Origin of the sequence: Streptomyces sp. NPDC001406, assembly GCF_042895285.1 — a bacterium.
Lineage (GTDB): Bacteria > Actinomycetota > Actinomycetes > Streptomycetales > Streptomycetaceae > Streptomyces.
The window spans coordinates 360,809-416,073 of record NZ_JBIAWG010000003.1; the positions used below are offsets into that span (position 1 = coordinate 360,809).

Sequence of the window (55,265 nt, forward strand, 5' to 3'; positions counted from 1 at the left end):
GGCGCGTGACCTGCCGCGCCGGACGTCCGTGGAGCGGGCCGTGGGGGACCATCTGCGGGCGGGCGGCCACTGGTACATCGGGCACGGATGGTTCCCGCTGCCATGAGGAACACTCGAACGAGTGAACTACCGGCGGGCGGGAACGGGCCTGCGGAGGCGGGCCGTTGTTCGGGCATGACGGTTGAAATGCGTGAGGGGTACGAGGGATCGGGACCCGGTGCGATCACACCGGACGGCTGCGCGGTGGAGCTCTACTCACGCCTGCCGGTGCGGGACGAGCCGGACATCATCGCCGCGGCCGTGCCGCCCGGTGCGCGCATCCTGGAGCTGGGCAGCGGAGTGGGACGGATGACCCACCCCCTGCTGGAGCGCGGGTTCACGGTCACCGCGGTGGACGAGTCCGCCGAGATGCTGGAGCGCGTCCGCGGGGCGCGCACGATATGCAGCCCCATCGAGAACCTCGACCTGGGCGAGACGTTCGACGCGGTGATGCTCGCGTCGTTCCTGGTCCACGCCGGGGACGTCGAGGTGCGCCAAGGAATGCTGCGCACCTGCGCCCGGCACCTGGCGGAGGGAGGCTGTGTCCTCATCCAGCGCGAGGGCGAGGACTACCACACCAACCTCCCGCGGGAGCGGATCGACCCCAGCGGCTTCACCGTGCGGATGCTGTCGTCAGAGCCGGTCGGGGACGGGGTGAACTCGGTGCGCGCGGAGTATGTGTTCCCGGACGCGGTCTGGACGCAGACGTTCCGGGCCCGGCCGCTGACCAAGGAGGAGTTCGAGGAGGCGCTGGCGGAGGCGGGGCTGGAGGTGGACGAGTATCTGACACCGGACGGGGTGTGGGTGCGGGCGGTGCGGACGGCATAGGGGCGCCGGAGCGCGGGAAGGCGGGCGAATGTCCCGCGGACGGCGATGAGTTCTCGGACAGGGGCCGGTCTACCTCTGTGACAGCAACCGGGACCGCTTCCCCCAGGAGACACCCATGACCGGGACCATCGCTTCCGTCACTTCCGCCCCGACCGCCCACGGCCACCGCGCCCGGATCGCCCTGCGCACGGTACAGGTGCTGCTCGCCCTGTTCTTCGCCGTCGCGAGCGCACTGCCCAAGCTCATCGCGCACCCCTCGGCCGTCGAGTCGTTCGACAGGATCGGCTGGGGCAGCACGGGTATGTACACCATCGGCGTACTCGAACTGGCCGGGGCGGTCGCCCTGTTGATCCCGGTCCTGCAGTCGGTGGCGGCCATCGCGCTGAGCGCGCTCATGGTGGGCGCGTTCATCGTCCAGCTCACGGTGTTCGACGGTCAGTACGCGGCGACCCCGGTCATCCTGATGGTGCCCCTGACCCTCATCGCCTGGGCCCGTCGAGGGCACAACGCCGAGCTGCTGCGGCTGGTGCGACGACGGGCGTGATCCGCGTACGGAGGCGGTGACGTCCGGCGGGCCTCGGGGGCCCGGGCGGGCGTCACCGCTGTGCCAGGGCGTGCGGGCGGGATCACCGCTCCTTGGGACGGCCCCCGGGATTTGGCCGTCCCCCGGGAGTTGGCCGTCCCCCGGGACTGCCGAAGCCGCCGGCGCCACCCGCTCCCCGCAGCCGTTCCAGCTCGCGGCGGTCCCGCTTGGTGGGGCGGCCGGTGCCGCGGTCGCGGATGCCGATGGGGGCCGTGGCCTCGCGGGGCGGGGGCGGCGGGGAGTTGTCGATGTAGCACTGCGCTGCCACGGGGGCGCCGACCCGCTTGCGGATCAGACGTTTGACGACGACGACCCGCTCCCGGCCCTCGTGCCGCAGGCGCACCTCGTCGCCGATGCGCACGGAATAGGCGGGCTTGACGCGCTCGCCGTTCACATGGACGTGTCCGCCACGGCAGGCGGTCGCTCCCTGGGAGCGGGTCTTGACCAGACGCACGGCCCAGATCCAGCTGTCGATGCGGACGCTCCCGCCGTTGGCCGGCCCGGCGGCCTCGGCGGCGGCGATCGCGGCGGCGATCTTCGGGTCGACGGCAGTCGCGTGGGCGACAGCGGAGTTTCCGGTGGCGTCGGCGGTACTGGTAGCGGCTTCGTCCGGGGTGTGGGCAGCGTCGGCCGCCCCGGGGGTCCGGGCCACCGCGTCGGTCCGGGTTCCACCGTCGGCCCGCGCACGAGTGTTGTCGCCGTCGCTGCCGTCGCCGCCCGTCTTCGGCACAGCCGAGCCGCGTCGCTCGGTCACCCGTCCCCGGCGTGTGTCGGGCGTGCGGCCTGCCGACCGCGTCCCGGTCCCGCCGGTCTCGCGGCCCTTGCTCTCGTCCGCATCCTGCAAAGCCATGTCCTCGACCTTAGCTCCAGGAGCCCCGTGAGCCGGACGCGTTTTCCGAGCGGAGGCATACGGTTGTGGCATGGACATCCGCGGCTTGCCCGACCTCGACCGGCGCCTTGCCGGCTGCCGGGCGTGCCCGCGGCTGGTCGCCTGGCGGGAGGAGGTGGCGCGGACCAAGCGTGCCGCCTTCGCCGACTGGACCTACTGGGGCCGCCCGGTGCCCGGCTTCGGCCCGCCCGATGCCCGGCTGCTGATCATCGGGCTCGCCCCGGCGGCGCACGGCGGCAACCGCACCGGCCGCATGTTCACCGGCGACCGCTCCGGGGATGTGCTGTACCGGGCGATGTACGACGTCGGACTGGCTTCGCAGCCCACGTCCGTCAGCGCCGGTGACGGACTGGAGCTGTACGGCGTACGCGTCACCGCGCCCGTGCACTGCGCTCCGCCCGCCAACAAGCCGACCCCAAAGGAGCGCGACACCTGCCGGCACTGGCTGGTGCGGGAGCTGGGCCTGCTGCGGCCGACGCTCAGGGCCGTCGTCGTGCTCGGCGCCTTCGGCTGGCAGGCCGCCCTGCCCGCGTTCGCCGAGGCGGGCTGGACCGTGCCCCGCCCGCGGCCCGCCTTCGCCCACGGCACCCGCGTGAGGCTCGACGGACCGGACGGATCCCATGGGCCGGACGGGCCGGAAGGGCTGGATCTCTTCGGCTGCTTCCACGTCAGCCAGCGCAACACCTTCACCGGCCGGCTCACACCGGAGATGCTGCGGGAGGTGCTGCGCACGGCGGCGGACGCGGCGGGGCTCGGTGACCCGGTGGCCCGGAAAACCAGGTGAGCCCGTGCGTCTGTGCGTCCGCCGATGAGGCGGTTCCCCGGATTCCTCAGACGATGCGGGCCGCCGCGATCGGCCGCTTGTCGGGGGTGTACGACGTGCCGCTGTTGACGCTCCACCGGTAGCGGGAGAACTCGCCGGAGGTGTTGTCGGCGTAGACCATCATGTGGCCGATGCCGACGCCCTGGAGGTTGTTCACGTCGTCGACCATCCGGGTGTCGGGGTAGGGGGCGTAGCTGGCCTTGCCGTAGACCCCGTGCGGATCCGATGTGCAGTCGAGGATCTCGACGGCGTACTGCGTCTCGTTGTTGACGGTCGAGTTGCCGGTGTAGACGCCCTTGACCTCGCGGACCATCACGATGTGCCCGGTGTTGACGGTCGTGGGGTCGGTGCCGGGCTCCGGCTTGTAGTCGATCGCGATCAGGTCGCCCGGCCGCAGGTCGGTGACCTTGCGGATGCGCTGGAAGCGGGGGCCCGCCGTGCCGTTGGTGAACGCCGAGCAGTAGTCGGCGGCCTCCGGGACCTTCTCCTGGAAGTACTGCAGGTAGTAGGCGTCGCTCGCCCAGCCGTAGGTGTGCTTGAGGACGGCGGTCATGAACGACGAGCAGCGGGCCCGGGCCACCCAGCTCGTGAGGTCGTCGGGGCGGCCCCAGGTGACGGTCGCGGGGGAGCCGATCAGGTAGACGTTGTTCTCCCGGGCCGTACGACCGCTGACCAGGGCGATCTCAGCGGCGGTGAGCGCGCGGGAGTATGCCCGTACGTCGTCCACCGCTCCCTTGAACCGGTTCGCATAGGCGCCGTCCCAGCGGGCCCGCCCGATGTTGAAGCCCTGCGTCGCGGCCCACGCGAGCGTGGTGTCGGCGCTGCCCTCCAGCGTGCCGTTCACATACAGATGGATGCGCGTGCCGTCCCAGGCGCCGGCCAGATGCGTCCAGACGCCGGTCTTGGTGACCGGGGTGGTGGAGACGGCGGACACCTTGGTGCTCTGGTCCTCGCTGCGCACCTTGAACGCCCATGTCCCGGCCGTGTTGTCGTACTGGAGCAGGAAGCGGCTGGCGGAGCTGCCGTCCTGGCTGACGGCGGTGTACATGCTGGTCAGATCGGCCGGACCGGCGGGGTCGTCGGACAGGCGTACCCACGCCGAGACCGTGAACGGGGCTGTGGTGTCGAGGACGGAGCCGGTGGCCGCGTACGCCCCGGAGGTGCCGTCCAGGCTCAGCTCGCCGCCGGACCGCAGTGTCGTCCAGGTCGCGCCCGGGCCGAGTGTGACGGGGTGTTCCCGTCCGCTGCGGTCGCCCGCGGAACCGTCCAGCGGCCAGTGCCCGGCGAGGCCCTCCGTCAGATACCCGGCCGCCAGCAGCCGCTGGTACTGGACCATCCGCTCGGTCTCTGCCAGATGCGGCGTCGCGACGGGGGTGAACGGGGTGTCCAACGGCGCGTCGGCCGCGGCCGTGCCCGCACCGGTCACCACTCCCGTCATCGCACCGGCACCCACCATCGCCGCTCCGCCCAAGAGCCCGCGTCTGCTGATCATCGTCTCCCCCATCGTCTCTCCTCAGGGCCGCCACACATACCGGACATCCGGCTCCCGCTCCTCGTTGTCACTGCCGTCCGTGAACTCGGCGGCGACGAAGCCGTGCCGTTCGTAGAAGCGATGGGCGGGCTTGTTGACCTGGAAGGTCCACAGCGTGAGGCCTCGCGGACGGCGCTCCTTGGCGACGGCCATGAACCGGTCGCCGAGGCCGCGCCCCCGCCAGCCCGGGTCGAGATACAGCTGGGACAGCAGGCCCTCGTCGAGCACCATCACGCCCACCACCGCGCCGCCCGCCTCGGCCACCCAGGTCTCCCGCGACGGCACGACCACGTCCCGGAAGTAGGCGCGGACCTCGTCGTCGGTGCGCGGCCGTCCGACCGTCGGCAGCGCGGCCGCGAAGGAGCGCAGCCAGACGTCGGCGGCGGAGAGGGCGTCGGACTCGGCCGCCCGGCGCAGAAGGACCGCGGTTTCGCCGCTCATGAGCGCGCCTCCTCGGGGATGACGGCAGTGGCCGTGATCTCCACCAGCTGCCCGGTGTACCCGAGGCAGGCCACGCCGAGCAGGGTCGACGAGTGTGGCCCGCCGCTCAGCCCCGACGCCTCGACCACCTCCCACACCTCGGAGAGCACCGAGGGGTCACTGCTCACCACGTACACATCGGTCGCCACGACATGCGCCAAGTCGCTGCCCACGGCTTTCAGTTGCTCACCCAGATTCGCGATCACCCGCTCGGCCTGCCGCACGGGATCCCCCACACCGACCACTTCTCCCCGCGCGTCGAGGGGCACGGCCCCGGCGAGGAACGCGAGCTTCGTACCGGCCTCGACTATGGACGCATGCGAGTACGTGGGCGGCGGAAACAGACCGGATGCGGTGACGCGCCGGATCATGCGGGCTCCTGGCGTGGACGAAGGACAACCTGTCGATCATCCGCAGCCCGGCTGGTGACCGCATCCGAATTTTCGATCTCCGCCTACCCGTTGAGCAGTGGATCGAGAAAGCGGCCGAGGAGTCAACCGTATCGGGGACCTCGGTCGCCGTGGGATCATCTCGCCACGTTCGGCACACGCCTATGGGGGAGGCACGTGGTGCGTGTTCGGTACGACCAGCGGGCACTGGCACTCGTCGAGGTGCGCGGGGGGCGACGGGACTGGGAGACGGCCGAGAACGAGTTCGCCCAGCGCGGTTGGCCGGTCGTCACCTCCTTCGCACGCGGTGAGGACATATCGGCGGGAGTGCTCACCCGGGACCCGGACACGCGGCTGTACTGCGTGGAAGTGCGCCTGTTCGGCGCACGCAACAGCAGAACCGAGCGAGCCGCGGCCTGGCGGGTGGAGCGGCTGGCGAAGGCCGCCCGGATCGAGATGTACGTCAGGCGCTGTGACCTGCTGGACACGGACCGGGAACAGTTCACCGAGTGGCGGGTCCATTCCGTGGCGCACCTTCTGCCCCTGCGCCCGCCGCCGGGACCCCGGCACCGCATCGCGGAACTGCGCCGGCGCTGGGCCGTCCTCCAGGCGCGTTTCACCGAACGTCGGGGCCGATACGACACCGGAACCTTCGTGAGCGGCACGGCCTCGGAGGCCAGGCGGCTTGCCCGGATGGGCTTGCCGACGGGAGCCGCACCCCGGAGCGACGTCGATGTACGTCCGGCGCACGGGCCGGGCCACGACCGTATCGTCCGCAGACGTGAGCGGGCCGCGGACCGTTGGGTGAATCAGCAGTTGGCCTGGCTGCTGGCGATGGCCCTTTGCGTGGCGTACGCGCGCCTCGCCACCGCTGATGGCGCGTGGTTCTGGGGAACGCTGGCAGTCGGCTGCTTCGCCGCCAGTGTGCGCGCGGCAGTCCGGGTCCACCTTTCCGGCGGGCGGATGCAGGAAGCCCTGCGCCTCCTCACCATGGCGGCTCTGCTCCTGGCGGCGGTTTTCGGCTGGCTCCCTCCTGGGGCCGATCCTCTGACACCGCTCCAGCTGCTTGCCTCCGTCGTCTTGCTGGCCACGGCGGTCGGTGTCTGGCTGCTGGTGCGGCAGTGGAGCTGGGGGGAATGGCTGGCCTGGGCGGCTCCGCTGGTGTTCGCGGCGCTCGTGTCCTTCGTCGTGGCCTCCGGTTCGGTCCTGCACGCCCTGTACGCGAACGCGTTGGGACTCGACCCGGAGGACTTCCACGTGCCGGGGATCTGGCAGGTGGCGGCGGCGGGCAAACTGCTGAGTTTCCTGAGTCTGGCCCTGGTGGTGCCGGCCGGGTGGGGCATCGCGAAGCATGTGCACGCGGCCTTCCTCCGCCCGGCCGAGTATCTGAACCCTCCGCTGTATGCCGTGGTACAGCTCCTCGTCGTCGGAATTGTCGCGGCTCTGGCCGTCAGCTCCTCATATCAGGCCGCCGACGCGGTGAAGGCGGCCGCCAAAGCGCACCGGGCGGCACCGCCCTACTTCGGTGTACGGCCCGAATGGATCTGCGTGCAGCCGACGGTGGCCAGGAAACAGCTGAACGTGCAGGGAGCGGAGCTCCGTCCAGGACGCCCCTACCTGTCGTTCGGGGTCTCCGGGGACGACGTCGTGCTGTGGGACGCGGACGCCGCCGAGCCGTTCAAGGTGCCCACCGCGCAACTGCGCCTGCTTCCCACGAAGAATCCGCGCAAGCCGTGCGACTTCCCGGCCCGCCGATGGGAGCGGCCTTAGACCGCGTTCCGCGTACTCAGTTGCCCCTTGCCCGGTGTCATGCGGCCGTGCCGCGAGAAGCATGCGTCTTCGCCGTCGAGATCCGGGTCGGGGAAGGTGCACGTCGTCCTGATAGTCGGCTGAACAGCGACTGCTGTTCCCGCGCCGCCCTACGGCTGCCGGTGCTGTCCTCCAGCGGCATGTGTCCTCGCGTCCCGTTGCGTAGCCGGAATGCCCCTCTCGTCCTTCGGCGTCGATTCTGCCTGACGGGCATCCGCCAGGGCGCGTCCTCAGGCGGCCTGCTGCGAAGGGGGGCCGGAGACATGGCGGAGAAATCGGGTCCAGGCGGGGAGGGAGAGCCGCAGGGTGGGGCCGGTGGGCCGTTTCGAGTCGCGGACGAGGACGAAGGCGGCGGCTTCCGCGACCTCGATGCACTCGCCGCTGAGGGAACCGCTGTGGGTACTTTTGTGCCAGACCGGTGAGGCGCCCACAGAACCCTCCTCGAACCGTGGCTGAGGGAGGGCTCCGGCGTGTGCCTCGGACCGTCCCGCCGGTGTGGTGGTGCCGGTGCACAGGCGGACAGCACCTTTCCTCAGGGTAACAACCGCTGTTGGGAAGGTGAATGGGCTGAATCGCGCCAAGGTTCCCTGTGCGAGGGCGACTTGCTATGCGGCGGGCGGCTCCTCCAGCAGGGCGGCGAGGTCGTCGACACCGTCGTCCATGCGCTGGATGAGACGGTTGGTCAGGGTGTCGATGTGGTCCCTGATGCTCAGGTCCTCAAGTTGCCAGAACAGCTCGAGATAACGTCGCGTTTTATCAGGTTTGTCGGATTCGATGGTGTCGCCCTGCGGAGTCTCGATGTACAGGGTCTCGGGCATCTCGTCGCTGGCGAACTCGAAGAGCGTGAAGGGTCCTTGGATGCCGGCGTGGGCGCCTGCGGTGTAAGGGATCACCATGAGGGTGACCTTGGGGTGCTGGGACAACTCGGCGAGGCGCTGGAGCTGGGCTCGCATGACGCCGCGGCCCCCTACCTGCCGGTGCAGGATGGCCTCGTCGAGGATGAAGAACAGCTCCGGGCAGCTCTCGCTCTGCAGGAGGTCCTGGCGCGCGAGCTGCGCCTCCAGCATGCGTTCCTCGGTCTCGTTGAGGGTGGTGCTGCTGCCGTAGGCGACGGCGATGGCTCGGGCGTACTCCTCGGTCTGGAGCAGTCGGGGCAACTGGAGGGAGTTGAAGTACCGTCCGATCGACGCCGAGGCCTCCAGTGCCAGGAACTGGAGGAACTCGCTCCTGAACACGTCCCGGTACTCGGCGAAGGGCAGTTTCCGGCTGCCGCGCGCCAAATCGAGCAGGGATTCGATCTGTCGACGGTCGCTGATGCCGTAGGTGCTCAGCAGGGGCCTGAGGTCGTTCACCGAGATGCTGACCTCGCCGGACTCGATCCGGAGCAGCTTCGACGGCGACCACTCCATCGCCCTGGCCACCTGTCGCTGCGTCAGGCCGGCACGTGCGCGTGCCTTGCGCAGCTCAGTCCGAAGCTTGAGTCGCTGCTCGGCCGCACTTGGCGCGCTCACGATAGCTCTACCTCCTGTTGCGAGTTGCGATCTGCAAGCTAGCAGATTGCATGACATCTGGATGCCAGCTCGCGATCAGGTGTGGATCAGTAGCATCTGCCCAGGTCCGAGACATCGACCCGACGGGCGAGCTGACTTTGTGGGACCATCTATGTGCTACCTAGCAGATTGACGTGTACCAATCCGGAGGATCCGAATCGGATGGTGTTTTCTGGGAGCACCCTATACCTGGACTAGACAACGCGCTACATTGCGGGTAGGCCAACGCGCCTCAATGCCCTTTTGGCGTAAGGAGGATCGAGCCGCAGGAGCGGCCCGCACACGTCGGCTCATGTGCGATGGCAGCTTCTTCCTGTCCTTGACGACGGTCACACCATGGTTCGCGGATAGCCGCGGCGTCCACGACCTGTGTGGGCCGGTGTGTCGAGAAGGAGAGGAGGGGAGACGCTGTGGAACAGGAGCCGGCGCCGGGACGTCGCCGCATCGTGCTGGGCAGGGTCGCTGTCGCGACCCAAGTGGTGAGCATCGCTCTGGCGATCGTCAGGATCGTCAAGGAGTGGATCTTGCCCCACGTGTAACAGCACAAGACCCCGGCTGAGGGCCGGGGTCTGATGCGCGGGTCCGGCTGACGGAGCCCCATTCCGATGTCGCTTGGCCAGCAATCAGGGGTGGGGCTCTGTCTTCGGGTGCCTGCAATCCTCACATTGTGCCCGCGCCGACGCCGCATGGCGAGGCCTTTGGCAATTGGTCCATACCAGTTTCCCGGGGAGCGTCGGGAGCGCTGCCCTCCCACGCGGTGCGCCCGGCGCTCGCGGATGCCGTCAGCCGGCGAGCAGTTCCGCCCATACGGTCTTGCCCGGGGCGGTGGGGCGAGGAGTGACACCCCAGTCGTTGGCCAGGGCGGCCACCAGGAGGAGACCGCGTCCGGATTCCGCGTCCGCGTCGGCCGCCATGGGCCTGGGGTGGGGCCGCTTCTCGCTTCTGGTGTCGGTCACCTCGATGCGGAGTGTGCTCCCTGTACGGGTGAGACGCAGGTGGAAGTCGCGGCCGGGGATGTGACCGTGCCGTACGGCGTTCGCCGTGAGCTCGGCCGCGATGAGGGTCAGCGTCTCGTTGACCGGGGTCGTGTAGGGGTGGCCCCAGTCGTTCAGGCGGTGTGAGACGAGACGGCGAGCCAGGCGTGCGCCGCGTGGGGTGGAAGTGAACCGCATGGCGAACTCGTGGGCGGGGTGCTGGAGTTGCTGCCCGGTCTCGTGTGGGGGAGTTGCTGACTTCATGCGGTCAACCGTTGTGCACGGTGAGTAATCTTGACCAGGGGTGACGCGCTGACGTGCGCGGGCTGTACGCGTCGGGTGCGTGCGTGTACGCGATGCGGGGCGTGACCGGTTCCCGGCGGGAGGAGTTGCGGCATGAGTGACGAGGTCCAAGGACCGGAGTACGAGCAGGATCCCGAGTCCGGCACGGGCATGCTGCACGTCTTCGGGCGGCAACTGAAGCTGTTCCGGGAGCGGGCGGGGCTGGATCGATCGGAGTTGGGGGCGCTGACCGGGTACTCGGCGTCGACGATCGCCTCCTTCGAGCAGGGGAGGCGGATCCCGCCGCCGAGGTTCATCGACCGGGCGGATGAAGTGCTGGGTGCGGGTGGGGTGTTGAGCGCGGGGAAGGAGGAGGTGGGGCGGGCTCAGTATCCGGCGTTCTTTCGGGATGCGGCCAAGTTGGAGGGCGAGGCGGTTGAGCTCCACGTGTACGCCACCCACGCTGTACCTGGGCTCTTGCAAACTGCGGAGTACGCGCGGGCAGTGTTCAGCATGCGGCGCCCGTTGCTGGACGAGGAGACGGTTGAGCAGCGTGTCGCGGCACGACTGGCTCGGCAGGACATCTTCTCTCGGCTGCCGATGCCCACCATCAGCTTCGTCGTCGAGGAGTCGGTTCTACGGCGACCACTTGGCGGCTGGTCGGTGATGCGGGGCCAGTTGGAGCAGATGCTCCTGCTCGGCCAACGGCGCAACATTGAGATCCAGGTCATGCCGACCGAGCGGGAAGAGCATGCTGGACTGGCTGGTCCGTTCACCTTGATCGAGACGAGGGATGGGCGGAGGATCGCGTACGTGGAGGCGCACAAGGACAGCCGCCTCTACACGGAGCGGAAGTCGGTCCGGGTGTTCGAGGAGCAGTACGGGATCCTGCGGGCCGATGCTCTCACTCCGCGCGAATCGCTGGCCTTCATGGAGAAGTTGCTAGGGGAGACATGAGCGTCGAAGCGCTGACCTGGGTCAAGAGCAGCTATAGCAGCGGCGAAGGCGGTGAGTGCGTCGAAGTCTCGGCCGCCTCGGGCGCGGTGTACGTCCGTGACTCCAAGGACACGAGTAGGCCTGCGCTGACCGTGGAGCCCGCCGCGTGGACCGCGTTCGTCGAGTCCGTGGAGCTGTGACAACGGCGGAGCCTCCGGCAGGCGTGCGCTTGCCGGGGGCTCCGTTCGCATGGGCGTGCTCGGCGGCGATCTTGGCCCTGGCCGCGCCGAATAATCCTTCGAAGTCGGGCAGTTGCCGCTGCTACCGTCACCGACGTGGCGAAACTCAATCAGATCATCGCAGTGGAGAAGGGCATCAAGTCCAAGGCGCACCAGGACCTGACGTCCGCGCACCACGGCCTGCAGAAGCCCGCGTTGCTGGCCGGTATCTCGCGGACGTACCAGCCCAAGGACGAGGAGGGCGAGCAGTTGCCGCCCGAGTCCACGCGGGTGCAGGTCAAGGCCGAGGACGTGCTGCGCGAGACCGCGGCGACGCTGACGCGGCTCTTCGACGTGACCGCCACCAAGGACTGGGCCAACTGCACGGCACGGGCGGATGTGAAGGTGGACGGGCGGGTGCTCGTCGCCGATGTACCCGTGGCCTATCTGCTGTTCCTGGAGAAGCAGCTCGTCGATCTCAACACCTTCGTGCGGAAGCTGCCCGTCCTCGACGCCTCCGAGTCCTGGGCGCAGGATCCGTCCACCGACGCGTGGAAGACGGAGCCCGTGCGGACGCTTCGCACCAAGAAGGTGCCCAGGAACCACGTCAAGGCCGAGGCCACCGAGAAGCACCCGGCTCAGGTCGAGGTGTACTACGAGGACATTCCCGTCGGGTACTGGACCACCGTGAAGTTCTCCGGCGCCCTTCCCGCCCGGCGCGTCAACGAACTCCTCGACCGCGTCGAGAAGTTGCAGCAGGCCGTGAAGTTCGCCCGGGAAGAGGCGAACGGCAGCGACGTCGTCGACCAGCGGGTGGGTGACGCCGTGTTCGGCTACCTGTTCGGGTAGCCTTCAAGAATCCCCGGTCCCTTGAGACCGGGGTGCGCGAGGAGCGCAAGCTGAAGCTGAAGCTTGTCGTGACGAAGCGGTTCCAGTGGAGGTTCGAGTCCTCCCCGCGGCATTCATCCCGTGCCGCGGTAGCCCAAATGGCAGAGGCAGACCGCGATCAATCTCAGACTCTCGCTCCAGACTCAGCATTCGCCGCCGATCGCCGGATCGACCGGGCCCGGGCCCCAGCACGTCGAAATGCAGGTTCAAGTCCTGCCCGCGCAGCTCGATGCGCGGTGGTCCAAAGGCAGGACGCGGCGACATAACGACTGACCCGGGTCCTCAAGCGTGCCGGCGTGCGACGATGGGCGGCCATTCCGGGCCCGGGGGCAGGCTACGCCCCCGGGCCCACCCAACTTCGCCCCGCCGGGTTCGGCATTGCGTTCATAAAGAACTCGGCTCTCCGGCCATCCGTCACTCCCCGGCAACCTGATCGTCCCATTTGCTCCGGGAACACGATCTACCGTGGACACCACAGCCCATCACTCGGCCACCGTCGCCCGAAGGCACTCCCCGCCCTCGTCCGGACAGGAGCCCCGTGTCCCGCCCCGTTCCCGCACTGCCGCCCTGGCTGGCCCATGCCCTCCGCACCCAGCGCGGGCCCGTCCCCTGGAGCGCGGTCACCCGGGGTGCGCTGGCCGCCGGACCGCTGCTGCTCGTCGCCGTCCTCACCGACCGCACCTCCTTCGGCGTCGTCGCCGCCATCGCCGCCATGCTCGCCGGGGTCAACGACCGGCCCGGCAGCCGGCGGGCGGCTGTCCGGTGGCTCGGGGTGCCCGCGCTGGCCGGGGCCGCGGGGCTGCTCGTCGGGACGTACGCCGGACAGCACGTCGGAGCCGTGCCGCTGACCCTCGTCCTGACCGGGCTCGGATTCCTCGCCGGCGGCATGAGCGCCATCGGGCCCGTCGCCTCCGGTGCCGGTACGCAGCTGCTCGTCGCCTCCGCCGTCGGAGCCGGTATGCCGCTGCCCGAGCCGGGGTGGCAGCGGGCCCTCGCCTTCCTCGCCGGGGCCGGCTGGCTGATCGTGCTGCGGCTGGCCCTGCCCACGCCCGGTGCGATGGCGGGTGACTACCGGTTCGACGGGGAGCGGGACGCCGTCGCCAGGGTGTACGACGCCGTCGCCGAACTGCTGGATGCCGTCGGGACCGAGGCGGCCATCGCCCGGCGGGCCGCGCTCACCGGCGCCCTGGACCATGCTCAGGACGCGCTCGCCGGGCCCCGGCTGCGGCGGTACGCCGGCTCCGCGGCCGAACGCCGGCTGCACGCGCAGTACGCCGCCGCGCTGCCCCTTGCCGAGGCCGCGACCGCCCTGGCCTGGGTGGGAGAGGTCGTGGATGAACGGGCCGTGGAAGGGCCCCGGCGCCTCGCCGCCGCCGTGCGGGGCAACCGCGGCACCGGGCCGCTGCCCGCGCCCTCCCGGTCCGCTCCCGCCCTTCGCGCCCTGGACGACGCCCTCCTGCGCGCCGCCGAGGCCTTCGACCGGGCCGAGGGCGCGGAGCACCGGGTGCTCGCCCGCCGTCGCCGCGCGCGGGACCTCGTCCGGGCCGCGCTCGGCACCGGCGGACGCGAGTACGGCCTGCGCGTCGCCCTCTGCTTCGGCGCCGCCGCGGCCATCGCCCAGGCCCTGCACCACGCCCGCTGGTACGGGCAGCACCAGCACTGGTACTGGCTCCCCGTCACCGCCGTCTTCCTCGTCAAGCCCGACCTCGGGCCGCTCGTGTCCCGGGTGCTGTGCCGGGCGGCGGGGACCGTGCTCGGCGCCCTCGTCTTCGCGGGCTTCGCCGCCGTGCTGCCCCGGCCCGAGGGGCTGGTCGCGCTGGTGGCCGTCAGCGGGGCGCTCATCCCCGTCGCCACCCGGCACTTCGCCGCCGTGACCGCCGTCGTCACGGTGCTCGTCCTCGCCCTGGTCATGGTCGGCGGGGAGCCGCAGGCCTCCGTCGGCCGGATCGGCGAGACGCTGCTGGCCTGCGCGATCGTGCTGATCGTCGGGCATCTGCCGATGCCTGGGGAGCGGGGTGGTGGCGTGCGAGCGCGGCTCGCGGCCGCCGGGAGTGCCGCGCGGGACTACCTCGACCACGTCCTTGGCGAGTCCGACGACCGGACGGAGCGATGGGCCCTGCGGCGGGAGGCCTACCGCACCCTGTCCGAGGCCCGTACGGCCATCGCCCTCGCCGCCGCCGAACTGCCCGCCCTCGCCCGGCACACCGAGGGCACGGACGCCGTCGCGGTCGTCATCGAACGGCTGGTCGACACGACCACCGCGTGCGCCGTGCACCTCGACGACACGGGACGGCTCACGCAGCACCACACCGAGCGCCTCGACGAGCTGCTGGCCGAGCTGGAACGGGGGTGGCAGCGGCTGGGGCTCCCGGCGGCGGCGCCGCGGATCCGCGCTTCGGCCCACACGACCCGATGCCCCTGCCGTACGTTGGCGCAATGAGTCCCGCGCCCGCCGATCTCATCATCACCGGATGCACCGCCCTGGTACACGACGATCAAGAACGGATCGGGTTCCGGGAGGACGCCGCGATCGTCGTACGGGACCGGGTCATCGACGCGGTGACCGGCTCCGCGGCCGTACGCGACCTGCCCGCCGCAGAGCGCGTGGACGCCCGCGGCCAGGTCGCGATGCCCGGTCTGATCAACTGTCATACGCACGCTCCGATGGTGGCCCTGCGCGGCCTGGCCGAGGATCTGCCGACCGAGGAGTGGTTCAACGACGTCGTGTGGCCCGTCGAGACCAACCTGACCGAGCGGGACGTGGAGCTGGGCGCGCGGCTGGCCTGCGCCGAGATGATCCGGGGCGGCGTCACCTGCTTCGCCGACCACTACTTCGCCATGGACGCGGTCGCCGCCGTCGTTGCCGAGTGCGGGATCAGGGCCCATCTGGGGGAAGCCTACTTCTCCTCGCAGGGGGCCGAAGGCAGGGAGAAGTCGCTGGAGTTCGCGCTGCGGCACCGGGGCGGCGCGGACGGCCGTATCACCACCGCCCTCGCTCCGCACGCCCCCTACACCGTCACGGACGACGACCTCACCGCCACCGCCGAACTCGCCCGCGCCCACGGCCTGTCCGTCCACATCCACGCCGCCGAGAACCGCGACCAGACCGAGGCCTGCCTCTCCCGGCACGGTATGACCCCGATCGAGGTCCTGGACCGCACCGGGCTCCTCGACACCGACCTGCTCATCGCCCACGGCACCGGCATCGTCGAAGGCGACCTGCCCCTGCTGGAGCGCACGCGGGGCCGTACGGCGGTGGCCACCGCGCCCCGCGGCTACCTCAGGTTCGGCTGGCCCACCACCACACCGGTACGGGCGCTGCGTTCCGTCGGCGTCCCGGTCGGACTCGCCACGGACGGCGCCGCCTCCAACAACTCCCTCGACGTGTGGGAGTCGATGACCCTCACGTCCCTGGTGCAGAAGTCCGCCGAGGGCGACCCGCGCTGGCTGACGTCCCGTCAAGCCCTGCACCACGCAACCCTCCAGAGTGCGCGGGCGGTCGGTCTGGGCGACCGCGTCGGCGCCCTCGCGCCCGGCCGCCGGGCCGACATCGTCCTCGTCGACCTCACCGGACCGCACACCCAGCCCGTCCACGACCTCGCCGCCACCCTCGTGCACAGCGCACGGTCCTGCGACGTCCGCACCACCGTCGTCGACGGACGGATCCTGATGCGCGACCGCGAGCTGCTTACCATCGATGTGCCCACGGTGGTGCGGGAGTTGACTGAGCGGCTGCCGGCGCTCGTCGACCGGAGCCACGGAAAGCGCATCCAGGAATACCACACCTGACGGTTCCCTAGGGTGGGTCCCATGGACCTTGCGGACGGCCTCATCGACCACCCCTACGACGTCTACGCGCGGCTTCGCGACAGCGCGCCCGTGCACCGCATCACCGGGCCGGACGGCACCCCCGCCTGGCTCGTCACCCGCTACGAGGACGTCCGGGCGGCACTTGGCGACCCACGGCTGTCCCTGGACAAGGCGCATGCCACGGCGGGCACGTACAAGGGGTTCGCCCTGCCGCCCGCCCTGGACGCCAACCTCCTCAACATGGACCCGCCCGACCACACCCGCATCCGCCGCCTGGTCTCCCGGGCCTTCACCCCGCGCCGCGTCGAGCACCTGCGCGAGCCGATCCGGCGCACCGCCGACCGGCTTCTGGACGGATTCGGGCCGCACGGCACCATCGACCTGGTCGCCGCCTATGCGGCGCCCCTGCCCATCACCGTCATCTGCGATCTGCTCGGCATCCCGGACGAGCACCGTCTGGACTTCCGCGTCTGGACGGACACCCTGGTCGCTCCCGACCCGGCCCGGCCCGGGGCAGGCCGGGAAGCGGTCGTCGCCATGCTCGACCACCTCACCCGGCTCCTCGCCGACAAGCGCGCCGAACCCGCCGATGACCTGCTCTCCGACCTGATCGCCGTACGCGACGAGGGCGACCGGCTCACCGAGGACGAGCTGATGTCGCTCGCCTTCCTCATCCTCTTCGCCGGGTACGAGAACACCGTCCAGCTCATCGGCAATGCGGTGCTCGCCCTGCTGCGGCACCCCGAGCAGCTCGCCGCGCTGCGCAAGGACCCGGCGCAACTCCCGGCCGCCGTGGAGGAGTTCGCCCGCTACGAGGGTCCCGCCCTGTTCGGCATCAGGCGCTTTCCCACCGAGGACGTGACCATCGGCGGTGTCACCGTCCCGGCCGGCGAGACGGTCTGGGTGTCGCTGTCCGCCGCCAACCGCGATCCCGCCCGCTTCCCGGACCCCGACCGCCTCGACCTCGGCCGTGACGCGTCCGGCCATCTCGCCCTGGGGCAGGGCATCCACTACTGCCTGGGTGCGCCACTGGCCCGCGCCGAGACCGAGATCGCGGTGGGTGCCCTGCTGGAACGGTTCCCGGACCTCGCCCTCGCCGACGAGGACATCCGGTGGCGCCCCTCCCTGCGGGCCCGTGGTCTGCTCGCGCTGCCGGTGACGTACTGAGAGGACTCCGGCACGGACGGTGTCCGCAATGCCGGAAAGTCAACGGATCCTCACCGTCCGCGTTGAGCCGGTGTCAAGTAGGTCTCAGTCACGTTACCGGGCGAGGCGTTTCTCCCTTCCGGAGCGTTAACTCCTACAAGAACGACGCTTTCTGGAGGTGCAGGATGGTGAACGGGCGAACAGTGCTCGAACGCTTTCCCGCCGGCGGACCGCGAGGCTCGTGGCCCGCCGAGGAGTTCGCTCACGCGCGACGCCTGGAAGGGCTGCCCGCCGAGGTCGTGATGGACCTCGCGACGGACGCGTTCCTGGTGATCGTCCGCGGCGGCGAGACCGCGGACTAGAGACCCGTGCCGGTCAAACCGCCTTCGGTGCGGGGAGTTTCGCCGTGAACTGTTCGGCCTGGAGTCCGTACAGCTCCGCGTAGACACCGCCGCTGGCGAGGAGTTCGTCGGGGGTGCCGGACTCCACCAGGTGGCCCTGTTCGAGGACATGCACCAGATCGGCGTGGCGTACCGACGCCAGTCGATGGGTGATCAGCACGACCGTCTGGCCGCTGCCCGCCAGCGCCCGGATCTTCTCGAAGACCTCCAGCTCGGCCCTGGCGTCCAGGGCCGCCGTCGGCTCGTCCACGATCAGGATGCGCCCGCGCCGGTACGCGGCGCGGGCGATGCCGAGGCGCTGCCACTGGCCGCCGGACAGCTCGTGCCCGCCACTGAAGTTCCGCGCCAGCAGGGTGTCCAGACCGCGCGGCAGATCCGCGACGACCTCCTGAGCGCCTGCCTCGGCGACCGACGAGGCCAGGCGCTCCTCGGTGAGGGGCGCCGCGGAACGGCCGACGGCGACATTGACCTTCGCGGTGAAGGGCCAGCGCTTGAAGTCCTGGGCGACCATGGCGATGCGCTCGGCCAGCTCGTGCCGGTCGGCGGTCGCCGCGTCGACGCCGTCCCACATGATCCGGCCCCGGTCCGGCGTGTAGAGGCCCGCCAGCAGTTTGACCAGGGTGGTCTTGCCCGAGCCGTTCTCGCCGACCAGCGCCACGATGCGGCCCAGCGGGAGGGTGAGCGAGACGTTGTCGAGGGCGGGCCGGGCGGCCTCACCCGGATAGGCGAAGGTGACGTTCTCGAACCGGATCTCCCTCGGATCTTCGGGCAGCGCCTCCCCGCCGACCGGGATCGCCCGCTCGGCCGCCTCGACGTACAGCCGCTGCAGATCACCCACGAACAGGGCTTCCTCGTGCAGCTGGTTGATCTCCAGGACGAGCGTGTCGAGGCTCGCGGAGCCGGTGCGGATGGCGATGACCGCCGTACCGGCCACGGACAGCGCCATCGCCCCGGACAACAGCAGCGCGCCCAGGGTCGCGTACGTCGCGGCGGTCGCCAGGCCCGTCCAGGCCGCCGCGATCAGGCCCGTGCGCGCCGCGAGCCGGGCCAGCCGGGCCTGCTCCGCCTCCGCCGTCTCCGACATCGCGCGGAAGTGCCGCAGCAGGAACGGGCCGACGCCGTGCACACGGATCTCCGGGGCGGCCTCCGGCTCGGTGAGCAGGGCGCTGATCAGATGCCCGGCGCGGGCGTGCTGCACCCAGGTGTGGAAGGACTCGTAGCGGCGCCGGGCGTTGGTCAGGGCACCCCAGGCGCTCGGCAGGGTCATGGTCACCAGCAGCGGCAGCAGGGCCGGGTGCAGCACGGTCAGTACGCCCGCCGCGGCGGCGAGCGAGATCACCGCGTTCACGACGCGCGTGCCGTACATGATCATGCGGCGGGCGGACCCGGCGCCGTACTGCGCGGTGTCCAGCAGCTTGTGGAAGGCGTGGTCCTCGATCGCGGACAGCTCCACGGCCGCCGCGCGCTCCAGATACAGCTCGGTCGCCACCCGCTCCACCTTGGGCTCCAGGCGGCCGGTGGCGTAGGTCGACGCGGCCCGCAGCAGGGCGCCCACGAGCATCACCGCGGCCATGGCCACCAAGGCGGGCGCGGCGCCGCGCAGCCGCTCCTCGATCGGGCCGACGCCGATCAGCCGCCCCAGCACGCTGTTCACCGCCAGCAGGCTCACCGCCTGGGCCACGCCCCGGCCCGCCTCGGCGGCGAGTACGGTCCGCGCGGCCCGCGCGTCGGCCTGCCGGGCCAGCCGGAAACTCGACGCCAGCATGCCGGGCAACCGCGTCACCATGGCCCGGAAGTCCAGCTCCAGGAAGGCGTCCCGGTGCTGGTTCCATCCCATGTCGTACCGCAACGGCCCGCCGAACAGCAGTTGCTCCGACTCGGACACCTCGGGTTTGAGCCCGCCGTGCCTCCTACCCACTGTTGACCTCCCCCGGTCGTGGACGGACGGCCACTATCGCGGGGCGGGCCTTTCGGGGGCAGAGCGCGCGGCGCGGCGACGGGAGCGCGCTGGCGTGCGCCCTGCCGGGAGTCGTCGGTCGTACGTGCCCGGCCATGCCGGCCGGGCAGGCGCACCGCTCATGCGCTGATCGGGCGTGACCAGTCCGGGGTCGTGCCGGTCACCCGGCACAGCGTCAGATACAGCGGGATCGGCGGGGTGTACGGAACCGTGCCGTCCGGCCGGTTGAGAAGGCGGGCGGCCTCGGGGATCGGGGCGCCGGGGGCGTAGTGGGCGGGGGCGGGCCAGGGCAGGGCGTAGTCCGAGTCGGACGGGACGATCCACCACCAGTGCGCCTCGTCGGCGTACACGCATCCCACGCGGGGCAACCGGGGCACGATCAGGGGCCCGAAGCGGCTCGGTATGGCCACCGCGTCGCAGCCGAGTGGCGCCGTCATGCCCGCGGGCAGTGGCAGGCGTCCGGTCGCGCCCCCCGAAGTGGCCTGCTCGCGCCTCAGCCGGACCAAGGTGTCCAGGCCGAACACCTGTCCGGACCCGGGGGCGCCGCTCACGGCCACTCCGGCAGCGTACGGCGCCGGGCCTCGGCCTGGGACCCTACGCGGTGCCGGGTGCGGGCCTCCTCCTCGTCCGAGCCGTTGGACTGGCCCGGTCTGGGACGTGGTGCGCCCCAGCCCAGGTCGTTGCGCGGCTCGGCCACGTCATGGGCGGCGTCGGTCTGGCGCGGCAGTTCGGCCCAGACCAGCAGCCCGGGACCGTACTCCTGGGCTCCCCAGGCCTGGCACACGGCGTCGACGAGGAGCAATCCCCTCCCGTGCTCCTCCTCGGGCCGCTGCGGCGACGGGTGGGGCTCACCCGGGGCGCAGCCCTCGTCGCGCACGGCTATGCGCACCGTGTCGTCGTGGTCGTGCAGTTCGCACACCACCCGACTGCTCGCGGTGTGCACGATCGCGTTGGTGACCAGCTCGGATATGACCAGGGCCGCCGTGTCGCAGGTGTCCGCGCAGACCGACCAGCCGGTCAGCCGGGCGCGCGTGAGGCGTCTCGCCTGCGCGGGAGAACCCGGATGTGCGGCCAGCTCGAACCGGAACCTGCGCGCGGCAGCGGCCCCGCCTGGGGCGACTCCCGCTTTGGCGCCGAGGCCGAAACGGTCTGCGGCGGCGTCTGTTCCTAAAGGCGCGGACGGAATCACGCTTGCCACTATCTCCCCGCCGTGAACACTTGGCAAGTGTCACTATGAAAAATGCAGAGTGCTGTATGACGCGGTGAAGGGCCGTGGCACACTGCTCGCAACAGCACCTCGGGCGGCGCCAGTTGGGATCAATCGGGGATCCGTCGGATCTTTCGAATGAGTCTTCGAATGGCGCCGCAGGGCTGTCAGCATTCGTTCGTGGAGGTGGGAGCGTGAGCGAACCGCGGTCCGCGCCGACGGTGGGGCAGGTCGTCCTGGGGCGGCGCCTGCTGGACCTGCGGGAACGGGCCGGGCTCAAGCGCGAGGAGGCCGCCCGCATCCTCCGCGTCGCCCCCGCCACCGTCCGCCGTATGGAGATGGCCGAGGTCGCCCTCAAGATCCCGTACCTGCAGCTGCTCCTGAAGGCCTACGGCGTCCCCGACGAAGAGGCCGACCTCTTCGTCCAGTTGGCCGAGGAGGCGAACAAGCCGGGCTGGTGGCAGCGGTTCCACGACATCCTGCCGGGCTGGTTCTCGATGTACGTCAGCCTGGAGGGCGCGGCCGGCCTCATCCGCTCCTACGAACCGCACTTCGTGCCCGGGCTGCTGCAGACCGAGGACTACGCGCGCGGGGTGCTGAAGTCGGGAGCCATCGGCCAGACCAGCCCCGAGGACATCGAGCGCCATGTCGCGCTGCGCATGCAGCGCCAGGAACTGCTCACCCGTCCCGAAGCCCCGCGCTTCTGGGCGGTGATGGACGAGACCGCCCTGCGCCGCCCGGTCGGCGGCCCGGAGGTGATGCGCGCACAGATCGACAAGCTGCTCGACGCCACGAAGCTGCCCAACGTGACGCTCCAGATCGCCCCGTTCGCCAACGGGCCGCATCCGGGCACGTACGGGCCCTTCGTGCTGTTCCGATTTGCCATGTCAGAACTGCCGGACATGGTCTACAGCGAGTACCTGACCGGCGCCGTCTACCTGGACGCGCGCTCCGAGGTGGCGACCCACCTGGAGGTCATGGACCGCATGGCGGCGCAGGCCGCTACGGCACATCGCACGAAGGAGATCCTCCGGGATCTCCGCAAGGAGTTGTGAATGGATCGCATCAAGTCCCAGACCGGGCCACGCAACCGCGACGAGCGGATCTACAACGGCATGCCCGCACGGGAGTTGGGCAGCGAGGGCTGGCACAAGCCGTGGAGCGGCGGGAACGGAGGCAACTGCCTGGAGGCGATGAAGCTGGCCGACGGCCGGATCGCCGTCCGTCAGTCGACCGATCCGGACGGACCGGCACTGATCTACACCTCGGACGAGATGACCGCCTTCATCGAGGGCGCGAAGGCGGGGGAGGCGGACTTCCTGCTGTCATGACCAGCCCGTTGTTCTTGATTGTTGCTCAACTTCCCTATCTTGGTACTGACTTGAATCTGGTACTCACTTGATCACCAACCGCGTCGGACCCTTACGGAGTGCCGCATGACCGGGCAGGACCCCACGACCGCCGGCCTGATCGACACCAGCAGGCCGCACCCCGCACGCATGTACGACTGGTACCTCGGCGGCAAGGACAACTACCCCGTCGACGAGGAGATGGGCCGGCAGATGCTGGCCCTCGACCCCCGGGTGCCGGTGATGGCCCGGGTCAACCGCGCGTTCATGCACCGCGCCACGCGCTGGCTGGCCCGGAACGGGGTGCGCCAGTTCCTGGACATCGGCACCGGCATACCGACCGAGCCCAACCTGCACCAGATCGCCCAGTCGGTCGCGCCCGACGCCCGCGTCGTCTACTGCGACAACGACCCGATCGTGCTGGCCCACGCGGCTGCCCTGCTGCGCAGCACACCCGAGGGCGCGACCGAGTATCTGCAGGCCGACGTGCGCGATCCGGCCGCCATCGTCGAGGGGGCCAAGCAGACCCTGGATTTCGGCCGGCCGGTCGCGCTCTCGCTCGTCGCCCTCCTTCACTTCGTCCCGGACGAGGACGGCGCCCATGAGCTGGTCCGGCGGCTGCTGTCCGAACTGGCCCCCGGCAGCCACCTGGTGATGACTCACGCCACCGCCGACTTCACCCCGGAGGAGTCGGCGGCGGCCACCGCCAAGCTCAAGGCGGCGGGCGTGACCCTGGCACTGCGCTCCCGCGAGCAGTTCACCCGCTTCTTCGACGGGCTGGAACTGGTGGAACCGGGCGTTGAGATCGTGCACAAGTGGCACCCCGAACTGGGTGAACCGGTGCCCGGACAGGACGACGGGGTGATTCCGGGGTACGGGGCGGTGGGGCGGAAGGGGTAGTTCGGTCCCCGGATCGTCATCCGGGCGGCAGCACGGCGCACAGTGCCTCCAACGCCGCTCCGTAGGCGTGTTCCGAGGGCGTCGCGTACCCGACCACCAGTCCGTCGGCCGCCCGCTCCTCGGCCGCCGGGTGCCGGAACCCGGCCAGCCCGTCGAGGGCGATGCCGTGCCAGGCGGCAGCCTTGACGGCGGACCGCTCGGTGCCGGGAGGCAGCCGCAGCACCGCGTGCAGCCCGGCCGCGACGCCGGTGACCTCGACGTGGGGTGCCCGTTCGGCGAGCGCCTCGACCAGCCGGTCACGGCGGCGCCGGTAGCGCTGCCGCATGCGTCGCACATGACGGTCGTACGACCCGGAGACCACGAAGTCCGCGAGGGCCAGCTGGTCCAGGACGCTCGCCCACGCCTCGCGCTCGCCCTTGGCCGCCAGCACGGCGTCGACGTACCGCTCCGGCAGGACCATCCACCCCAGCCGCAGCGCGGGCGACAGGCTCTTGCTGACCGAGCCGATGTGGATCACCCGCTCGGGGTCGAGGCCCTGGACCGCCCCGACCGGCTTGCGGTCGTAGCGGAACTCCCCGTCGTAGTCGTCCTCCAGCACCACCGCACCACGCGCGCGTGCCCAGTCGATCACCGCGGCACGGCGCTCGGCGTGCAGCGGGCCGCCGGTGGGGAACTGGTGCGCGGGTGTGAGCAGTACGGCCCGCTCACGCCCCAGCCGGTCCACCCGCGCGCCGTGCTCGTCCAGCGGAAGCGGCACCGTCCGCACACCGGCCGCCGTCAGCAGGTCGCGGTGGAACCCCAGCCCGTACGCCTCCACGGCAAGCGGGCCGCGCAGCACTCTGCCGCCCGGGCTGCCCTGCCCGCGCTGTCCGAACAGGAGCCGCAGCGCATGCGCGAAACCGGAGCAGATCACGATCCTGCCGGGCTCGGTGCGCACGCCACGCGCGCGTGCCAGGTACTCCGTGAGGGCCTCCCGCAGTTCGAGCCGCCCGGCGGGGTCGCCGGGCCCGAACGCCTCGGTGGGTGCCGCCTGGAGCGCCCGCCGGTACGACGCCGCCCAGGCCGTCCTCGGGAACGCCGACGCGTCCGGAGTGCCCTGTCTGAGGTCGTGCCGCGGCCCACGCGCGCGTGGAGGTGCCTTTCTGGGCACGCGTACGGCGTGTCGCAGCGGCTCGGCCCGCTCGGCGACCCGGGTGCCGGAACCCTGCCGGGCGGTCAGCCAGCCCTCCGCGACGAGCTCCGCATACGCGTCGGCGACCGTGTTGCGGGCCACGCCGAGGTCGGCCGCGAGCGAGCGGTACGGCGGCAGGCGGGTGCCGGCGGCCAGCCGCCCGCTGCGCACGGCTTCGCGCAGTGCCCGGATCAACGCGGCCCGCCGCCCGCCCGGCCCGGACAGCTCCAGATGCAGGTCGGCACCGATCCGCTCCGCCGAATTGACCCACGATTCCGTCATGAAAATGCACCCTACAGAGGGTCTTTCCGGACCGTAGGTTGAAGGACATGACAACGAACACGATCGACACGACGAGCACGACCGACGCCTCCTCCCACGCCGCCTCCGACATCGCCACCGCCGTGGCCGAGCGGACCCGCCTCGACTTCGCCAAGGCCGCACCGAAGGTCTTCCGCGCCCTCGTCGGCTTCGACGCCGCCGCCCGCGCAGGCCTCGACCCGGCTCTCGTCGAGCTGATCCAGATCCGCGCCTCGCACCTCAACCACTGCGCGTACTGCCTGCACATGCACACCAACGACGCCCGCAAGGCCGGCGAGAGCGAGGACCGGCTGCACATGGTCGCCGTGTGGCGCGAGGCCCGGCACTTCTTCACCGAGAAGGAGCAGGCCGCGCTCGCTCTGACCGAGGCGGTGACCCTGGTGGCCGACGCCGGCGTCCCGGACGACGTCTACGCCGAGGCCGCCGCCCGCTTCACCGAGGAGGAACTGGCCCAGGTCATCGCCCTGATCCTCACCATCAACACCTGGAACAGGGTGGCCCTGTCGACGGCGAAGGTGGCGGGGACGGACGAGCGCCGCTAGCCGACGTGCAAACAGGGGCGCGAGCAAGGGGGGTTGGGCGGCGGGTGCGTGGCCCGGCTACACGTGCATGGGACGGTCGTACGGCGATATCGGCGTCGGCAGCCGAGAGCTGCCCGTCAGATAGTGGTCGACCGCGGCCGCGACCGCCCGCCCCTCCGCGATCGCCCACACGATCAGCGACTGCCCGCGCGCGGCGTCCCCGGCGGCGAACACGCCCGGGACGTTGGTCGCGAAGTCGGCGTCCCGGGCGAGCGTGCCGCGGGGCTCCAACTCCAGCCCCAGCTGGTCGATGAGCCCGTCCTCCCGGTCGGGCCCGGAGAAGCCGAGGGCGAGCAGTACGAGGTCGACGGGGAGCGTCCGCCCGGTGCCCGGCACGGGCTGCCGCGTGGCATCCACCTCGACCAGGTGCAGCGACCGCACATGTCCCGTCCCGTCCCCGGTGAAGTGGAGCGTCGACGCCGCGAACAGCCGCGCGTCGGCGTCCGCCGCGGGCGCCGTCCCCAGATCGCGCGCCTCCTCGTGCGCGGCCGACAGCCGGTAGATCTTCGGATACGTCGGCCAGGGCTCGACATCCTCGTCCCGCTCGGCACCCGGCTGGGCGTAGATGTCCAGCTGGGTCACGGACGCGGCACCCTCCCGCACCGCGGTCCCCAGACAGTCCGCCCCGGTGTCGCCGCCGCCCACGATGACGACGTGCTTGCCGGCGGCGGACATCGGCGAGGCCTCCAGGTCCCCCTCGCACACCCGGTTGGACAGCGGCAGATACTCCATCGCCTGGTGTATCCCGGTGAGTTCGCGCCCCGGCACGGCCAGCTCGCGCCAGGCGGTGGCCCCCGTGGCGATGACGACGGCGTCGTAGCGCGATCTCAGCTCGGCCGCCCCGATGTCCCGTCCGATCGCCGTCGACGTACGGAACTTGGTGCCCTCGGCGCGCATCTGCTCCAGCCGTCGCTCCAGATGCCGCTTCTCCATCTTGAACTCGGGGATGCCGTACCGCATCAGCCCGCCGAGCCGGTCGTCCCTCTCGTACACGGCGACGGTGTGTCCGGCCCGGGTCAACTGCTGGGCCGCGGCCAGTCCTGTGGGCCCCGATCCGATCACCGCGACCGTCCGCCCGGACAGCCGGTCCGGCGGCCTGGGCGGCACGAACCCCTGCTCCCACGCCCGGTCGCCGATCGCGCACTCGACGTTCTTGATGGTGACGGCCGGCTGGTTGATCGCGAGCACGCATCCCGCCTCGCACGGCGCCGGACACAATCGCCCCGTGAACTCGGGGAAGTTGTTCGTGGCGTGCAGCCGGTCACTGGCCGCCCGCCAGTCCTCCCGCGACACCAGGTCGTTCCACTCGGGGATCAGATTGCCCAGCGGGCAGGCGCTGTGGCAGAACGGGACACCGCAGTCCATGCAGCGGTCGGCCTGCTTGCTGATGATGGGCAGCAGCGCCCCCGGGACGTAGACCTCGTCCCAGTCCCTGACCCGCTCCTCGACGGGCCTGCGCGGCCACTCCTGGCGCGGTGTGGTCATGAAACCCTTGGGATCGGCCATGGTCGTCTTCCTTGCGTGCACATACGACGGGCCGTGCGGCATCGGGCGCACTCTTTCGGCCACGATACGTCCCCCCGGCCATACGCGCAGAGTGGTGGACAGCGCTTTCTGCGGGGCCTTTCTCAGGCGTGGGCCAGACGGGGGCGGGCCGTCTCCGAGGCCGTCCTCAGGTGAGTGCCAGCACATACACCACCGCGGCGGCGGCCGAGGCCGCTGTCCGCACGTGGTTCCACGCGGTCCACTCGCGCACATACGTCGGCCAGTACGCGGCGGCCTCAGGGGTGCCGGGGTCCAGCTTGAGCAGGGCGTCATTGCGGGGCACGTTCGCCATCACGGTCAGCCCGAACGAGCCGAACAGATACAGCGCGCTGCCCAGCAGCAGCTCCACCTTCCCCTCGTCCGGCCACAGCACGAACGTCACCACCGCGATCATCGCGCACAGCACCGCCGACCCGGCGAACACCAGCATGAAAGCGGGTGTCACGGCGGCCACGTTGATCGCGTTCATCGCGGCGACGCCCTGCGCGGGCGGCAGCGAGGCCAGCCCCCTCATCACGAATGTCGAGAACCCGCAGAAGACTCCGGCGACCAGCCCGGTCCCGAGAACGCCCAACAGGATCAGTACGAAAAACGGCCCGTCGATCACGATCAACGCCCACTCCCACCTCCGAGCCGGGCCACGCCCGGCACCGTCATCACCTCAAGTGAATTCCCACCCGGGAACGGTTCCCATGGCTGAGAGACGCAGTGACATACGCGTGCGTCCAGAAAGAGGTATCCGCTCCGCGGAAGTCTCCGGTCCGTGGAAGCTCCAGTTCGCGGCAGTCCCCGGTCCTTGGCTCTCAGCCCACGTCCTCCGCTCCTGCGCCCCGCCACCCCCGCAGTACCGTCTCCACTCCCGCGGCGATCCGCCGCCGCGCCTCGTGCCGGGCCACCCCGCTCATCAGCAGCTGGTCGTACGGCGTGTCCACGTGCCGTACGGACGCCACGACCGCCGAGATCACCGCGCCCTCGGACAGCGCCCGTCCCGCCGCACTGCGCCCGACCCGGCCACTGCCCCGCGCCGAGGCGTGCCCGGCCATCGCCCGGGCCCGGTCGGCCGGGCAGCCGGGATACAGCCGCAGGATCTCCGCCGCGAACGCCTCCGCGAACCGCGCGTCCTCCGCCGCCCTGCGCCGTGCGTCCCGTGCCCGGCGGCGCCGCCGGGCCTCCGCGTCGGCCAGGCACCGCTCCTCGGCCCGGGCCAGGGCCGCCTCCTCCACGAGAACGCCCTGCCGCTCGTAGCGGCCCTTGCGCCGGTTGAACCGCACCACCACCGCCGACAGCCCGCTCTCCTCCCGCGACCTGCGGGTCAGCGCCGTGTCACCGCGCGGCAGGAACACCAGATGCCCGAGGTCGGCGCAGTCGAGGCAGCGCGGTGCGCCGTCCTCCAGCACGAGCAGCGACAACGGCCCGCGACGGCAGGCGGCGCACTGCTTGCGCCGGAGCGGCTGGACGACGAGAAGTCCACTGCGGTACGGGTGAGTTGCGAGGCGCGCCATAACCGGTTCCTTCCCTGCGCGGCCCGGGAATTCCCGTGGATCGGGTGCGGCCGCGCATCCGCTCTCGCCGCACGGCCGGCTCTCCCGATCCCCGCCCACCGGCGAATCCGCGGCCACCCGGCATCATGGCGACTGTGCGAATCGAAGCGATCACCTGGGACAGGCTCGGCGAGCTGCTGGCCGAGCGGCTGCTGGACCTGAAGCCCGCCGACGGCGGCGCCCGGCCGCGTGTCGCCTTCGACGGCGCGCCGGCGGCCCGCCCGGGCGACCTCGCGGAGCGTGTCGCGGAGGCACTGCGTGTGCGCGGTCGGCCCTCGCTCGTCGTGGGTGCCGAGGGCTTTCTGCGCCCGGCCTCGCTCCGGCTGGAGCACGGCCGCCGGGACGTGGAGTCGTACTACAGCGGCTGGTTCGACACCGCCGCCCTGTGGCGCGAGGTCTTCGGGCCGCTCGAACCCGGCGGGGACGGCCGTGTCCTGCCCGACCTGTGGGACCCGGCCACCGACCGGGCCACCCGCAGTTCCTACGTCCAACTCCCGCCCAGTGGAATCCTGTTGCTGCATGGCCCCCTCCTTCTGCGGCACTGGTTCCCCTTCGATCTGAGCGTTCATCTCCTCCTCTCGCCGGGCGCCCTGCGCCGCCGCACACCCGAGGCCGAGCACTGGACCCTGCCCGCCTTCGAGCGCTACGCGGACGAGATCGACCCCGCCGCGACGGCAGACGTTCTGGTGCGGGCCGACGACCCCCGCCATCCGGCGTGGAACGGCTGATCCGACGGGCCAACGATCCCCGAAACCGCTTTTATATGCGCATGCATTTAATTACGCTGGTGCCATGACGATCTCCTCGAGCGATCCCGTTTCCTCCGACGACTCCGTTTCCTTCGGCGACTCCGTCCGTGCCCTCCTCGACGGCAAGAACTTCGCCAGCGTCGCCACCCTCGGCCCCGACGGCGCCCCGCACAACTCCGTGGTGTGGGTCAAACGCGAGGGCGACACCGTGCTCTTCTCCTCCGTCGACAACCGCCAGAAGGTGCGCAACCTCCGCCGTGACCCGCGCATCAGCCTGTCGGTCTTCGACCTGGCCAACCCCTATGCGTCGGCCGAGATCCGCGGCACCGCCGAGATCCTCCCGGACGAGGGCAAGCGGCTCCCGAACGAGCTCTCGCACAAGTACCTGGGCATCGACCCGCCCGCCGAGAAGGACGACGAGGTCCGCGTGATCGTCAGGATCGTCCCGCGGAGGATCGTGGCCTTCTCGGTCTGAGGTGCGGCCACCGGGCCGGGCGCGCAACAATGAAGGGCGCCGGGACCTGCGGTGCGTCCCGCGCCGCGCCGGCCCGTCCGGCATCGGGAGGTACACCATGACCACCGCCGGAGACATCATGCACCGGGGCGCCCAGTGGATCCCCGCCCATGAAACCCTGGACCGCGCCGCCCAGTTGATGCGCGAACTGGGCGTCGGCGCCCTTCCCATCAGTGACCAGAACGAACGGCTCTGCGGCATCCTGACCGACCGCGACATAGTCGTCGGCTGCGTGGCCCTCGGACACGACCCGGCCAAGGTCACCGCGGGCGAGCTGGCGCAGGGCACGCCCCGCTGGATCGAGGCGAGCGCCGACGTGCGCGACGTGCTCCGGGAGATGAAGGAGCACCAGATCCGCCGGCTCCCCGTCATCGACAACAAGCGTCTCGTCGGCATGATCAGCGAGGCCGATCTCGCCCGGAGCCTGGACGAGGGCCAGATCGCCGCCTTCGCCGAGAGCGTCTACGCAAGGACCGCCCCGAGCGCCCACTGACCTCACGCCCGCACGGCCGCGGGACCGCCCCGTGCCGCTCAGAGCCAGCCGTTGCGCCGGAATCCCCGGTACAGCACCAGGCAGGCCACGGATATGACGACGATGACCAACGGATAGCCGAACCGCCAGTGCAGCTCCGGCATGTGCTCGAAGTTCATGCCGTAGACCCCGCACACCATCGTCGGCACGGCGATCACCGCGGCCCAGGCCGTGATCTTCCGCATGTCCTCGTTCTGCGCGACCGTCACCTGCGCCAGGTGCGCCTGCAGGATCGAGTTGAGCAGTTCGTCGAAGGCCGCGATCTGTTCCTTGGCCCGCATCAGATGGTCGAGGACGTCCCTGAAGTAGGCCTGTATCTCCGGGGCGACCACCCGTATCGGCCGGGTGGCCAGATCCTCGACGGGGCGGGCGAGCGGCACCACGGCCCGCTTCAGCTCAAGGAGTTCACGCTTGAGCTGGTAGATCCGCCCGGGGTCGGCCCGCGCGCCGTTCTCCGCGAACACATCCATCTCGACCTGGTCGATGTCGGCCTGCACCGCGTCCGTGACATTCAGATAGTCGTCGACCACATGGTCCGCGATCGCGTGCAGGACCGCCGCCGGCCCCTTGACGAGCTGCTGCGGGTCCGACTCCAGCTCCTCGCGCAGCGGACCCAGTGAGCCGTGCCGGCCGTGCCGCACCGTGATCACGAAGTCCTGGCCGACGAACACCATGATCTCGCCGGTGTTCACGACCTCGCTGGTCGCCGTGAGCTGTTCGTGCTCGACGTAGCAGACCGTCTTGAACACCGCGAACAGCGTCTCGCCGTACCGCTCCAGCTTCGGGCGCTGATGGGCCTCGACCGCGTCCTCCACCGCTAGCGGGTGCAGGTCGAACAGCTCGGCGATGCCCGCGAACTCGAGGTCCGTCGGCTCGTGCAGGCCCAGCCACACGAATCCGTCACCGTGCTTGCGCACCCTCTCCACGGTGTCCACCAGATCGCTGCCTCCCGGGACCCGGACCCCGTCCCGGTACGACACGCAGTTGACCACCGACGAGCCGAGCGGTGACCGGGCGGGGTGGCTCAGGTCGACCCGCGGCCGCCGCCGGGTCAGCCGCGCCACTTTGCGCAGGCCGCTGACCCTGCCCAGGTCGCGGACCTTCCGCAGATTCCCTGCCATCGACATCTGGCTCTCCTTGCGTGGCTCTCCTCGCGCCGTGCTGCCGCGCCTTGGCGGGAAAGTCTGCCAGGTCGACGTGAGGTGCGGGTAAGCCTGTGGGAACAGGTGATTCCGCTTTGTTCCCGGCTGTGGACAAGGCATTCCCCGCCGGGCCGTCCCGGCGTACCGGAGCGTCGACAGTTCCGGACAAGCGGCGCAACTGGGAGGATCATGACATGACGCGAACCGACGGGTATCTCCTCGACAACCGACAGACCGAGGCGGGCCGGCGCTTCGACGCCTTCGCCACCCTCTTCGACCCCACCACCTTCCGGCGCCTGGAGAGCCTCGGCCTCGGACCCGGCTGGCGCTGCTGGGAGCTCGGCGCCGGGGGCACCTCCGTGGTGTCCTGGCTGGCCAAGAAGGTCGGCCCGACCGGCAAGGTCGTCGCGACCGACATCGACACCACGCTCCTCGCCGCGGCCGGCCGCCCGCCCGTCGAGGTGCGCGTCCACGACGTCGGCACCGAGGAGCCGCCGGGGGAGGGGTTCGACCTCGTGCACGCCCGGCTCGTCCTCGTCCATGTGCCCGACCGCGAAAGGGCGTTGCGGTCGATGGTCGCGGCACTGCGGCCCGGCGGACGCCTTCTCGTCGAGGACGCCGACCCCGCCCTTCAGCCACTGATCTGCCCCGATGAGCACGGCCCTGAGCAGCAGCTCGCCAACCGGCTCCGGCAGGGCTTCCGCAAGCTGCTCGCCGACCGCGGTGCCGACCTGTCCTACGGCCGCAAGCTGCCGCGCCTGCTCCGCGAGGCCGGACTGCGTCAGGTGGAGGCCGACGCGTACTTCCCCGTCACCTCGCCGGCCTGCGCCGAGCTGGAGTCCGCCACCGTACGGCAGATCCGTGACCAGCTCGTCGCCGCGGGCCTGGCCACCGACGAGGACATCGACCGGCATCTGTCCAACGTCGCCGCGGGCAGCATGGACCTGGCCACCGCGCCGATGATCTCGGCGTGGGGGCGCAAGGCGTGAGGTGACCGGCGGACGGGGGCCGGACACCGGCGCGCCGGGCCGGGCGTCTCGCCGTCAGCCGGTCTCCTCGTCGTCAGCCGGTCTCCTCGTCGTCAGTCCGGCACCGGAGGCCTGCCGCCCACGCCTTCCACCGCCAGCGCTCCCGCCCGGCATCCCCGCGCCACCGCGGCCTCGGGATCCGCGCCCCCGACGAGAGCGGCCAGGAACGCACCGGTGAAGGCATCGCCGGCACCCGTGGTGTCCCGGGGCGTCGCCGACGCGGGCGGCACCCGGGTGAGTACGGTGCCGGACCGGGCCACCAGCGCGCCCTCCGCGCCCAGCTTGGCCACCACCAGCGGGACGTGGCGGCTCAGCTTGGCCGCCGCGTCCGCCGGATCCGGCAGTCCCGTCAGCAGGTACGCCTCGTCACGGCTGGGCAGCAGAACGTCCAGCCCCTCGGCGAACGCCATGAAGCGGTCCACCCCCAGCTCCCGGAGGAAGCCCGCAGATGCGGGATCAAGACTCACCGGCACGCCACGCGCACGTGCCGCCGCCAGCGCCACCGCGGCAAGGGCCCGGCTCGGCTCGGAGAACAGCAGGTAGCCCGACAGATGCAGCCGGGCGACCCCGTCCAGCGAGGCGTCCGACCAGTCGGCGGGTTCCAGCCGCAGGGACGCGCCGCTGTCCGTCAGAAACGTGCGCTCGGCCGAAGCGCCGGTGTCGACGAGACAGATCACCGTCCCGGTCGCCGCCCGCGGGTCGACCACCAGCCGCGGCCGCACCCCGGCCGCGACCAGCTCCCGCTCGTGCCACGCCGCCGCGTCCGTGCCGACCCGCCCCAGCAGCCGCACGTCCGCACAGCCCGCGTGAGCGGCCCAGCAGGCCACGTTGGCGCCCGCGCCGCCGGGCACCGTCCGGATCACGGCGGCCGTGTCCGTACCACCCGCGAGCGGCCCCTGGTGCCGGGCGACGACATCGGTGACCACGTCCCCGACGACCAGCAGCGCCCGGTCCCGCCCCGCCGTCACTGCTTGGCCGGCCGTATGGCGTGGCCCCGGTGCCGTTCGGCCCTCCGTCACCCCCGGGACCACGCCGCCGCGATCCGTGCCGCCAGGCGTACGTTGCCCCGGACCGCCGCCAGGTTGGCGCTCAGCGAGGCTCCGTCCGTGTGCCGGACCAGGTAGTCGAGCAGGAACGGCGTCACGGCCTGCCCGGTGACGCCCTCCTCCTCGCACGCGTGCAGCGCATCCTCCAGCACACGCGCGTGCAGGGCGGGATCGAGCTGCTCCTCCTCGGGGACGGGGTTGGCGACGATCAGCGCCGATTCGGGCACGCCGAGCGCGTCCTGAGCCCGCATGACACCGGCCACCTCCTCCGGGCTCCGCAGCGTCCAGTCGACCGGGTGCCCGGAGTCGGACAGATAGAAGCCGGGGAACCGGTCCGTGCCGTATCCGGCGACGGCCACACCCAGCGTCTCCAGGCGCTGCAACGTGGCCGGCACGTCCAGGATCGACTTCACCCCCGCGCACACCACCGTGATCCGAGTGCGCGCCAGCAGCCCCAGGTCGGCGGACTCGTCCTGCGTCACCGTCCACTCCCGGTGCACACCGCCCAGCCCACCCGTCGCGAACACCCGGACCCCCGCCAGTGCCGCCAGCAGCGCGGTCGCCGACACCGTGGTCGCACCGCTCACCCCCGCCGACACGGCGAGCGGCAGATCGCGGTGGCCCAGCTTGCGGATCCCGTCCTCGTTGGCGACCCGTTCCAGCTGCTCCTTGTCCAGGCCGACGTGCGGCCGGCCGTCCAGCACGGCGATCGTCGCGGGTACGGCCCCCTCCCGCCGTACCGCCTCCTCCAGCTCCAGCGCCACCCGCAGATTGCGCGGGCGCGGCAGCCCGTGCGCGATGATCGTGGACTCCAGGGCCACCACGGGTCGACGCGCGTCGATCGCCTCCCGTACTTCTTCGGACACCATCAGCACCACGCGCCTGCCTCCTGTCGGTCGGTTCTCCCTCATCCCTGGCGGGCCGTACGTCCCGTTAAACGCTTGCGACCTGTGGGGACTGCCACCAGCCTGGGCGGCATGACCAACAACACGACACGTCTCGACCATGTCGTCCTGTGGGTGAACGACCCGGTTGCCGCGGCCGACTTCTACGAGAAGGCGGTCGGCCTGGAGCCCCTGAGGGTCACCGAATTCACCGAGAAGAAGACGTCCTTCCCCTCCGTGCGCGTCAACGAGGAGACCATCCTCGACCTGGCCCCGCTCACCATGGCCGAGCGCATGAAGATGCTGCCCGGCTCCGTGGAGAGCGCGGGCCACCCCGTCAACCACGTCTGCCTGTCCCTGCCGTCCGACCGGTTCGACGCCCTGCGCGCCCGCCTGCAGGACAACGCCGTCCCCGTCTCCGACATCGCCCACGACGCGTACGGAGCGCGCGGAAAGGCCATCCGCAGCTTCTACTTCCGTGACCCGGACGGCAACGTCTTCGAGGCACGGCACTACGAGTAGCCGGCGCACCCGAGCCGTCAGAACAACGGCTCGGGCAGCACTCCCTCCAGGGCGAGCAGCTTCCGCTTGGTCTCCAGCCCGCCCCCGAACCCGCCAATGCCGCCGTCGCTCTCCACGACCCGGTGGCACGGCACGACGACGGGCAGCGGGTTGGCGCCCATCGCCGCGCCCACCGCCTGCGCCGCGCCCGGCTGACCGACCCGGCCGGCCAGATCGCCGTACCCGACGACCGAGCCGTACGGGACGCCGCTCGCCAGCTCGCGCAGCACCTGCCGGTTGAAACCGGAGATCATCGACCAGTCCAGGGGCAGCTCGAAGTCGTGCCGCTCGCCCGCGAAGTACGCCTCGACCTGGCGTATCGCCTCGGCCAGCAGCGGCGATCCTGGCGCCTCGACGGGCTCGGTGCCCAGCCGGGCAGCCAGCCGCTCCAGCGACCGGTCGCGCACCGCGTCGGTGGCGTGGAACACGACGTTGACCAGGCCGTCGCCGGTCGCCGCAAGGAGCAGCGGACCGATGGCGGTGCCCACGACGGTCCACACGACCTGCTGCTCGTACTGCCCGTGGCTGTCCATGGGCCACACCGTACGACCCGCCACTGACAACGCCCGTCGGCCGGCTCAGTAGCCGGTCAGCGCCGCCCACACCACGTCGGGCTTGTTGGTGATGACGCCGTCGACGCCGTACCGCGTGACGGTCCAGGCGGTGGCCGCGTCGTTGACGGTCCAGGTGTACACGCCGAGCCTCCTGCCGTGCGGACCGTGGAACGCGTGCACGGTGGCGACATAGCTGCCGGAGATGGTCCCGTACGACGGGTTGATCAGATCGGTGAACCGCGCGTACCGGTACAGGTCGCGCAGCGGCGGTGTGCCGAGGAAGCCGGTCGTCAGGCCGGGCTTCAGATCGTGGACGATGCGCAGACTGTCCGCGCTGAAGCTCTGCACGATCAGGCGGCCCAGGTGCGGCCTGTCCAGCCAGCCCTCGTTGCCGAGGAGCTTGAGGGTCTGCTGCTCGATGCCCGGGTACAGCTCGGGGTTCTTGATCTCCAGGAGCAGTTTCTCGTGGTTGCTCTCGACCCGGCTCATGTACTGCTTCAGGGTCGGCACGTGCGTGCCCGCGTACCCGGGGCCGAACCAGCTGCCCGCGTCCAGCCGGGCGATCTCGGCGGCGGTGAAGTCCTTCACCTTCCAGGGCGCCCGGCCGGGGAACACCTTCTCGACGTTCGTGGTGCGTTTGAGGCTGTCGTCGTGGATGACGACCAGTACGCCGTCCTTGGTGCGCTGCACGTCGTTCTCGACCCAGGAGAAGCCCAGCCGGGCCGCCTCGTCGATGGCGGGCAGGGTGTTCTCGGGAGCGTAGGCGGAAGCACCCCGGTGGGCGATGATCCGGGGCTGTTCGCCGACGTCGCCGGCCCGGGCGTCGGGAGTGGGCGCCAGCAGGGTGGCCGTCCCCAGGAGCGCGGTGGTCGTGGCGGCAACGGCGCGCGCGTGCATGCGTACTCCTCGCGTCGAGCGAATACGGACAGCACCAGAGTGACAGCAGAGCGTCAACAGGAGGGTGGCGCCGGACGGCCACGGAATGAATGGAGTTCCCCAAGTCCGCACACCGGTGCCGCACAAGTGGGGCAGGGGCGTGATTCTTTGCCGGAAAATCGTTCGACCATTCCGGTGGGGGTCATACTCTCCTCGTCAACCCTGACCGCTCGGAGCGGTCCTGGGACGGGGGCGAATTTCAGGTATTCCGGGACGCAAAGGGTGAAGGGCAGCCGCGCATGCAGGGCACGGTCGACGGATTCACGTACGGGATCGTCACCCCGCTGGTGGCCTATCTGATGGCCTGCCTCGGTGGAGCCCTCGGCCTGCGCTCTACGACCAGAGCCATGCTGGTGACCCAGTCCTGGCGCCCCGCCTGGCTCGTCCTCGGCTCGGCCGCGATCGGCTCCGGCATATGGACCATGCACTTCGTCGCCATGATGGGGTTCACCGTCAAGGAGACACCGATCCACTACGACAAATCGATGACGTACGCGAGCCTGGGCATCGCCGTCGTCATGGTGGGGATCGGGATCTTCATCGTCGGCTACCGCGGCGCCACCGGGACGGCGCTGTTCACCGGCGGCACGGTCACCGGTCTGGGCGTCGCCTCGATGCACTACCTCGGCATGGCCGGCCTGCGCCTCAACGGAAGCCTCCAGTACAACACGGTCACCGTCGCCGCCTCCGTCGTCATCGCGGTCGTGGCCGCCACCGCCGCCCTGTGGGCCGCGGGACAGGTGAGGGGCTTCCTGTGGAGCGTCGGCGCGAGCCTCGTCATGGGGCTCGCCGTCAGCGGCATGCACTACACCGGCATGGCCGCCCTCAGTGTCCATCTGCACGGCACCGGTTCGACCGCCTCCGGTGAGTCGCCCGCGGCCCTGCTCGGCCCCATGCTGATCGGCCCTCTCGTCTTCCTCCTCCTCGCGGGCGTCGTCGTGATGTTCGATCCGCTGATGGTCATGGGCAAGCCCGACTGGACCCGTGTCGAGCACAAACCGGGCATCCCGGCCGGCGCCGTCGTCCCGTCCCCGGGCCGCCGGCCGCAGGCCCGCCAGCAGGGCCACCGCGGTTCCCGCACCCCGCAGAACCGGTGATCGGGACCGGTTGTCAGTGCGGGGTCGTACGGTGGATCCATGCGGCCCGTTTCCAACATCGAACGCACGGTGGCGCCCTTCGAGGTCGTCAGCTCCTACCAGCCCAGCGGCGACCAGCCGACGGCCATCGCCGACCTGGCCAGGCGCATCGAGGCCGGTGAGAGGGACGTCGTCCTGCTCGGCGCGACCGGCACCGGCAAGTCCGCCACCACCGCGTGGATGATCGAGAAGCTCCAGCGCCCCACGCTCGTGATGGCGCCGAACAAGACGCTGGCCGCCCAGCTGGCCAACGAGTTCCGCGAGCTCCTCCCGAACAACGCGGTCGAGTACTTCGTCTCGTACTACGACTACTACCAGCCCGAGGCGTACGTCCCCCAGTCGGACACCTACATCGAGAAGGACTCCTCGATCAACGAGGAGGTCGAGCGACTGCGGCACTCCGCGACCAACTCGCTGCTCACCCGCCGCGACGTCGTCGTGGTCGCCTCGGTCTCGTGCATCTACGGCCTCGGTACTCCGCAGGAGTACGTGGACCGCATGGTCCCCCTCAAGGTCGGTGACGAGATCGACCGCGACGAGCTGCTGCGCCGCTTCGTGGACATCCAGTACACCCGCAACGACATGGCGTTCAGCCGAGGCACCTTCCGTGTCCGCGGCGACACCATCGAGATCTTCCCGGTGTACGAGGAGTTGGCCGTCCGCATCGAGATGTTCGGCGACGAGATCGAGGCGCTGTCCACCCTGCACCCGCTCACCGGCGAGATCATCAGCGACGACCAGCAGTTGTACGTCTTCCCGGCCTCCCACTACGTCGCCGGCCCGGAGCGCATGGAGCGCGCCGTCAACGACATCGAGAAGGAGCTGGGCGAGCGCCTCGCCGAGCTGGAGAAGCAGGGCAAGCTCCTGGAGGCCCAGCGGCTGCGCATGCGGACCACGTACGACATCGAGATGCTCCGCCAGATCGGCTCCTGCTCCGGCGTGGAGAACTACTCGATGCACTTCGACGGCCGCCTGCCCGGCTCCCCGCCCAACACCCTGCTCGACTACTTCCCGGACGACTTCCTCCTCGTCATCGACGAGTCGCATGTCACCGTGCCGCAGATCGGCGCCATGTACGAGGGCGACGCCTCCCGCAAGCGCACTCTCGTCGAGCACGGCTTCCGGCTTCCCTCCGCCCTGGACAACCGCCCCCTTAAGTGGGAGGAGTTCCAGGAGCGGATCGGGCAGGCCGTGTATCTGTCGGCGACCCCCGGCCCGTACGAACTGTCCCGCGGGGACGGCGTCGTCGAGCAGATCATCCGCCCCACCGGTCTCGTCGACCCGGAGGTCGTGGTCAAGCCCACCGAGGGGCAGATCGACGACCTGGTGCACGAGATCCGCAAGCGCACCGAGAAGGACGAGCGCGTCCTGGTCACCACGCTCACCAAGAAGATGGCCGAGGACCTCACCGACTACTTCCTCGAACTCGGCATCCAGGTGCGCTATCTGCACAGCGACGTCGACACCCTGCGCCGCGTCGAGCTGCTGCGTGAACTGCGCTCCGGCGAGTTCGACGTGCTGGTCGGCATCAACCTGCTCCGTGAGGGCCTCGACCTGCCCGAGGTGTCCCTGGTGGCGATCCTGGACGCCGACAAGGAGGGCTTCCTGCGCTCCGGCACCTCGCTGATCCAGACCATCGGCCGCGCGGCGCGCAATGTCTCCGGTCAGGTCCATATGTACGCCGACAAGATCACCCCGGCGATGGAGAAGGCCATCGACGAGACCAACCGCCGCCGCGAGAAGCAGGTCGCCTACAACAAGGCCAACGGCATCGACCCGCAACCGCTCCGCAAGAAGATCAACGACATCGTGGCGCAGATCGCGCGCGAGGAGGTCGACACCGAGCAACTGCTCGGTTCCGGCTACCGCAGGACGAAGGACGGCAAGGGAGCCAAGGCCCCCGTCCCCTCGCTCGGCGACAAGGCGGCCAAGGGGGCGAAGGCCAAGTCGGCCAAGGGCAAGGCCCAGGAGAAGGCCACGGTGCCGACGGACCGCCCCGCGAGCGAACTCGCCGAGCAGATCGAGGAGATGACGGAGCGGATGCGCGCCGCCGCCGCGGACCTCCAGTTCGAGATCGCGGCCCGGCTGCGCGACGAGGTCTCCGAGATGAAGAAGGAGCTGCGCCAGATGCGGGAGGCCGGTCTGGCCTGACCTCGCAGTCAGTGCCGGACCCCGGCGCGTGCGCAGAGTGTTGCAACACCGACACAAACCGCGGGCCGGGGTTCGGCTGTGTCGGAGCCCGTGACTAGGGTTCTGGTCAACCGCAAGCAGTGCGGCAACAGGGGAAATCCGAGAGGGGAACCAGCCGTGTCCGTCAACATGACCAAGGGTCAGGCCATCAGCCTGGAAAAGAAGGATGGGGGCACCCTGACCGCGGTCCGTATGGGTCTCGGCTGGCAGGCGGCACCCAGGCGCGGGCTGTTCGGTTCGCGCACGCGGGAGATCGACCTGGACGCCTCGGCGGTGCTCTTCGCGGAGAAGCAGCCGGTCGACGTCGTCTTCTTCCGCCATCTCGTGAGCGACGACGGCTCCGTGCGCCACACCGGCGACAACCTCGTCGGCGGCGTGGGCCAGGGCGGTGACGACGAGGCCATCCTCGTCGACCTGGCGCGCGTCCCGGTCCACATCGACCAGATCGTCTTCACCGTGAACTCCTTCACGGGCCAGACCTTCCAGGAGGTGCAGAACGCGTTCTGCCGCCTGGTCGACGAGACCAACGGGCAGGAACTCGCGCGCTACACCCTGGCGGGCGGTGGCGCGTACACCGCGCAGATCATGGCGAAGGTGCAGCGGGTCGGCGCCGGCTGGACGATGACGGCCCTGGGTACTCCGGCCAACGGCCGTACCTTCCAGGACCTGATGCCGGCGATCCTGCCGCACCTGTAGGACCGCCGGAGGGCCCGGCGAGCGGCACACGACAACAACGACACAGGGGGAAGGCGATGACGGCCGAGCTGGTGCGGGGGCAGAACCACCCGCTCTCGCAGGTCCGGCTCGAGATCCGGGTCTCGGCCGGTGTGCCCGTCGTGGCGGCGGCCACGCTGAGCGACGACAACGGCAAGGCGCGCGGCGTCGAATGGGTGGCGCATCCGGGCGCGCCCGCGCTCCCCGGGCTCGAGGTCTCCAGGCAGGCGGCGGCCGACCATCGCCTTGCGGTGGACCTGGCCGCCATGCCGGAGGCCGTACATCGCGTCAATGTGCTGCTTGCCCTGCCCGAGGGGGTGGGAGGCCCGACCCGTTTCGGCGGCGTCCCCGCCCCCTCCGTCGCGGTCACCGGCCTCGACGGCACCGGGATCGCCAGTTTCACCCTCACAGGCCTGGACGCCGAGTCGGCCGTCGTCGCCCTGGAGCTGTACCGCAGACAGGGCGCCTGGAAGGTGCGTGCCGTCGGCCAGGGCTATGCGGGCGGCCTCGCCGCGCTCCTCACCGACCAGGGCCTGCCCCAGGCCGTGGAACTCGCGGGCAGCATCCACGAGGCGGTGGCCCGGGGCGTGGCCCGGTCCGTCTCGGCGCCGCCATCGCGTCCGTCGGACGCCGACCGGTCCCGCCGGACGGCGCCCTCCGCACCGGGCCCGGCCCCACAGGGCACCCCGGACCCCGTGCCACCTCACGGCACACAAGGTCCGTACGGCGGCCAGGTGCCCGGCAACGCGTTCCCCGCGCAGCCCGACTCCACCGCTGCGCAACAGGCGGCGCCCACCGGCGGCCCGGTCGACTACACCCACCCGAACCGCCGGCACTCGACCCCGCCCCCGCCTCCGCCGCAGGCACCCCCCGCCCCGCCCGGACAGCCCGCCGTGCCCGTCGCCGGTGACGCGGCCGGCTGGTCCATGGACGAGCGGCTGTACAACCAGGTCTGGGGCATGTTCGAGGACCTGGCCCGCACCACGGCCGCGTACCGCAGCGCCGTCGACTTCGCCGAATCCCGTATGGACAAGGAGCTCGACCAGGTCCTGTCGGACCCGCGCAACCGGCTCGGCTCCTCGGGCGACGCCGAACGCGAGGCGGCCGGTGCCAAGCGGGCCCGGCTCGTCGGACAGGCGAGAGCGGTGCTCGACCGTGATCTGGCCCAGCTGACCGCCGAGTGCGAGGTGGTCGAGCATGCGCTCCCGCCGGCGTACGCACGCTGGGACAACCCCGTCTGGCATGCCTACCGCGTGCCGACGGAGTCCCCGATGGCCCTGCGCCTGGGCGACCTCCACCTGCCCGAGAGCGCTCCGTTGCGCGTCCCGATGCTGGTCCGGCTGCCCATGGAGCGGGGCCTGTGGATCGACAGCGGCCCGAGGACGGGCCTCGACGATTCCTTCCCGGACCCCGGCGCGCTGCGGCACCTCGCGATGGAGACGGCGGTGGCACTCGCGGTCCGGCTGCTCGCGGTCCACCCTGCGGGGGAGTTCGCCGTGCATGTGATCGACCCGGCCGGTTCGGGGGCCCAGGCACTGGGGCCGCTGACGCGCAGCGGTGTGCCGGCGGCTCCGCCCGCGACCGGCGCCGCGGGCGTCGCGGACGTGCTGGGCCGGCTCACCCAGCGCGTCGACCTGGTGCAGATGGCGCTGCGCGGTGGCGCGGCCGAGTCGTTGCCGCCGGGCATCGACATCGCGCAGCAGCTGCTGATCGTCAATGACTTCCCGCACGGCTTCGACGACCGGGCGGTGAACCAGCTGCGCTATCTCGCGGACGAGGGGCCGTCCGTCGGCGTGCATCTGCTGATGGTCGCGGACCGTGAGGACGCAGCCGCCTACGGCCCGCTGCTCGACCCCCTGTGGCGATCGCTCATGCGACTCACGCCGGTTCCTGACGACCACCTCGCCGACCCGTGGGTCGGGCATGCCTGGACGTACGAGCCGTCGCTCGTCCCGCCCGGCAGCGAGGTGCTCCACCGGGTGCTCGCACAGGTGGCCGCGGCCCGCACCAAGTACACGTAAAGTGCCTTCGAGCAGGGATTTTGACCTTTTCTTTGCCAATGGCTTTACCTTTCCTTGGTGATTGGGGTACTGTTTTCCGCACGGAGGGGAGTACTCCCTGTCTGCTGCGGCGTACCCGTCAATACGGATCAGGCCTGATCCCGGGGCGCCGGCCCCTCGTGGGCGGAAGAGACCTCCGGCAGCGACGACGCTGACTGTTTGCCGTTACGTTCTGCTACGTACTGCCGGAGGCGCAATGGATGTTTCCGTGACCCTGTGGGTCCTCACCATCGCGGGCCTGGCCGCCCTCGTCGCGGTCGACTTCTTCATCGGCCGCAAGCCCCATGACGTGTCCATCAAGGAAGCCGGAATCTGGACGGTCGTCTGGATCACCCTGGCCGGTCTCTTCGGCCTCGGTTTGCTCGTCTTCTCGGGCGGTCAGCCCGCCGGCGAGTTCTTCGCGGGCTTCATCACCGAGAAGTCGCTGAGCGTCGACAACCTCTTCGTCTTCGTCCTGATCATGGCGAAGTTCGCGGTGCCCTCGCAGTACCAGCAGCGGGTGCTGCTCGTGGGCGTGCTCATAGCGCTGGTCCTGCGGGCCGTGTTCATCGCCGCGGGAGCCGCGATCATCGCCGGCTTCTCGTGGGTCTTCTACCTCTTCGGCGCCTTCCTGATCTGGACCGCCTGGAAGCTGGTCCAGGAGGCCCGGGCCGACGAGGAGGGCGAGGAGTACGAGGAGAACAAGCTGCTGAAGGCGGCCGAGCGCAGATTCGGCGTGGCCGACCGCTACCACGGCACCAAGCTGTGGCTCCAGCAGAACGGCAAGCGCGTGATGACGCCGATGCTGGTCGTGATGCTCGCGATCGGCACCACGGACGTGCTGTTCGCACTCGACTCGATCCCCGCGATCTTCGGCCTGACCCAGGACCCGTACATCGTCTTCACCGCCAACGCCTTCGCCCTGATGGGCCTCAGGCAGTTGTACTTCCTCATAGGCGGCCTGCTGAGGAAGCTGGTGCACCTCTCGTACGGCCTGTCCGTGATCCTGGGCTTCATCGGCGTCAAGCTGGTGCTGCACGCATTGCACGAGTCCGGGGCGCACGTCCCGGAGATCAGCACTCCGGTCTCGCTCGGCGTGATCTGCGTGGTCCTGATCGTCACCACGGTCACCAGCCTGCTGGCGTCCCGGAAGCAGGTGGCGCTCGAAGCGGCGCGGGTGCCCGGCGATGGCGCTCCGAAGGACAGCGTCGACGTCTGACCGCGACGGACGTAGAAACAACGGTCCCCGGGAGTGGTGCGGGGTGATTGCCGCGCATCGCTCCCGATGCTTCGTTGGGGGGCAGAGCGCGTCCCCGGCCGGGGACGCCGCCGCCCCGGTGGAGGCATCCATGAAGTTCGTCCAGATCATCGACTTCGAGACAGACCGCATCGAGGAGATGCGGGCCCTGTCCGAGGACATGGAGAAGCGCTTCGCGGGCCGCGAGAACAGCCCCACGCGCCGTCAGATCCTCGCGGACAGGAATCAGCCGGGCCGCTATCTCGCGGTGATCCAGTTCGACTCCCACGAGGAGGCCATGCGCAACAGCAGTGACCCCGAGACGAGCAAGTTCGCCGAGCAGATGGCCGCGCTGTGCACCCGGCCGCCGGCCTTCACCGACTGCGACGTCGTGGAGATGAGCGACTTCACATAACCGGGACCGAAAGCCGCACCACCCGGGGGCCCGTGCCGCGTCGGCGCCGGGCCTCCGGCACCGGAAAGAGCCGGAATGCGAACACCGTACGCCTCTGCCACGATCGCAGCATGATCGCTCGGCTCAGGTGGCTCACCACTCAGTGGACGCTCCTCGTGCCGGTGCTCGCGGTCGTCGTTCTCGTCTTCATCTGGGGGCGCCACCTGCCCGGCGTGCTCGTCGCGCTGGTGAGCGTGATCCTTGCCGTGTCCGTCCTGGCCGCCGTCCATCACGCCGAGGTGGTCGCCCACCGGGTCGGTGAACCCTTCGGCTCCCTGGTCCTCGCCATCGCCGTCACGATCATCGAGGTCGCCCTGATCGTCACCCTCATGGTCGACGGCGGCGCCAAGAGCGCGACGCTGGCCCGGGACACGGTCTTCGCGGCGGTGATGATCACCTGTAACGGGGTCGTCGGCCTGTGCCTCCTCGTCGCCTCACTCCGCCACGGCACCGCCGTCTTCAACCCCGAGGGCACCGGCGCCGCCCTCGCGACCGTGGCGACCCTGGCCACGCTCAGCCTGGTGCTGCCGACGTTCACCACCAGCAAGCCGGGACCGGAGTTCTCCGGCGTACAGCTGACCTTCGCCGCGCTGTCCTCGCTGATCCTGTACGGCCTGTTCGTGGCCACCCAGACCGTGCGGCACCGTGACTACTTCCTGCCCATCACCCGGCAGGGCGAGGTGATCACCGCGGACGACCACGCCAAGGCGCCGTCCGCCCGCACCGCCTGGATCAGCCTCGGCCTGCTGGGCCTCGCTCTGATCGGGGTCGTCGGCCTCGCCAAGGGTGTCTCGCCCGCGATCGAGTCCGGAGTGCAGGCTGTCGGCCTGGACCAGGCCGTCGTCGGAGTGGTCATCGCCATGCTCGTCCTGCTCCCGGAGACGATCGCCGCGCTGCGCTCGGCGCGCCGTGACCGGGTGCAGACCAGCCTCAACCTCGCGCTCGGCTCGGCGATGGCCAGCATCGGCCTGACCATCCCCGCGGTGGCCCTCGCCTCCATCTGGCTCTCCGGTCCGCTCGTCCTCGGCCTCGGCGCCACCGGGATGCTGCTGTTCGCGCTGACCATCGTGGTGAGCTCCCTGACGGTCGTGCCCGGACGGGCCACGCCGCTGCAGGGCGGCGTGCACCTGGTGCTGTTCGCCGCGTATCTGGAGCTGGCGATCAATCCGTAGCGGACCTCACCCGCCCGTCGCCGGACCACCCGTCACGCCCGCGGCGGGTTCCATCGCCGCCACCGGCACCGGGCGGGTCTCCGGCAGCAGCGCGAAGCACCCCAGGCTGAGCAGCGCGATCCCCGTCAGATACGCGCCCACACCCCACGGAACGCGTCCGCCGCGCTCCGCGAGCGTCGTCGCCACGATCGGGGTGAGCGCGCCCCCGAGGACCCCGCCGAGGTTGTAGCCCACCGCGGCTCCCGTGCACCGCACCCGCGGCTCGTACAGCTCCGGCAGATAGGCGGCGATCACCGCGAACATGGTGATGAACGCTGCCAGCGCCAGCAGGAAGCCGAGGAACATCAGCAGCGGCTCGGCCGTCGCCAGCAGCGCGACCATCGGGAACATCCACACGGCGATGGCCGTGCACCCCGCCAGGCACAGGGGCCGCCGCCCGTAGCGGTCGCCGAGCAGCGCCATCACGGGCGTGAGCGCCCCCTTCACCACCACGGCGGCCATGATGCAGGTGAGCATGACGGTACGGCTCACCCCGAGCCGCTCGGTCCCATAGGCCAGGGACCAGGTCGTCACCGCGTAGAACACCGCGTACCCGACGGCAAGCGCCCCGGCCGTCAGCAGCACCAGCCGCCAGTGGTGCCGTACGACGTCGACGAGCGGCACGCGCGCGTGGTCCTCGATTTCGAGGAACCGGGGGCTCTCGGTGAGCGAGGAACGCAGCCACAGACCGGCCACGGCCAGCGCCCCGGCCGCCCAGAACGGCACTCGCCATCCCCACTGCGCGAACTGCGCGTCGGACAGCGTCGCCGACAGCACCAGCATCACGCCATTGGCGAGCAGGAAGCCGATGGCGGGCCCGATCTGCGGAAAGCTCGACCACAGCGCACGTCGCCCGGCGGGCGCGTGTTCCGCGGTCAGCAGCACCGCCCCGCCCCACTCCCCGCCGAGCCCCAGCCCCTGCAGGAAGCGCAGGACGAGCAGCAGCAGGGGAGCGGTGACGCCGATCGAGCCGTACGCCGGCAGACATCCGACCGCTACCGTCGAGGCACCGGTCAGCAGGAGCGAGACGACGAGAACGGGCCGCCGCCCGCGCCGGTCCCCGATGTGCCCGAAGAGCATCGAGCCCAGCGGCCGGGCCACGAACCCCACCCCGAACGTCCCGAAGGCCGCCAGCGTCCCCGCCACGGGTGAGAACGTCGGGAAGAACAGCGGCCCCAGGACGAGGGCCGCCGCCGTCCCGTAGACGAAGAAGTCGTAGAACTCGATCGCGGTCCCGGCGAGGGAGGCGGCGGCCATCCGCAGCATGGAGGGCGCCCTTACGACGCGTACATCGTGCATGCCGCGTCAACTACCCACGGTGACCACTGGTTACGGGGCGCGGGGGAGCGCGGCCCGCGTCAGTAGGTGACGATGATGCGCCGGGCCGGTCCGTCCACGCGGATCACGCCCCCGTAGGGGACGACGACTTGGGGATCGGTGTGGCCCAGATCCACATCGAAGACGACGAGCATGTTCGGCGCATATGTCTTCAGCGCGCGCTCTACGGCCTCACGCTGCTCCGTCGCGTAACGCGCCGCCTCCTCCAAAGTGTTGGGCCGCTCGAAGGACCAACTCTTGGGGCGGCCCATCAGCAGGGCGGAGAACCGTTGCAGCAGGCCACGCTCGCCGAAGTTGCGCAGGGTCCGGAAGACCTCCGCGGCGCTCGGCAGTTCCTCGGAGGTCTCCAGGAACAGGACGCCGCCGTCGTACTCCGCGAGGTCGTGCGAGACCTCGCGGTCGGCCATCAGCAGCCACCCGAGGATCTCCAGGTTTCCGCCCCAGCCACGGCCCTCGACGACCCGCTCGGCGTTCCGCCAGGTCCAGCCGGTGCCGGGGCGGGACGGCGGTTCGGCGTCGAAGGTGGCGGGGTCGGCCCAGTCGCGGTCGACGTCGTTCCAGCGCTCGGCGGGCCGGAGTTCGTACTCGCCGGAGGTGAACAGCGCGGCCCTGAAGGACTCGGCGGTCTGCGGGTGCAGGGCGCCGGGGCGGCCCAGCTCGCACATCACCGTGGCACCGTGGTAGCCGACGATCCCGGCATTGCGCAGGTACGCGAGCAGGTTCGTGTTGTCGCTCATCCCGAAGAAAGGCTTCAGGTTGGCCCGGATCAACTCCCGGTCCAGCAGCGGCAGTACCGTGATCTGGTCCTCGCCGCCGATCGTGGCGATGACCGCCTTGATGTCCGGGTCGGCGAAGGCCGCGTGGATGTCGTCGGCGCGGTCCTGCGGGGACGTGCCCATCTTCCTGGTCGTCGGGTACTCCACCGGCACGAGGCCGTACTCCTCGCGCAGCCGCCGCAGACCCAGTTCGTAGGGCCGTGGGAAGAGTTCCGCCAGCCCGGACGAGGGGGAGATGACGGCTATGCGGTCGCCCGGCTCGGGCTTGGGAGGGTACGAAGGCGTCGTCATGCCGGGAGAGTACGGGCCCTCGTCTCCTCACCGCACCGTGATAAACCGGGTCTGAGCAGCGGTCCCTTGTCGACCGCCCACCCGAACGGACCGGAGGAACCGTGCCCCGCACCCTGGCCAACGCCCCGATCATGATCCTCAACGGGCCCAACCTCAATCTGCTCGGCCAGCGTCAGCCGGAGATCTACGGCTCCGACACGCTCGCCGACGTCGAGGCCCTGTGCGCCAAGGCCGCGGCGGCGCACGGCGGGAGGGTGGACTTCCGGCAGTCCAACCACGAGGGCGAGTTGGTGGACTGGATCCACGAGGCGCGGCTCCACCACTGCGGGATCGTCATCAACCCCGGCGCCTACTCGCACACGTCCGTCGCGATTCTGGACGCACTGAACACCTGCGACGGCATGCCGGTCATCGAGGTGCACATCTCCAACATCCACAAGCGCGAGTCGTTCCGGCACCACTCGTACGTCTCCCTGCGCGCCGACGGCGTCATCGCGGGGTGTGGCGTGCAGGGATATGTGTTCGGCGTGGAGCGGGTGGCGGCGCTGGTGGGGGCCGCACAGGCCGACGCATAGCGTTTGAAAAGGCGACTGATGCCCTATGGGCACCGACGCCTCACAGGTGCTGACGTCCTCATAGGTGCTCAGGCCTGGGCCGCCGGCCGAGGGCGGGGTTCGGAAGGCCGGCGGCCCATACCGCGCAGGAGCCGTCATCCTGTGCGGGGCTGCTTCCAGTTGACTGCGCGGCAACGTGCACCGGGAGCGCGCGCGGGTCACCGGCGCGTGCGAATGATTCACACGGGGCGCGCGCAACGCGCTTGCGCGGGGCGCGCGTACGAAGTTCGCGCCGGGCCCGGCGTCCCGGCCGGGGCCGCACTCACCACCCGCGCGCGTGCCACTCCGGCAGATGCGGGCGCTCGGCACCCAGCGTGGTGTCGTTGCCGTGCCCCGGGTAGACCCAGGTCTCGTCCGGCAGTGCGCCGAAGATCTTCGTCTCGACGTCATGGATCAGACTGGCGAAGGCCTTGGGATTCTTGCGCGTGTTGCCCACGCCGCCCGGGAACAGACAATCCCCGGTGAAGACGTGCGGGTGGCCGTGCGGGTCGTCGTAGACCAGCGCGATCGACCCCGGCGTGTGTCCCACCAGATGGCGCGCGGTGAGCTCCACACGCCCCACCCGGATCACATCACCGTCGTCGACCAGGACATCGGTCGGCACCGGGATGCCGGGGGCGTCCTCCCGCCCGGCGTACGTACGCGCGCCCGTGACCGCCACGACCTCGCCGAGCGCCTGCCAGTGGTCACCGTGCTGGTGCGTGGTGACGACGGACGCGATGCCGTCGTCACCGATCATGCCGAGCAGTGTCTGCGCCTCGTTGGCGGCGTCGATCAGCAACTGCTCGTCCGTGGCCCGGCAGCGCAGCAGATAAGCGTTGTTGTCCATCGGGCCGACCGCGATCTTGGTGATCATCAGGTCCTTCAGCTCGTGCACGTCCGCCGGTCCGCCGACCGTCACCTCACCGCTGTACGTCATGGCGGCAGCCTATAGCGGGGGAGCGGACCGGGCGGCGTCCACGTGCTACAGCGGGGGGAGCGTCGGCAGTCCGCCGCCCTTCACCGTGAGCCCCGAGCCGTCCCGGCGACCGGCCAGCCAGCCGAGGAGATCGGCGGCGGTGCCCTCCACCGCGATCGGGCCGCCCGGCGCGCCGCCGCCCGTGGTCCAGGTGCGGCCGCCGTCGGCGACCAGAGCGGTCGAGGGCACGCTCGCGTGTCCGCCGAAGCGCTCCGCGAGGAAGTCGATCTCCCGCTCCGTGAACTCCGCCGGAAGATCCTCCAGCTCGTACCCGATCCCCAGGTCCACATGGTGCAGCTCGACCTCGACCCACCGCCGGAACGGCAGCCGCGACGCCGAGTCGGTGACCCCGTTGCGCAGCTCCACCGTGCGCGCCCAGTCCGCGGGCGCGGCCCCGGCCGCCTGGAAGCGCGCGCCGCTCTCGCGCAGGTCGGCGAGCTGGACGTCGAGGGCGCGCGGGGCGTCCCGCTCGATGTCGGCGTCCCGGGCCTCCCCCGATGCGTACATGGGGCGCCCTTCGAGGACGTTCACCAGCGCGTCCGCGTTGCGGGCGAGGTGGGCGAGGACGTGGCCGCGGCTCCAGCCGGGCAGCCGTGACGGCTCGGCGGCGGACGCGTTGTCCAGTGCGGCGGCTGCGGTGAGAAGCCGTTCGGTCGCGTCACGTACAGACGCCAGGTCACGCGCGTGATCAATCATGAGGCCGACCCTAACCTCGCCACTCCTTCGGGTGAAGGTGGCGGCTCAGCGCCGCAAATCGAATGTGCGTGCTATATGGTCGGGTGCGGCGTCGGGCATGCTGGATGGCCGGGGATTGTTTACCGGACCGGGAATCCGACCGGCGTTGTCAGTGGCTCCCCCTAGTCTGGAGAACGACGGGGGCCCCGCCCCTGTCACTTCTCTCAAGAAAGGTGCGGACCGGCGTGGCCGACCGTCTCATCGTCCGTGGCGCGCGCGAGCACAACCTGAAGAATGTCTCGCTCGACCTGCCACGCGACTCGCTCATCGTCTTCACGGGCCTGTCGGGTTCGGGCAAGTCCTCGCTGGCGTTCGACACGATCTTCGCCGAGGGCCAGCGGCGTTACGTGGAGTCGCTCTCCTCGTACGCCCGTCAGTTCCTCGGCCAGATGGACAAGCCGGACGTCGACTTCATCGAGGGCCTCTCCCCGGCGGTCTCCATCGACCAGAAGTCGACCTCGCGCAACCCGCGCTCGACGGTCGGCACCATCACCGAGGTCTACGACTACCTGCGGCTGCTCTTCGCGCGCATCGGCAAGCCGCACTGCCCCGAGTGCGGCCGCCCCATCTCGCGCCAGTCGCCGCAGGCGATCGTCGACAGGGTCCTGGAGCTGCCGGAGGGGAGCCGCTTCCAGGTGCTCTCCCCGCTGGTGCGCGAGCGCAAGGGAGAGTTCGTCGACCTGTTCGCGGACCTCCAGACCAAGGGCTACAGCCGCGCGCGCGTGGACGGCGAGACCATCCAGCTCTCCGACCCGCCCACCCTGAAGAAGCAGGAGAAGCACACCATCGAGGTGGTCGTCGACCGCCTCACGGTGAAGGACGCCGCCAAGCGCCGGCTCACCGACTCCGTGGAGACCGCCCTCGGCCTGTCCGGCGGCATGGTCGTGCTCGACTTCGTCGACCTCCCCGCGGACGACCCCGAGCGCGAGCGCATGTACTCGGAGCACCTGTACTGCCCGTACGACGACCTGTCCTTCGAGGAGCTGGAGCCGCGCTCCTTCTCCTTCAACTCGCCCTTCGGCGCCTGCCCCGAGTGCACCGGCATCGGCACGCGCATGGAGGTCGACGCGGAGCTGATCGTCCCGGACGAGGACAAGTCCCTCGACGAGGGCGCCATCCACCCCTGGTCGCACGGGCACACCAAGGACTACTTCGGCCGCCTGATCGGCGCCCTGGCGGACGCGCTGGGATTCCGTACGGACATCCCCTTCGCCGGTCTGCCGCAGCGGGCCAAGAAGGCCCTTCTCTACGGCCACAAGACGCAGATCGAGGTCCGCTACCGCAACAGGTACGGCCGCGAGCGCGTGTACACCACGCCCTTCGAGGGTGCCGTCCCGTTCGTCAAGCGGCGGCACAGCGAGGCCGAGAGCGACGCCAGCCGCGAGCGCTTCGAGGGCTATATGCGCGAGGTGCCCTGCCCCACCTGTCAGGGCACGCGCCTGAAGCCGATCGTCCTCGCGGTCACGATCATGGACAAGTCGATCGCCGAGGTCTCCGCGATGTCCATCAGCGACTGCGCGGACTTCCTGGGCGAGCTGAAGCTCAACGCCCGCGACAAGAAGATCGCCGAGCGGGTGCTGAAGGAGGTCAACGAGCGGCTGCGGTTCCTGGTCGACGTCGGCCTGGACTACCTCTCGCTCAACCGCGCGGCCGGCACGCTCTCCGGCGGCGAGGCCCAGCGCATCCGCCTGGCCACCCAGATCGGCTCCGGCCTGGTCGGCGTCCTGTACGTGCTGGACGAGCCGTCCATCGGTCTGCACCAGCGCGACAATCACCGGCTGATCGAGACCCTGGTCCGGCTGCGCGACATGGGCAACACGCTCATCGTCGTCGAGCACGACGAGGACACCATCAAGGTCGCCGACTGGGTCGTCGACATCGGCCCCGGCGCAGGCGAGCACGGCGGCAAGGTCGTGCACAGCGGCTCGCTCAAGGAACTGCTGGCCAACGCCGAGTCGCAGACCGGTCAGTATCTGTCCGGCAAGAAGTCGATCCCGCTGCCCGACATCCGGCGCCCGCAGGACCCGTCCCGCCGGCTCACGGTGCACGGCGCCCGCGAGAACAACCTGCAGGACATCGACGTCTCCTTCCCGCTGGGTCTGTTCACGGCCGTCACGGGCGTGTCCGGCTCCGGCAAGTCGACGCTGGTCAACGACATCCTCTACACGCACCTGGCCCGCGAGCTGAACGGCGCGAGGAACGTCCCGGGCCGGCACACGCGCGTGGACGGCGACGACCTCGTCGACAAGGTCGTGCACGTCGACCAGTCGCCCATCGGCCGCACCCCGCGGTCCAACCCGGCGACGTACACCGGCGTCTTCGACCACGTCCGCAAGCTGTTCGCCGAGACGACCGAGGCGAAGGTCCGCGGCTATCTGCCCGGCCGCTTCTCCTTCAACGTCAAGGGCGGCCGCTGCGAGAACTGCGCGGGCGACGGCACCATCAAGATCGAGATGAACTTCCTCCCGGACGTCTACGTCCCGTGCGAGGTCTGCCACGGCGCCCGCTACAACCGGGAGACCCTGGACGTCCACTACAAGGGCAAGTCCATCGCCGACGTGCTGAACATGCCGATCGAGGAGGCGACGGAGTTCTTCGAGGCCGTCCCCGCGATCGCCCGCCACCTCAACACGCTGAAGGACGTCGGACTCGGCTATGTCCGGCTCGGCCAGTCCGCGACCACCCTGTCCGGCGGTGAGGCGCAGCGCGTCAAGCTCGCCAGCGAACTGCAGAAGCGCTCCACCGGCCGCACGGTCTACGTCCTGGACGAGCCGACCACCGGTCTGCACTTCGAGGACATCAGCAAGCTGCTGCAGGTCCTGTCCGGCCTGGTCGACAAGGGCAACACGGTCATCGTCATCGAGCACAACCTCGATGTGATCAAGACCGCCGACTGGGTCGTCGACATGGGCCCGGAGGGCGGCGCCGGCGGCGGTCTCGTCGTCGCCGAGGGCACGCCGGAGGAGGTCGCCGGGGTCCCGGCCAGCCACACCGGCAAGTTCCTGCGCGAGATCCTCGGCGCCGACCGGATCAGCGACGCGGCGACGGTGCCGGCCCAGCGCAAGACGGCGGCCAGGAAGACGGTCGCCGCCAAGTCGACGGCGAAGAAGACGGCCACGGCCCGCACGACCAGGACCGCCAACAACACGGCGACCGAGAAGGCGGCCGCGGTCACCAAGAAGGCGGCACCCGCGAAGAAGACGACGCGGGCACGGAAGGCGTGAGCCGGCCGGCGGCCACGTCCTGACGAATCATCGGAAAACGGCGCCCCGCGGGAACTCCCCGCGGGGCGCCGTTCGTTCCACCAGCAGCCACCCTGGCCCTGGAGGGTGTGGAAAGTGATCTAGAACTCCCCGAGTTCGGCGGCGAACGGCGGTTCCGCCCCCGCCCGTGAACAGGTCACCGCCGCCGCACGCGCCGCGAACCGCAGCAGCCGCGTCCAGCCGTCGGCGCCCAGCCCGGCCAGCGCCTCGGCCGAGAGGGCGTCCTGCGCGGACAGGCCGTGCAGCAGCGCCGCGTTCACCGTGTCGCCGGCGCCGATCGTGTCGACGACCTCGACCTTCTCGCCCGGCACGGAGTGCTCCGCGCCGTCCCGGGTGAAGACGGTGAGACCGTCGCCGCCCCGGGTGATCACCACGGCCGAGGGGCCCGCGGTCAGCCACTCGCGCGGGGTGCCGCCCAGCCACTGGGCGTCCTCCTCGGAGACCTTGAGCAGCGTCACCGACGGCAGCCAGTTCCTGAAGCGCGCCCGGTAGGCATCCGCGTCCGGGATCAGGCCCGCCCGGATGTTCGGGTCGAGCGCGGTGAAGAGTCCCTGCCCGGCCGCGGTCCGCATCAGCTCCTCGTAGGCGCTCGCCCCCGGCTCCAGGACGAGCGAGCAGGTCCCGAAGGACACCGCGCGTGCCGTGGCCGGGAGCTCGGCGGGGGCAGTGAACAGCCGGTCGGCGGTGCCTTCGACATAGAAGGAGTAGGCGGCGGACCCGTTCCCGTCGATCGTGGCGACCGCGAGGGTGGTCGGCTCCGTGCCGCGCTGCACGCCGGAGACGTCCACGTCGGCCCGGCGCAGCCCGTCGAGCAGGGCCTCGCCGAAGGCGTCGTACGAGGTGCGGGAGCAGAAGGCGGTGGGGGAGCCGAGACGGCCGAGGGCCACGGCCGTGTTGTAGGGGCCGCCGCCGAGTGCCGGCTTCAGGCCCGCCAGGGCGCCCGCGCCCTGCGGTACGAGGTCGATCAGTGCCTCACCGGCGACGACGATCACGAGTCGCTTCCTTTCCTGGACTGGTCGGCGGCCCGCTCGGGCCGCTCCGGGCAGCCGCACGACGTGCGGTGGACGAAGGTGCAGGGCAGCCGCACGGTCCGGGCGGGCCGGTCCGGCGCGGCCAGGCGGTCGAGCAGTACCCGGACGGCCTGCGCGCCGATCTCCTTGCTGGGCTGGGCGATCGCGGTGAGCCGGGGCGAGAACAGGTCCGCCCAGGCGAAGTCGTCGAAGCAGCACAGGGCGATGTCGTCGGGCACGCTCAGGCCGCGTTCGCGCAGGGCGCGCAGGGCACCGATGGTCATCGCGTTGTTGGCGGTGATCAGTGCCGTCGGCGGGGCGGGAAGGGAGAGCAGGTCCGAGGTGGCCCGCTCGGCGCGCGCCGACTCGGAGTTGCCCGGGGCCACGAGGCGTTCGTCGTGGGCCAGGCCGGCGGCGGCCAGGCCCTGCCGGTAGCCGGTGATCCGCTCGCCGGTGGTGCTGAGCCCGGGCAGGCCCGCGACCAGGCCGATCCGGCGGTGGCTCCGTTCGGCGAGGTGGGTGACGAGCCGGGCCATCGGGTCGGTGTTCTCGGCGCAGACCTGGTCGAAGCGCGGGGCGTTGTCGGTGTGGGCGTCGATCACGCGGTCCAGGAACACGGTCGGCACGGCGTGGCGGCCCAGATAGGCGACGAGCTCCCGAGGGTCGGCGGAGGGCGCGACGATCATGCCGTCCACGCGTCGCTCGTGCAGGAGCTGAACGACCTTGCGTTCGTGCTCGGGGTCGTCGTGCGGGTCGGCGATGAGCAGGCTGTAGCCCTCTTCCAGGGCGGCGGCCTCGACGCCCTGGAGGATCTCCGTGAAGTAGGGATTGCTGATCGCCGAGACCGCGAGCCCGATGGAGCGGGTGCGGGAGGTCACCAGGGAGCGGGCGAGCGTGTTGGGCGTGTAGCCGAGCTCGTCGATCGCGTCCAGCACCGCCCGCCGGGTGTGGGGCAGCACCGGACGCGTGCCGTTCAGCACGTGGGAGACGGTCGCCACGGAGACTCCGGCGCTCCGTGCGACGTCGGCCATGGTGGGCATCGGGTTCCTTCCCTGGGCCGCGGTGGCCTTCTGGCGGGGAAGGTATCCCATCCGGCGGCGCGCGTAAACGCTTGCGCAAACGTTTACGTCCCTGCCTTGCGTCCCCCTTGTGCCCACTTCCCGTCCACTTCGACCCGCTCCGGCCCGTGATGACCGCCCCAGGTA

General features: G+C 70.8%; 55 protein-coding genes (1 of these 55 cut by a window edge). 30 read left to right on the plus strand and 25 right to left on the minus strand.

The annotated features are described in order from the left end of the window. The 3 genes from ACFY1J_RS09000 to ACFY1J_RS09010 all read left to right on the plus strand — a co-directional run. Window positions 1–106 carry the 3' portion of an acyltransferase domain-containing protein gene (locus ACFY1J_RS09000; protein ID WP_390730944.1) on the plus strand. Its footprint begins 806 nt before the window's first position, so only the last 106 of its 912 coding nucleotides appear in the window; the start codon falls outside the window, past its left edge; it ends in the stop codon at window positions 104–106. Window positions 107–174: 68 nt separating this feature from the next. Further along, window positions 175–867, plus strand: a complete 693-nt coding sequence (locus tag ACFY1J_RS09005) for a class I SAM-dependent methyltransferase (RefSeq protein ID WP_390709051.1) — start codon at window positions 175–177, stop codon at window positions 865–867. Between the two features lie 115 nt (window positions 868–982). Next, complete coding sequence (locus ACFY1J_RS09010; RefSeq protein ID WP_390730945.1) at window positions 983–1,411, plus strand: DoxX family protein; 429 nt, start codon at window positions 983–985, stop codon at window positions 1,409–1,411. Window positions 1,412–1,493: 82 nt separating this feature from the next. Here the strand turns inward: ACFY1J_RS09010 and ACFY1J_RS09015 are convergent, their stop codons facing one another. Next, window positions 1,494–1,985: an RNA-binding S4 domain-containing protein gene (locus ACFY1J_RS09015; RefSeq protein ID WP_390731024.1), complete on the minus strand. Its 492-nt coding sequence runs from the start codon at window positions 1,983–1,985 to the stop codon at window positions 1,494–1,496. 385 nt (window positions 1,986–2,370) lie between these two features. On the opposite strand from ACFY1J_RS09015, the gene ACFY1J_RS09020 reads away from it, so the two are divergent. After that, on the plus strand, window positions 2,371–3,123 hold the full coding sequence (locus ACFY1J_RS09020; RefSeq protein WP_390730946.1) for a uracil-DNA glycosylase: 753 nt from the start codon (window positions 2,371–2,373) through the stop codon (window positions 3,121–3,123). Window positions 3,124–3,169: 46 nt separating this feature from the next. Here the strand turns inward: ACFY1J_RS09020 and ACFY1J_RS09025 are convergent, their stop codons facing one another. The 3 genes from ACFY1J_RS09025 to ACFY1J_RS09035 are packed head-to-tail and all read right to left on the minus strand — an operon-like array spanning window position 3,170 to window position 5,544. Continuing rightward, the gene (locus ACFY1J_RS09025) at window positions 3,170–4,666 is read right to left on the minus strand and encodes a LamG domain-containing protein (RefSeq protein ID WP_390730947.1); all 1,497 of its coding nucleotides are present in this window, start codon (window positions 4,664–4,666) and stop codon (window positions 3,170–3,172) included. Window positions 4,667–4,675: 9 nt separating this feature from the next. Then, window positions 4,676–5,134, minus strand: coding sequence for a GNAT family N-acetyltransferase (locus tag ACFY1J_RS09030; protein ID WP_390709047.1), 459 nt, complete (start codon window positions 5,132–5,134; stop codon window positions 4,676–4,678). Then, window positions 5,131–5,544 carry a RidA family protein gene (locus tag ACFY1J_RS09035; RefSeq protein ID WP_390730948.1) on the minus strand — a complete coding sequence of 138 codons (414 nt, stop codon included), beginning with the start codon at window positions 5,542–5,544 and terminating at the stop codon, window positions 5,131–5,133. The genes ACFY1J_RS09030 and ACFY1J_RS09035 overlap by 4 nt, the downstream gene beginning before the upstream one ends. Window positions 5,545–5,739: 195 nt before the next feature. Here ACFY1J_RS09035 and ACFY1J_RS09040 point away from each other — a divergent pair, with 195 nt between their 5' ends. After that, complete coding sequence (locus ACFY1J_RS09040) at window positions 5,740–7,332, plus strand: NnrS multi-domain protein (RefSeq protein WP_390709045.1); 1,593 nt, start codon at window positions 5,740–5,742, stop codon at window positions 7,330–7,332. Between the two features lie 269 nt (window positions 7,333–7,601). Here the strand turns inward: ACFY1J_RS09040 and ACFY1J_RS09045 are convergent, their stop codons facing one another. The 3 genes from ACFY1J_RS09045 to ACFY1J_RS09055 all read right to left on the minus strand — a co-directional run bounded on the left by ACFY1J_RS09045 (window position 7,602) and on the right by ACFY1J_RS09055 (window position 10,159). Next, the gene (locus ACFY1J_RS09045) at window positions 7,602–7,802 is read right to left on the minus strand and encodes a DUF397 domain-containing protein (RefSeq protein ID WP_390709044.1); all 201 of its coding nucleotides are present in this window, start codon (window positions 7,800–7,802) and stop codon (window positions 7,602–7,604) included. A 174-nt stretch (window positions 7,803–7,976) separates the two neighbouring features. Then, a complete protein-coding gene (locus ACFY1J_RS09050; protein ID WP_390709043.1) occupies window positions 7,977–8,882 on the minus strand; it encodes a helix-turn-helix domain-containing protein in 906 nt (301 codons plus the stop codon). 821 nt (window positions 8,883–9,703) lie between these two features. After that, window positions 9,704–10,159: an ATP-binding protein gene (locus ACFY1J_RS09055; protein WP_390709042.1), complete on the minus strand. Its 456-nt coding sequence runs from the start codon at window positions 10,157–10,159 to the stop codon at window positions 9,704–9,706. 132 nt (window positions 10,160–10,291) lie between these two features. On the opposite strand from ACFY1J_RS09055, the gene ACFY1J_RS09060 reads away from it, so the two are divergent. From ACFY1J_RS09060 to ACFY1J_RS09090, 7 genes are all read left to right on the plus strand, one after another. Next, on the plus strand, window positions 10,292–11,134 hold the full coding sequence (locus ACFY1J_RS09060) for a helix-turn-helix domain-containing protein (protein ID WP_390730949.1): 843 nt from the start codon (window positions 10,292–10,294) through the stop codon (window positions 11,132–11,134). Continuing rightward, window positions 11,131–11,313 (plus strand): DUF397 domain-containing protein, encoded by a 183-nt coding sequence (locus ACFY1J_RS09065; protein WP_390730950.1) that lies wholly within the window; start codon window positions 11,131–11,133, stop codon window positions 11,311–11,313. The genes ACFY1J_RS09060 and ACFY1J_RS09065 overlap by 4 nt, the downstream gene beginning before the upstream one ends. Before the next feature lie 135 nt (window positions 11,314–11,448). Further along, window positions 11,449–12,180, plus strand: a complete 732-nt coding sequence (locus ACFY1J_RS09070; RefSeq protein ID WP_390709039.1) for a hypothetical protein — start codon at window positions 11,449–11,451, stop codon at window positions 12,178–12,180. Between the two features lie 577 nt (window positions 12,181–12,757). Then, complete coding sequence (locus ACFY1J_RS09075) at window positions 12,758–14,659, plus strand: FUSC family protein (RefSeq protein WP_390730951.1); 1,902 nt, start codon at window positions 12,758–12,760, stop codon at window positions 14,657–14,659. Beyond that, window positions 14,656–16,008 (plus strand): amidohydrolase, encoded by a 1,353-nt coding sequence (locus ACFY1J_RS09080; protein ID WP_390730952.1) that lies wholly within the window; start codon window positions 14,656–14,658, stop codon window positions 16,006–16,008. The genes ACFY1J_RS09075 and ACFY1J_RS09080 overlap by 4 nt, the downstream gene beginning before the upstream one ends. Before the next feature lie 21 nt (window positions 16,009–16,029). Next, complete coding sequence (locus ACFY1J_RS09085) at window positions 16,030–17,196, plus strand: cytochrome P450 (protein WP_390709036.1); 1,167 nt, start codon at window positions 16,030–16,032, stop codon at window positions 17,194–17,196. 164 nt (window positions 17,197–17,360) lie between these two features. Continuing rightward, on the plus strand, window positions 17,361–17,537 hold the full coding sequence (locus ACFY1J_RS09090) for a hypothetical protein (protein ID WP_390709035.1): 177 nt from the start codon (window positions 17,361–17,363) through the stop codon (window positions 17,535–17,537). Between the two features lie 13 nt (window positions 17,538–17,550). Here the strand turns inward: ACFY1J_RS09090 and ACFY1J_RS09095 are convergent, their stop codons facing one another. From ACFY1J_RS09095 to ACFY1J_RS09105, 3 genes are all read right to left on the minus strand, one after another. Next, window positions 17,551–19,413, minus strand: a complete 1,863-nt coding sequence (locus ACFY1J_RS09095; protein ID WP_390709340.1) for an ABC transporter ATP-binding protein — start codon at window positions 19,411–19,413, stop codon at window positions 17,551–17,553. Window positions 19,414–19,652: 239 nt separating this feature from the next. Then, window positions 19,653–20,090 (minus strand): hypothetical protein, encoded by a 438-nt coding sequence (locus ACFY1J_RS09100; RefSeq protein WP_390730953.1) that lies wholly within the window; start codon window positions 20,088–20,090, stop codon window positions 19,653–19,655. Then, entirely contained in the window at window positions 20,081–20,731 is a 651-nt protein-coding gene (locus ACFY1J_RS09105) for an ATP-binding protein (RefSeq protein ID WP_390709033.1), read from the minus strand. The genes ACFY1J_RS09100 and ACFY1J_RS09105 overlap by 10 nt, the downstream gene beginning before the upstream one ends. 203 nt (window positions 20,732–20,934) lie before the next feature. On the opposite strand from ACFY1J_RS09105, the gene ACFY1J_RS09110 reads away from it, so the two are divergent. The 3 genes from ACFY1J_RS09110 (at window position 20,935) to ACFY1J_RS09120 (ending at window position 22,989) form a co-directional block, all read left to right on the plus strand. Next, window positions 20,935–21,795, plus strand: coding sequence for a helix-turn-helix transcriptional regulator (locus ACFY1J_RS09110; protein WP_390709032.1), 861 nt, complete (start codon window positions 20,935–20,937; stop codon window positions 21,793–21,795). After that, window positions 21,796–22,071 carry a DUF397 domain-containing protein gene (locus ACFY1J_RS09115; protein ID WP_363297182.1) on the plus strand — a complete coding sequence of 92 codons (276 nt, stop codon included), beginning with the start codon at window positions 21,796–21,798 and terminating at the stop codon, window positions 22,069–22,071. It begins immediately after the preceding gene. 105 nt (window positions 22,072–22,176) lie between these two features. Then, the gene (locus tag ACFY1J_RS09120) at window positions 22,177–22,989 is read left to right on the plus strand and encodes an SAM-dependent methyltransferase (RefSeq protein WP_390730954.1); all 813 of its coding nucleotides are present in this window, start codon (window positions 22,177–22,179) and stop codon (window positions 22,987–22,989) included. Between the two features lie 16 nt (window positions 22,990–23,005). On the opposite strand, the gene ACFY1J_RS09125 is transcribed toward ACFY1J_RS09120, so the two are convergent. Then, the gene (locus ACFY1J_RS09125; protein ID WP_390730955.1) at window positions 23,006–24,442 is read right to left on the minus strand and encodes a PLP-dependent aminotransferase family protein; all 1,437 of its coding nucleotides are present in this window, start codon (window positions 24,440–24,442) and stop codon (window positions 23,006–23,008) included. A 47-nt stretch (window positions 24,443–24,489) separates the two neighbouring features. Between ACFY1J_RS09125 and ACFY1J_RS09130 the strand changes: the two genes are divergently transcribed. Next, entirely contained in the window at window positions 24,490–25,023 is a 534-nt protein-coding gene (locus tag ACFY1J_RS09130) for a carboxymuconolactone decarboxylase family protein (RefSeq protein WP_390709029.1), read from the plus strand. Between the two features lie 57 nt (window positions 25,024–25,080). Here ACFY1J_RS09130 and ACFY1J_RS09135 read toward each other — a convergent pair whose 3' ends face one another. The 3 genes from ACFY1J_RS09135 to ACFY1J_RS09145 all read right to left on the minus strand — a co-directional run bounded on the left by ACFY1J_RS09135 (window position 25,081) and on the right by ACFY1J_RS09145 (window position 28,109). After that, complete coding sequence (locus ACFY1J_RS09135; RefSeq protein WP_390709028.1) at window positions 25,081–26,568, minus strand: glutamate synthase subunit beta; 1,488 nt, start codon at window positions 26,566–26,568, stop codon at window positions 25,081–25,083. Window positions 26,569–26,734: 166 nt separating this feature from the next. Then, complete coding sequence (locus ACFY1J_RS09140; protein WP_390709339.1) at window positions 26,735–27,214, minus strand: DUF1772 domain-containing protein; 480 nt, start codon at window positions 27,212–27,214, stop codon at window positions 26,735–26,737. A gap of 196 nt (window positions 27,215–27,410) precedes the next feature. Continuing rightward, window positions 27,411–28,109, minus strand: a complete 699-nt coding sequence (locus ACFY1J_RS09145) for a DUF2293 domain-containing protein (RefSeq protein ID WP_390709027.1) — start codon at window positions 28,107–28,109, stop codon at window positions 27,411–27,413. A 134-nt stretch (window positions 28,110–28,243) separates the two neighbouring features. Between ACFY1J_RS09145 and ACFY1J_RS09150 the strand changes: the two genes are divergently transcribed. The 3 genes from ACFY1J_RS09150 to ACFY1J_RS09160 all read left to right on the plus strand — a co-directional run bounded on the left by ACFY1J_RS09150 (window position 28,244) and on the right by ACFY1J_RS09160 (window position 29,904). Continuing rightward, the gene (locus tag ACFY1J_RS09150; RefSeq protein WP_390709026.1) at window positions 28,244–28,876 is read left to right on the plus strand and encodes a uridine kinase; all 633 of its coding nucleotides are present in this window, start codon (window positions 28,244–28,246) and stop codon (window positions 28,874–28,876) included. A 64-nt stretch (window positions 28,877–28,940) separates the two neighbouring features. Next, entirely contained in the window at window positions 28,941–29,372 is a 432-nt protein-coding gene (locus ACFY1J_RS09155; RefSeq protein WP_390709025.1) for a PPOX class F420-dependent oxidoreductase, read from the plus strand. A 97-nt stretch (window positions 29,373–29,469) separates the two neighbouring features. Continuing rightward, window positions 29,470–29,904: a CBS domain-containing protein gene (locus ACFY1J_RS09160; RefSeq protein WP_390709024.1), complete on the plus strand. Its 435-nt coding sequence runs from the start codon at window positions 29,470–29,472 to the stop codon at window positions 29,902–29,904. A gap of 38 nt (window positions 29,905–29,942) precedes the next feature. Here the strand turns inward: ACFY1J_RS09160 and ACFY1J_RS09165 are convergent, their stop codons facing one another. Beyond that, window positions 29,943–31,070: a magnesium and cobalt transport protein CorA gene (locus ACFY1J_RS09165; protein ID WP_390709023.1), complete on the minus strand. Its 1,128-nt coding sequence runs from the start codon at window positions 31,068–31,070 to the stop codon at window positions 29,943–29,945. 209 nt (window positions 31,071–31,279) lie between these two features. Here ACFY1J_RS09165 and ACFY1J_RS09170 point away from each other — a divergent pair, with 209 nt between their 5' ends. After that, window positions 31,280–32,074 carry a methyltransferase gene (locus ACFY1J_RS09170; protein WP_390709022.1) on the plus strand — a complete coding sequence of 265 codons (795 nt, stop codon included), beginning with the start codon at window positions 31,280–31,282 and terminating at the stop codon, window positions 32,072–32,074. Window positions 32,075–32,166: 92 nt separating this feature from the next. Here ACFY1J_RS09170 and ACFY1J_RS09175 read toward each other — a convergent pair whose 3' ends face one another. Together ACFY1J_RS09175 and ACFY1J_RS09180 are read right to left on the minus strand one after the other, a co-directional pair. Then, window positions 32,167–33,081: a carbohydrate kinase family protein gene (locus ACFY1J_RS09175; protein ID WP_390730956.1), complete on the minus strand. Its 915-nt coding sequence runs from the start codon at window positions 33,079–33,081 to the stop codon at window positions 32,167–32,169. Window positions 33,082–33,128: 47 nt separating this feature from the next. After that, the gene (locus ACFY1J_RS09180) at window positions 33,129–34,034 is read right to left on the minus strand and encodes a pseudouridine-5'-phosphate glycosidase (protein WP_390731025.1); all 906 of its coding nucleotides are present in this window, start codon (window positions 34,032–34,034) and stop codon (window positions 33,129–33,131) included. 102 nt (window positions 34,035–34,136) lie between these two features. Here ACFY1J_RS09180 and ACFY1J_RS09185 point away from each other — a divergent pair, with 102 nt between their 5' ends. Beyond that, window positions 34,137–34,565 (plus strand): VOC family protein, encoded by a 429-nt coding sequence (locus tag ACFY1J_RS09185; protein WP_363297198.1) that lies wholly within the window; start codon window positions 34,137–34,139, stop codon window positions 34,563–34,565. 17 nt (window positions 34,566–34,582) lie between these two features. Here ACFY1J_RS09185 and ACFY1J_RS09190 read toward each other — a convergent pair whose 3' ends face one another. Together ACFY1J_RS09190 and ACFY1J_RS09195 are read right to left on the minus strand one after the other, a co-directional pair. After that, on the minus strand, window positions 34,583–35,137 hold the full coding sequence (locus ACFY1J_RS09190; protein ID WP_390730957.1) for a methylated-DNA--[protein]-cysteine S-methyltransferase: 555 nt from the start codon (window positions 35,135–35,137) through the stop codon (window positions 34,583–34,585). 45 nt (window positions 35,138–35,182) lie between these two features. Next, window positions 35,183–36,055, minus strand: coding sequence for a glycerophosphodiester phosphodiesterase (locus ACFY1J_RS09195; protein WP_390709019.1), 873 nt, complete (start codon window positions 36,053–36,055; stop codon window positions 35,183–35,185). A 278-nt stretch (window positions 36,056–36,333) separates the two neighbouring features. Between ACFY1J_RS09195 and ACFY1J_RS09200 the strand changes: the two genes are divergently transcribed. From ACFY1J_RS09200 to ACFY1J_RS09230, 7 genes are all read left to right on the plus strand, one after another. Continuing rightward, a complete protein-coding gene (locus ACFY1J_RS09200; RefSeq protein ID WP_390709018.1) occupies window positions 36,334–37,191 on the plus strand; it encodes an MHYT domain-containing protein in 858 nt (285 codons plus the stop codon). Between the two features lie 39 nt (window positions 37,192–37,230). Then, complete coding sequence (gene uvrB / locus ACFY1J_RS09205; RefSeq protein ID WP_390709017.1) at window positions 37,231–39,381, plus strand: excinuclease ABC subunit UvrB; 2,151 nt, start codon at window positions 37,231–37,233, stop codon at window positions 39,379–39,381. A 156-nt stretch (window positions 39,382–39,537) separates the two neighbouring features. Beyond that, window positions 39,538–40,116 (plus strand): TerD family protein, encoded by a 579-nt coding sequence (locus ACFY1J_RS09210; protein ID WP_363297204.1) that lies wholly within the window; start codon window positions 39,538–39,540, stop codon window positions 40,114–40,116. Between the two features lie 56 nt (window positions 40,117–40,172). Beyond that, window positions 40,173–42,155, plus strand: coding sequence for a TerD family protein (locus ACFY1J_RS09215; RefSeq protein WP_390709016.1), 1,983 nt, complete (start codon window positions 40,173–40,175; stop codon window positions 42,153–42,155). A 235-nt stretch (window positions 42,156–42,390) separates the two neighbouring features. Then, on the plus strand, window positions 42,391–43,392 hold the full coding sequence (locus ACFY1J_RS09220) for a TerC family protein (protein WP_390709015.1): 1,002 nt from the start codon (window positions 42,391–42,393) through the stop codon (window positions 43,390–43,392). A gap of 130 nt (window positions 43,393–43,522) precedes the next feature. Continuing rightward, entirely contained in the window at window positions 43,523–43,825 is a 303-nt protein-coding gene (locus ACFY1J_RS09225; RefSeq protein WP_363297207.1) for a hypothetical protein, read from the plus strand. 110 nt (window positions 43,826–43,935) lie between these two features. Then, on the plus strand, window positions 43,936–45,036 hold the full coding sequence (locus ACFY1J_RS09230) for a calcium:proton antiporter (RefSeq protein ID WP_390730958.1): 1,101 nt from the start codon (window positions 43,936–43,938) through the stop codon (window positions 45,034–45,036). Window positions 45,037–45,042: 6 nt separating this feature from the next. On the opposite strand, the gene ACFY1J_RS09235 is transcribed toward ACFY1J_RS09230, so the two are convergent. Both ACFY1J_RS09235 and ACFY1J_RS09240 read right to left on the minus strand, forming a co-directional pair. Further along, window positions 45,043–46,341: an MFS transporter gene (locus ACFY1J_RS09235; protein ID WP_390709337.1), complete on the minus strand. Its 1,299-nt coding sequence runs from the start codon at window positions 46,339–46,341 to the stop codon at window positions 45,043–45,045. A 92-nt stretch (window positions 46,342–46,433) separates the two neighbouring features. Continuing rightward, window positions 46,434–47,480 (minus strand): S66 peptidase family protein, encoded by a 1,047-nt coding sequence (locus ACFY1J_RS09240; RefSeq protein ID WP_390730959.1) that lies wholly within the window; start codon window positions 47,478–47,480, stop codon window positions 46,434–46,436. Window positions 47,481–47,581: 101 nt separating this feature from the next. On the opposite strand from ACFY1J_RS09240, the gene aroQ reads away from it, so the two are divergent. Beyond that, complete coding sequence (gene aroQ / locus ACFY1J_RS09245) at window positions 47,582–48,055, plus strand: type II 3-dehydroquinate dehydratase (protein WP_390709012.1); 474 nt, start codon at window positions 47,582–47,584, stop codon at window positions 48,053–48,055. Window positions 48,056–48,356: 301 nt separating this feature from the next. On the opposite strand, the gene ACFY1J_RS09250 is transcribed toward aroQ, so the two are convergent. Together ACFY1J_RS09250 and ACFY1J_RS09255 are read right to left on the minus strand one after the other, a co-directional pair. Beyond that, window positions 48,357–49,013 (minus strand): MBL fold metallo-hydrolase, encoded by a 657-nt coding sequence (locus tag ACFY1J_RS09250; RefSeq protein ID WP_390730960.1) that lies wholly within the window; start codon window positions 49,011–49,013, stop codon window positions 48,357–48,359. Between the two features lie 45 nt (window positions 49,014–49,058). Next, a complete protein-coding gene (locus ACFY1J_RS09255) occupies window positions 49,059–49,748 on the minus strand; it encodes a maleylpyruvate isomerase family mycothiol-dependent enzyme (RefSeq protein WP_390730961.1) in 690 nt (229 codons plus the stop codon). Window positions 49,749–49,972: 224 nt separating this feature from the next. Between ACFY1J_RS09255 and uvrA the strand changes: the two genes are divergently transcribed. Then, window positions 49,973–53,011, plus strand: coding sequence for an excinuclease ABC subunit UvrA (gene uvrA, locus ACFY1J_RS09260; RefSeq protein WP_390730962.1), 3,039 nt, complete (start codon window positions 49,973–49,975; stop codon window positions 53,009–53,011). A 119-nt stretch (window positions 53,012–53,130) separates the two neighbouring features. Here uvrA and ACFY1J_RS09265 read toward each other — a convergent pair whose 3' ends face one another. Further along, the gene (locus ACFY1J_RS09265) at window positions 53,131–54,042 is read right to left on the minus strand and encodes a carbohydrate kinase (RefSeq protein WP_390730963.1); all 912 of its coding nucleotides are present in this window, start codon (window positions 54,040–54,042) and stop codon (window positions 53,131–53,133) included. Beyond that, a complete protein-coding gene (locus ACFY1J_RS09270; protein ID WP_390730964.1) occupies window positions 54,039–55,100 on the minus strand; it encodes a LacI family DNA-binding transcriptional regulator in 1,062 nt (353 codons plus the stop codon). Before ACFY1J_RS09270 ends, ACFY1J_RS09265 begins: the two co-directional genes overlap by 4 nt. Between the last annotated feature and the right edge of the window lie 165 nt (window positions 55,101–55,265).

Coding starts and splice junctions, on each gene's coding strand:
- ACFY1J_RS09005 (WP_390709051.1), top strand. CDS start 175: ATGACGGTTGAAATGCGTGAGGGGTACGAGGGATCGGGACCCGGTGCG.
- ACFY1J_RS09010 (WP_390730945.1), top strand. CDS start 983: ATGACCGGGACCATCGCTTCCGTCACTTCCGCCCCGACCGCCCACGGC.
- ACFY1J_RS09020 (WP_390730946.1), top strand. CDS start 2,371: ATGGACATCCGCGGCTTGCCCGACCTCGACCGGCGCCTTGCCGGCTGC.
- ACFY1J_RS09025 (WP_390730947.1), bottom strand. CDS start 4,666: ATGGGGGAGACGATGATCAGCAGACGCGGGCTCTTGGGCGGAGCGGCG.
- ACFY1J_RS09030 (WP_390709047.1), bottom strand. CDS start 5,134: ATGAGCGGCGAAACCGCGGTCCTTCTGCGCCGGGCGGCCGAGTCCGAC.
- ACFY1J_RS09035 (WP_390730948.1), bottom strand. CDS start 5,544: ATGATCCGGCGCGTCACCGCATCCGGTCTGTTTCCGCCGCCCACGTAC.
- ACFY1J_RS09055 (WP_390709042.1), bottom strand. CDS start 10,159: ATGAAGTCAGCAACTCCCCCACACGAGACCGGGCAGCAACTCCAGCAC.
- ACFY1J_RS09060 (WP_390730949.1), top strand. CDS start 10,292: ATGAGTGACGAGGTCCAAGGACCGGAGTACGAGCAGGATCCCGAGTCC.
- ACFY1J_RS09065 (WP_390730950.1), top strand. CDS start 11,131: ATGAGCGTCGAAGCGCTGACCTGGGTCAAGAGCAGCTATAGCAGCGGC.
- ACFY1J_RS09080 (WP_390730952.1), top strand. CDS start 14,656: ATGAGTCCCGCGCCCGCCGATCTCATCATCACCGGATGCACCGCCCTG.
- ACFY1J_RS09085 (WP_390709036.1), top strand. CDS start 16,030: ATGGACCTTGCGGACGGCCTCATCGACCACCCCTACGACGTCTACGCG.
- ACFY1J_RS09090 (WP_390709035.1), top strand. CDS start 17,361: ATGGTGAACGGGCGAACAGTGCTCGAACGCTTTCCCGCCGGCGGACCG.
- ACFY1J_RS09095 (WP_390709340.1), bottom strand. CDS start 19,413: ATGGGATGGAACCAGCACCGGGACGCCTTCCTGGAGCTGGACTTCCGG.
- ACFY1J_RS09115 (WP_363297182.1), top strand. CDS start 21,796: ATGGATCGCATCAAGTCCCAGACCGGGCCACGCAACCGCGACGAGCGG.
- ACFY1J_RS09120 (WP_390730954.1), top strand. CDS start 22,177: ATGACCGGGCAGGACCCCACGACCGCCGGCCTGATCGACACCAGCAGG.
- ACFY1J_RS09125 (WP_390730955.1), bottom strand. CDS start 24,442: ATGACGGAATCGTGGGTCAATTCGGCGGAGCGGATCGGTGCCGACCTG.
- ACFY1J_RS09130 (WP_390709029.1), top strand. CDS start 24,490: ATGACAACGAACACGATCGACACGACGAGCACGACCGACGCCTCCTCC.
- ACFY1J_RS09135 (WP_390709028.1), bottom strand. CDS start 26,568: ATGGCCGATCCCAAGGGTTTCATGACCACACCGCGCCAGGAGTGGCCG.
- ACFY1J_RS09145 (WP_390709027.1), bottom strand. CDS start 28,109: ATGGCGCGCCTCGCAACTCACCCGTACCGCAGTGGACTTCTCGTCGTC.
- ACFY1J_RS09155 (WP_390709025.1), top strand. CDS start 28,941: ATGACGATCTCCTCGAGCGATCCCGTTTCCTCCGACGACTCCGTTTCC.
- ACFY1J_RS09160 (WP_390709024.1), top strand. CDS start 29,470: ATGACCACCGCCGGAGACATCATGCACCGGGGCGCCCAGTGGATCCCC.
- ACFY1J_RS09165 (WP_390709023.1), bottom strand. CDS start 31,070: ATGTCGATGGCAGGGAATCTGCGGAAGGTCCGCGACCTGGGCAGGGTC.
- ACFY1J_RS09170 (WP_390709022.1), top strand. CDS start 31,280: ATGACGCGAACCGACGGGTATCTCCTCGACAACCGACAGACCGAGGCG.
- ACFY1J_RS09185 (WP_363297198.1), top strand. CDS start 34,137: ATGACCAACAACACGACACGTCTCGACCATGTCGTCCTGTGGGTGAAC.
- ACFY1J_RS09190 (WP_390730957.1), bottom strand. CDS start 35,137: ATGGACAGCCACGGGCAGTACGAGCAGCAGGTCGTGTGGACCGTCGTG.
- ACFY1J_RS09195 (WP_390709019.1), bottom strand. CDS start 36,055: ATGCACGCGCGCGCCGTTGCCGCCACGACCACCGCGCTCCTGGGGACG.
- ACFY1J_RS09200 (WP_390709018.1), top strand. CDS start 36,334: ATGCAGGGCACGGTCGACGGATTCACGTACGGGATCGTCACCCCGCTG.
- uvrB (WP_390709017.1), top strand. CDS start 37,231: ATGCGGCCCGTTTCCAACATCGAACGCACGGTGGCGCCCTTCGAGGTC.
- ACFY1J_RS09215 (WP_390709016.1), top strand. CDS start 40,173: ATGACGGCCGAGCTGGTGCGGGGGCAGAACCACCCGCTCTCGCAGGTC.
- ACFY1J_RS09220 (WP_390709015.1), top strand. CDS start 42,391: ATGGATGTTTCCGTGACCCTGTGGGTCCTCACCATCGCGGGCCTGGCC.
- ACFY1J_RS09225 (WP_363297207.1), top strand. CDS start 43,523: ATGAAGTTCGTCCAGATCATCGACTTCGAGACAGACCGCATCGAGGAG.
- ACFY1J_RS09230 (WP_390730958.1), top strand. CDS start 43,936: ATGATCGCTCGGCTCAGGTGGCTCACCACTCAGTGGACGCTCCTCGTG.
- ACFY1J_RS09235 (WP_390709337.1), bottom strand. CDS start 46,341: ATGCTGCGGATGGCCGCCGCCTCCCTCGCCGGGACCGCGATCGAGTTC.
- ACFY1J_RS09240 (WP_390730959.1), bottom strand. CDS start 47,480: ATGACGACGCCTTCGTACCCTCCCAAGCCCGAGCCGGGCGACCGCATA.
- ACFY1J_RS09250 (WP_390730960.1), bottom strand. CDS start 49,013: ATGACGTACAGCGGTGAGGTGACGGTCGGCGGACCGGCGGACGTGCAC.
- ACFY1J_RS09255 (WP_390730961.1), bottom strand. CDS start 49,748: ATGATTGATCACGCGCGTGACCTGGCGTCTGTACGTGACGCGACCGAA.
- ACFY1J_RS09270 (WP_390730964.1), bottom strand. CDS start 55,100: ATGCCCACCATGGCCGACGTCGCACGGAGCGCCGGAGTCTCCGTGGCG.